The organism is Salinimicrobium terrae DSM 17865 (assembly GCF_000424665.1).
Lineage (GTDB): Bacteria > Bacteroidota > Bacteroidia > Flavobacteriales > Flavobacteriaceae > Salinimicrobium > Salinimicrobium terrae.
Map to the genome: position 1 here is coordinate 288358 of NZ_AUKI01000020.1, position 52525 is coordinate 340882.

55 protein-coding genes are annotated in these 52525 nt (G+C 41.5%); 39 read left to right on the forward strand and 16 right to left on the reverse strand.

The window, feature by feature from the left end:
- Positions 1–155: 155 nt before the first annotated feature.
- The 5 genes from H148_RS0110485 to H148_RS0110505 all read right to left on the reverse strand — a co-directional run bounded on the left by H148_RS0110485 (position 156) and on the right by H148_RS0110505 (position 3254).
- Complete coding sequence (locus H148_RS0110485) at positions 156–725, reverse strand: YceI family protein (RefSeq protein ID WP_029034759.1); 570 nt, start codon at positions 723–725, stop codon at positions 156–158.
- Positions 726–805: 80 nt separating this feature from the next.
- Entirely contained in the window at positions 806–1438 is a 633-nt protein-coding gene (locus H148_RS17700; RefSeq protein WP_037325024.1) for a DsbA family oxidoreductase, read from the reverse strand.
- 3 nt (positions 1439–1441) lie between these two features.
- Positions 1442–1915: a hypothetical protein gene (locus H148_RS0110495; protein WP_029034760.1), complete on the reverse strand. Its 474-nt coding sequence runs from the start codon at positions 1913–1915 to the stop codon at positions 1442–1444.
- Positions 1916–1961: 46 nt separating this feature from the next.
- Positions 1962–2489 carry a YceI family protein gene (locus tag H148_RS0110500; RefSeq protein WP_029034761.1) on the reverse strand — a complete coding sequence of 176 codons (528 nt, stop codon included), beginning with the start codon at positions 2487–2489 and terminating at the stop codon, positions 1962–1964.
- Positions 2490–2672: 183 nt separating this feature from the next.
- Positions 2673–3254, reverse strand: a complete 582-nt coding sequence (locus H148_RS0110505) for a Crp/Fnr family transcriptional regulator (RefSeq protein WP_029034762.1) — start codon at positions 3252–3254, stop codon at positions 2673–2675.
- A gap of 344 nt (positions 3255–3598) precedes the next feature.
- Here H148_RS0110505 and H148_RS0110515 point away from each other — a divergent pair, with 344 nt between their 5' ends.
- The 14 genes from H148_RS0110515 to H148_RS0110580 all read left to right on the forward strand — a co-directional run bounded on the left by H148_RS0110515 (position 3599) and on the right by H148_RS0110580 (position 16904).
- Positions 3599–4786: a PQQ-dependent sugar dehydrogenase gene (locus tag H148_RS0110515; RefSeq protein ID WP_029034764.1), complete on the forward strand. Its 1188-nt coding sequence runs from the start codon at positions 3599–3601 to the stop codon at positions 4784–4786.
- Positions 4786–5220: a c-type cytochrome gene (locus H148_RS0110520; protein WP_029034765.1), complete on the forward strand. Its 435-nt coding sequence runs from the start codon at positions 4786–4788 to the stop codon at positions 5218–5220. The genes H148_RS0110515 and H148_RS0110520 overlap by 1 nt, the downstream gene beginning before the upstream one ends.
- Before the next feature lie 50 nt (positions 5221–5270).
- Positions 5271–5879: a uridine kinase gene (udk, locus tag H148_RS0110525; protein ID WP_029034766.1), complete on the forward strand. Its 609-nt coding sequence runs from the start codon at positions 5271–5273 to the stop codon at positions 5877–5879.
- Positions 5880–5897: 18 nt separating this feature from the next.
- Positions 5898–6215, forward strand: coding sequence for an FtsB family cell division protein (locus H148_RS0110530; protein ID WP_029034767.1), 318 nt, complete (start codon positions 5898–5900; stop codon positions 6213–6215).
- A 42-nt stretch (positions 6216–6257) separates the two neighbouring features.
- Positions 6258–7652, forward strand: a complete 1395-nt coding sequence (locus H148_RS0110535) for a methylmalonyl-CoA mutase subunit beta (RefSeq protein WP_029034768.1) — start codon at positions 6258–6260, stop codon at positions 7650–7652.
- A gap of 3 nt (positions 7653–7655) precedes the next feature.
- Positions 7656–9737: a methylmalonyl-CoA mutase gene (scpA, locus tag H148_RS0110540; RefSeq protein ID WP_029034769.1), complete on the forward strand. Its 2082-nt coding sequence runs from the start codon at positions 7656–7658 to the stop codon at positions 9735–9737.
- Between the two features lie 14 nt (positions 9738–9751).
- Positions 9752–10528: a M23 family metallopeptidase gene (locus tag H148_RS18360; protein WP_051286376.1), complete on the forward strand. Its 777-nt coding sequence runs from the start codon at positions 9752–9754 to the stop codon at positions 10526–10528.
- A gap of 121 nt (positions 10529–10649) precedes the next feature.
- A complete protein-coding gene (locus H148_RS0110550; protein WP_029034770.1) occupies positions 10650–11531 on the forward strand; it encodes an SDR family oxidoreductase in 882 nt (293 codons plus the stop codon).
- A 174-nt stretch (positions 11532–11705) separates the two neighbouring features.
- Positions 11706–12470, forward strand: a complete 765-nt coding sequence (locus H148_RS0110555; protein ID WP_029034771.1) for a ParA family protein — start codon at positions 11706–11708, stop codon at positions 12468–12470.
- Between the two features lie 6 nt (positions 12471–12476).
- Positions 12477–13382 (forward strand): ParB/RepB/Spo0J family partition protein, encoded by a 906-nt coding sequence (locus H148_RS0110560; protein WP_029034772.1) that lies wholly within the window; start codon positions 12477–12479, stop codon positions 13380–13382.
- The gene (locus H148_RS0110565; RefSeq protein WP_029034773.1) at positions 13372–13956 is read left to right on the forward strand and encodes a DUF5683 domain-containing protein; all 585 of its coding nucleotides are present in this window, start codon (positions 13372–13374) and stop codon (positions 13954–13956) included. Before H148_RS0110560 ends, H148_RS0110565 begins: the two co-directional genes overlap by 11 nt.
- Positions 13956–14663 carry a 4-hydroxy-tetrahydrodipicolinate reductase gene (gene dapB / locus H148_RS0110570; RefSeq protein ID WP_029034774.1) on the forward strand — a complete coding sequence of 236 codons (708 nt, stop codon included), beginning with the start codon at positions 13956–13958 and terminating at the stop codon, positions 14661–14663. The genes H148_RS0110565 and dapB overlap by 1 nt, the downstream gene beginning before the upstream one ends.
- A gap of 32 nt (positions 14664–14695) precedes the next feature.
- A complete protein-coding gene (lepB, locus tag H148_RS0110575) occupies positions 14696–16261 on the forward strand; it encodes a signal peptidase I (RefSeq protein WP_029034775.1) in 1566 nt (521 codons plus the stop codon).
- A 10-nt stretch (positions 16262–16271) separates the two neighbouring features.
- A complete protein-coding gene (locus tag H148_RS0110580) occupies positions 16272–16904 on the forward strand; it encodes a WbqC family protein (RefSeq protein WP_029034776.1) in 633 nt (210 codons plus the stop codon).
- Here the strand turns inward: H148_RS0110580 and H148_RS0110585 are convergent.
- The 7 genes from H148_RS0110585 to H148_RS0110615 all read right to left on the reverse strand — a co-directional run bounded on the left by H148_RS0110585 (position 16893) and on the right by H148_RS0110615 (position 23153).
- A complete protein-coding gene (locus H148_RS0110585; RefSeq protein WP_029034777.1) occupies positions 16893–17930 on the reverse strand; it encodes an endonuclease/exonuclease/phosphatase family protein in 1038 nt (345 codons plus the stop codon). The two genes, H148_RS0110580 and H148_RS0110585, sit on opposite strands and share 12 nt — an antisense overlap.
- Entirely contained in the window at positions 17930–18841 is a 912-nt protein-coding gene (locus tag H148_RS0110590; RefSeq protein WP_029034778.1) for a rhomboid family intramembrane serine protease, read from the reverse strand. The genes H148_RS0110585 and H148_RS0110590 overlap by 1 nt, the downstream gene beginning before the upstream one ends.
- Positions 18841–19608 (reverse strand): rhomboid family intramembrane serine protease, encoded by a 768-nt coding sequence (locus tag H148_RS0110595; RefSeq protein WP_029034779.1) that lies wholly within the window; start codon positions 19606–19608, stop codon positions 18841–18843. The genes H148_RS0110590 and H148_RS0110595 overlap by 1 nt, the downstream gene beginning before the upstream one ends.
- Positions 19609–21465 carry a DNA mismatch repair endonuclease MutL gene (gene mutL / locus H148_RS0110600; protein ID WP_029034780.1) on the reverse strand — a complete coding sequence of 619 codons (1857 nt, stop codon included), beginning with the start codon at positions 21463–21465 and terminating at the stop codon, positions 19609–19611. It abuts the gene before it with no gap.
- Positions 21466–21765 (reverse strand): hypothetical protein, encoded by a 300-nt coding sequence (locus tag H148_RS0110605; RefSeq protein ID WP_029034781.1) that lies wholly within the window; start codon positions 21763–21765, stop codon positions 21466–21468.
- Between the two features lie 111 nt (positions 21766–21876).
- Positions 21877–22374: a 6,7-dimethyl-8-ribityllumazine synthase gene (gene ribH / locus H148_RS0110610; protein WP_029034782.1), complete on the reverse strand. Its 498-nt coding sequence runs from the start codon at positions 22372–22374 to the stop codon at positions 21877–21879.
- Between the two features lie 5 nt (positions 22375–22379).
- Complete coding sequence (locus tag H148_RS0110615; RefSeq protein ID WP_029034783.1) at positions 22380–23153, reverse strand: tetratricopeptide repeat protein; 774 nt, start codon at positions 23151–23153, stop codon at positions 22380–22382.
- Between the two features lie 138 nt (positions 23154–23291).
- Between H148_RS0110615 and recF the strand changes: the two genes are divergently transcribed.
- The 4 genes from recF (at position 23292) to H148_RS0110635 (ending at position 25930) form a co-directional block, all read left to right on the forward strand.
- The gene (gene recF / locus H148_RS0110620) at positions 23292–24371 is read left to right on the forward strand and encodes a DNA replication/repair protein RecF (protein ID WP_029034784.1); all 1080 of its coding nucleotides are present in this window, start codon (positions 23292–23294) and stop codon (positions 24369–24371) included.
- Positions 24368–24805, forward strand: a complete 438-nt coding sequence (locus tag H148_RS0110625; RefSeq protein ID WP_029034785.1) for a lipocalin family protein — start codon at positions 24368–24370, stop codon at positions 24803–24805. Before recF ends, H148_RS0110625 begins: the two co-directional genes overlap by 4 nt.
- Positions 24786–25082: a DciA family protein gene (locus tag H148_RS0110630; RefSeq protein WP_029034786.1), complete on the forward strand. Its 297-nt coding sequence runs from the start codon at positions 24786–24788 to the stop codon at positions 25080–25082. The genes H148_RS0110625 and H148_RS0110630 overlap by 20 nt, the downstream gene beginning before the upstream one ends.
- Before the next feature lie 203 nt (positions 25083–25285).
- A complete protein-coding gene (locus tag H148_RS0110635) occupies positions 25286–25930 on the forward strand; it encodes a protein-L-isoaspartate(D-aspartate) O-methyltransferase (RefSeq protein ID WP_029034787.1) in 645 nt (214 codons plus the stop codon).
- 45 nt (positions 25931–25975) lie between these two features.
- On the opposite strand, the gene H148_RS0110640 is transcribed toward H148_RS0110635, so the two are convergent.
- Positions 25976–26395 (reverse strand): nucleoside-diphosphate kinase, encoded by a 420-nt coding sequence (locus H148_RS0110640; protein WP_029034788.1) that lies wholly within the window; start codon positions 26393–26395, stop codon positions 25976–25978.
- A gap of 166 nt (positions 26396–26561) precedes the next feature.
- Between H148_RS0110640 and H148_RS0110645 the strand changes: the two genes are divergently transcribed.
- Genes H148_RS0110645 through H148_RS0110655 form a run of 3 tightly spaced genes read left to right on the forward strand, consistent with a single transcriptional unit; the run spans position 26562 to position 29275 of the window.
- Positions 26562–27578: a DHH family phosphoesterase gene (locus H148_RS0110645; protein WP_029034789.1), complete on the forward strand. Its 1017-nt coding sequence runs from the start codon at positions 26562–26564 to the stop codon at positions 27576–27578.
- A complete protein-coding gene (gene gldI, locus H148_RS0110650; RefSeq protein WP_029034790.1) occupies positions 27575–28138 on the forward strand; it encodes a gliding motility-associated peptidyl-prolyl isomerase GldI in 564 nt (187 codons plus the stop codon). The genes H148_RS0110645 and gldI overlap by 4 nt, the downstream gene beginning before the upstream one ends.
- 15 nt (positions 28139–28153) lie before the next feature.
- Positions 28154–29275: a peptidylprolyl isomerase gene (locus H148_RS0110655; RefSeq protein WP_029034791.1), complete on the forward strand. Its 1122-nt coding sequence runs from the start codon at positions 28154–28156 to the stop codon at positions 29273–29275.
- Between the two features lie 72 nt (positions 29276–29347).
- Here the strand turns inward: H148_RS0110655 and H148_RS0110660 are convergent, their stop codons facing one another.
- Positions 29348–30811, reverse strand: coding sequence for an aminoacyl-histidine dipeptidase (locus H148_RS0110660; RefSeq protein WP_029034792.1), 1464 nt, complete (start codon positions 30809–30811; stop codon positions 29348–29350).
- A gap of 247 nt (positions 30812–31058) precedes the next feature.
- Between H148_RS0110660 and H148_RS0110670 the strand changes: the two genes are divergently transcribed.
- The 3 genes from H148_RS0110670 (at position 31059) to H148_RS0110680 (ending at position 36475) form a co-directional block, all read left to right on the forward strand.
- Positions 31059–32129 (forward strand): DUF3810 domain-containing protein, encoded by a 1071-nt coding sequence (locus H148_RS0110670; RefSeq protein WP_029034793.1) that lies wholly within the window; start codon positions 31059–31061, stop codon positions 32127–32129.
- Positions 32130–32193: 64 nt separating this feature from the next.
- Positions 32194–35151: an amidohydrolase family protein gene (locus H148_RS0110675; protein WP_029034794.1), complete on the forward strand. Its 2958-nt coding sequence runs from the start codon at positions 32194–32196 to the stop codon at positions 35149–35151.
- 10 nt (positions 35152–35161) lie between these two features.
- Positions 35162–36475, forward strand: a complete 1314-nt coding sequence (locus H148_RS0110680) for an amidohydrolase family protein (RefSeq protein ID WP_037325029.1) — start codon at positions 35162–35164, stop codon at positions 36473–36475.
- A 160-nt stretch (positions 36476–36635) separates the two neighbouring features.
- Here the strand turns inward: H148_RS0110680 and H148_RS0110685 are convergent, their stop codons facing one another.
- Positions 36636–37079 carry a hypothetical protein gene (locus H148_RS0110685; RefSeq protein ID WP_051286378.1) on the reverse strand — a complete coding sequence of 148 codons (444 nt, stop codon included), beginning with the start codon at positions 37077–37079 and terminating at the stop codon, positions 36636–36638.
- Positions 37080–37187: 108 nt separating this feature from the next.
- Between H148_RS0110685 and H148_RS0110690 the strand changes: the two genes are divergently transcribed.
- The 15 genes from H148_RS0110690 (at position 37188) to H148_RS0110770 (ending at position 50759) form a co-directional block, all read left to right on the forward strand.
- Complete coding sequence (locus tag H148_RS0110690) at positions 37188–38027, forward strand: TrmH family RNA methyltransferase (RefSeq protein ID WP_029034797.1); 840 nt, start codon at positions 37188–37190, stop codon at positions 38025–38027.
- Between the two features lie 214 nt (positions 38028–38241).
- Complete coding sequence (locus tag H148_RS18745) at positions 38242–38733, forward strand: endonuclease domain-containing protein (RefSeq protein ID WP_211222988.1); 492 nt, start codon at positions 38242–38244, stop codon at positions 38731–38733.
- Between the two features lie 505 nt (positions 38734–39238).
- On the forward strand, positions 39239–40471 hold the full coding sequence (locus tag H148_RS0110710) for a M48 family metallopeptidase (RefSeq protein ID WP_029034800.1): 1233 nt from the start codon (positions 39239–39241) through the stop codon (positions 40469–40471).
- Between the two features lie 42 nt (positions 40472–40513).
- Positions 40514–42715 (forward strand): RelA/SpoT family protein, encoded by a 2202-nt coding sequence (locus H148_RS0110715; protein WP_029034801.1) that lies wholly within the window; start codon positions 40514–40516, stop codon positions 42713–42715.
- Positions 42716–42739: 24 nt separating this feature from the next.
- A complete protein-coding gene (locus H148_RS0110720; RefSeq protein WP_029034802.1) occupies positions 42740–43195 on the forward strand; it encodes a Fur family transcriptional regulator in 456 nt (151 codons plus the stop codon).
- Positions 43196–43206: 11 nt separating this feature from the next.
- Positions 43207–44478, forward strand: a complete 1272-nt coding sequence (locus H148_RS0110725) for an adenylosuccinate synthase (protein WP_029034803.1) — start codon at positions 43207–43209, stop codon at positions 44476–44478.
- 243 nt (positions 44479–44721) lie between these two features.
- Positions 44722–45336, forward strand: a complete 615-nt coding sequence (locus H148_RS0110730) for a hypothetical protein (protein WP_029034804.1) — start codon at positions 44722–44724, stop codon at positions 45334–45336.
- The gene (locus H148_RS0110735; protein ID WP_029034805.1) at positions 45333–45632 is read left to right on the forward strand and encodes a winged helix-turn-helix domain-containing protein; all 300 of its coding nucleotides are present in this window, start codon (positions 45333–45335) and stop codon (positions 45630–45632) included. Before H148_RS0110730 ends, H148_RS0110735 begins: the two co-directional genes overlap by 4 nt.
- Positions 45633–45704: 72 nt before the next feature.
- Positions 45705–46037 (forward strand): hypothetical protein, encoded by a 333-nt coding sequence (locus H148_RS0110740; protein WP_037325032.1) that lies wholly within the window; start codon positions 45705–45707, stop codon positions 46035–46037.
- 124 nt (positions 46038–46161) lie between these two features.
- Positions 46162–46560, forward strand: a complete 399-nt coding sequence (locus H148_RS0110745; RefSeq protein WP_029034807.1) for a hypothetical protein — start codon at positions 46162–46164, stop codon at positions 46558–46560.
- 38 nt (positions 46561–46598) lie between these two features.
- Complete coding sequence (locus H148_RS0110750) at positions 46599–46883, forward strand: hypothetical protein (RefSeq protein ID WP_037325068.1); 285 nt, start codon at positions 46599–46601, stop codon at positions 46881–46883.
- Positions 46884–46909: 26 nt separating this feature from the next.
- Complete coding sequence (locus tag H148_RS0110755) at positions 46910–47179, forward strand: hypothetical protein (protein ID WP_029034809.1); 270 nt, start codon at positions 46910–46912, stop codon at positions 47177–47179.
- Positions 47180–47221: 42 nt separating this feature from the next.
- The gene (locus H148_RS17710) at positions 47222–48055 is read left to right on the forward strand and encodes an oxygenase MpaB family protein (protein ID WP_245583419.1); all 834 of its coding nucleotides are present in this window, start codon (positions 47222–47224) and stop codon (positions 48053–48055) included.
- Positions 48056–48217: 162 nt separating this feature from the next.
- Positions 48218–49360, forward strand: coding sequence for an App1 family protein phosphatidate phosphatase (locus tag H148_RS17715; RefSeq protein WP_051286380.1), 1143 nt, complete (start codon positions 48218–48220; stop codon positions 49358–49360).
- Between the two features lie 220 nt (positions 49361–49580).
- A complete protein-coding gene (locus tag H148_RS0110770) occupies positions 49581–50759 on the forward strand; it encodes a tyrosine-type recombinase/integrase (RefSeq protein ID WP_037325034.1) in 1179 nt (392 codons plus the stop codon).
- Positions 50760–51348: 589 nt separating this feature from the next.
- On the opposite strand, the gene H148_RS0110780 is transcribed toward H148_RS0110770, so the two are convergent.
- On the reverse strand, positions 51349–52314 hold the full coding sequence (locus H148_RS0110780; protein ID WP_029034523.1) for an IS110 family RNA-guided transposase: 966 nt from the start codon (positions 52312–52314) through the stop codon (positions 51349–51351).
- Between the last annotated feature and the right edge of the window lie 211 nt (positions 52315–52525).

Below are 52525 nucleotides of genomic sequence, written 5' to 3' on the forward strand. Positions count from 1 at the left end.
TTTACTTTTCAACTCATAAATGAAGTTTCTTTTGAAGTTTACTTTGGCCAGGAAAGTTCTAAACCTGTTTAGGTCTTTAAAGAAAAAGGAACCGGAACATAGATTCCAGTGTAGGGAAGACAAAATCCACGTCACCGGCTCCAAAAATAGGATTTTTAGCTCTTCTTAAATTCCGCGTCAACGTCGATAACAACCTTGTCGCTCAATACAGCTTCAGGAAAATCCGGTCCCAGGTTGAATTCAGACCTGCTCACATCTCCACTTATAGCAAAACCGGAAACTAATTCGCCATTCCGGTTGGTAATAGTTCCACGATGCCATACATCAAGACTTACAGGCTTTGTAACTCCATGAAAAGTAAGATCTCCGGTTACTTTGTATTTGCCTTCCCCCACTTTTTCTGAAGAAGTGCTCACAAAAGTCATTTTTGGATACTTTTCAGCATCAAAGAAGTCGGCATTTCTTAAGTGATCGTCACGCATTTCAACTCCGGTGTTGATGGACGGCACATTAATATCAACAATGTATTTTGCATCGCTGAAATCTTCTTCTGAAGATTCAATAGTTGCATCAAATTCATTGAAAAGGCCTTCCACTTCAGAAATTCCAAGGTGAGTGATCCCAAAAGAAACCTGTGAGTGTGCTTTATCGGCTTTCCAGGTGGTCTGAGCTACCACATTGGCACTCAAAAATGCGATAAATAATAAAGAGAATAATTTTTTCATTTCAAATTGTTTTTATTGTTACTGATAATTGTTAATTGATTATTCTTAATTGCTTATTGTTAATTGCTTATTGTCCATTGTTAATTGTCAAATGCCTTCTCCAGGGTCTGTAAAAAAGCTTCTGTGGGTTGTGCTCCCGAAACTGCATACCGGTCGTCAAAAACAAAAAAAGGTACTCCTCTCACCCCAATGTTACGCGCCTCAAGTTCGTCTTGCTTTACCTCGTATTCAAAAGCATCAGATTCCAGCATTTGTCGAACTTCTGACTCATCCAGTCCTATAGAAGTCGCTGTATTGACTAAAACTTCAGGGTCATCAATATTTTTGGCCTCTTCAAAATAAGCCTTAAACAAAGCCTCCTCAATCTCATTGCCAAGACCTTTGGATTTAGCTAACTGGATCAACTTATGGGCCTTAAAAGAATTTGCCAGCACAGATTTTTCAAGATTAAAATCCAACCCTACATCTTTTGCCATTTGTGTAGCGCCGCTTAACATTTGCCTTGCCTGCTCCTCAGTAACACCTTTATTTTCTACAAAGTAGTCGATCGTATTAATATCAGTCCGCGTTTCTAAGGTAGGATCCAGCTGAAAACTTTTCCAGGTGATCTTCACCTCATCCTTGTGCTGAAATTGCTCCAGGGCAGCTTCAAATTTTCGCTTTCCGATATAACAAAAAGGACATCTAACATCCGACCAAATCTTAACTTCCATATCTTATGATTTTTGATGATAACCGGCAGCTACAAAAAAGTTTCGTACGGTTTTGTTAGCTTCCTCATTCCTTCCCAAAGTGACAAATTCCTTATCCTTTAATCTCAGATCTACCACTTTAGAGTGCGGCAGCAATTCCCTAAAATTAAGATTCAAAGGTTCAACAGGTTCATGAGAGATCACAAGGACGATCTTTTGTGTGGCCACCTGCTTTATTCTTTTCAAAAGACCGGGATCAACTACCATAGTATCTGTAAAAGCAATGACGTCGGCTTCCCAGCATCCCTCTTTTTCACAGGTAATGAATTCAATTTCGGCGGTTTGCTCCGGTATTCCCAACTGCTCTTTTAAAGCAGAATATCTTTGTTCATCGCGGGAGATGAACAGCAGGCGAAAGTCCTGTTGCACAGCCGCTTTTGTCAAAGCAGGGCAAAATTCACCGGTATCTCCAATAATTGCTACTGTTTTCTTCCCCATCTTCTTCCTTTTCCGGAAATATTGTCTCCTTCCGCGTTGTAAAGTCTTAGGCTTGTTTTACAAACTGAACTTCTACGTTTATCTTAACCTGGTCTCCTAATACAACGTTTCCGGCCTCGGTAACTGCATCATATGTCAACCCGAATTCCTTTCGGCTAATTTTTCCCGACACAGTTAGTCCGGCTTTTGTTTGTCCGTAAGGGTCAACAACCTCACCTCCAAAATCAACATCCAAAGTTACTTTTTTGGTAGTATCTTTAATAGTTAGCTCTCCGTTAACGGTATCGTTGTTTACGTCAAAGCTTTCAGCTTTAAATACCAAATATGGATGACTTTCAACTTCAAAGAAGTCACCAGATCTTAGATGCTCGTCTCTTTGGTCGTTGCTGGTGTCAATTGACTTTACGTCAGCCTTAAATTCAACATTTTTTACCTTTTTGAACTCATCTCCTTCACTCTCGGCCGAACCTTCAAATACTTTAAATTTTCCGGTAACAGTAGAGATCATTAAGTGCTTTACTTTAAAAGTTACTTCACTGTGTGTTGGGTCGATGTTCCATTTTGTACTTGCCATATTTTTTGTTTTATATGTTAATGATTATTTACAGTGCAAATTTAGGGGCCGGTTTTCCCGTGGCCAATGACCTATGATAATAAATGAATGTGATCTATGTCACAGTTTCTAGAAAACACTGATGCTCAATAGAAAAAGACTTCTGAAGAAGAGATCTTAAAATGGGATTTTTGAAAGGTAATTTTAAGAGCCTGAAGCAATCTGGCTGCGAATACGGCTAAGCGTCTCCCGGGTCACCCCGAGATAAGAAGCGATCATATGAAGCGGCACCCGTTGAATGACATCGGGAAATTCCTTCAACATTTTTTGATAGCGTTCCTCGGCTGTGGTACTAAAAGTGCCCATAAGTCGGCGCTGGGTGGCGATAAGGTTATTCTGAATGAGAATACGGAAGTAACGTTCAAAAGCCGGGACTTCTCTTAACAGTTGATCCCATGATTCTTTGGTAATGAGCAGCAACTCACTGTCTTCTAAAGCTTCAATATTATATTCGGAAGGTTCTCCGGTAAGAAAACTGTAGAGATCTCCGCTCCACCAGCCTTCCAGGGCGAACTGCAGAATGTGTTCATTTCCCTTTTCGTCTATGGTGTAGCTTCTAAGCAATCCTTTTTCTACAAAAGTGGTGTATATACATGGCTCACCCTCCTCCAGTATAAAACGTCTTTTCCGTAGCTTTTTTGGCAGAAAAAGCGTTTTTGCATAATCGAATTCCTCCTCACTTACAGAGATGGTATCATTTACTTTTTGCTGCAGAAATTTGAACATTATAAGACGAGAAAGTTAAGTTGTAAAGATAGACATTATTCCTGAAGCCGGTCTAGCCGCTCATTTCTTCATCCTATTGCAGAATAAACTTCTCAAATACTTTTTAGTAAACCAACAAGGTTTATTTCTAACTCCTGAAGGAATAAAAAAGCTGAAAAAAATGTATAAAAATCCCAAATCCAAAATCTGAACAGCCCAAAGAAATATTCTTACCTCCCAAAAATTAAAAAAATAATTATTTCTTTTTCTTTCACTTTGAAGGGCTATACGGCCAATTTCCAATCTTCATGTTTTTCTTATTATCTTTGAATTCCCCTTTTACGGGGCTCTCAAAAATTTAAAACATGAAAATGAAAAGATTTTTTATTCTTAGCCTTGGCCTTAGCCTTGTAGCATGCGGCGAAAACGGAGGAAACAAAGCCGAAAATACAGATCAGGTTATCGATAATGATACCGTAGTACAGAACTCTCCAATTACAATCCCGGAAGAAGAAATGACTACGGCAGAATACGATTATGAAGTAGTAGTACCCGACCTTGAAATTGCCTGGGGAATGGACTTCCTGCCTGATGGCAGCATCCTCATCGCAGAAAAGAATGGAGATCTTATTCATTTCGTTAACGGACAAAAACAACAGGTACAGAATGCGCCCGACGTTTATAATCGTGGCCAGGGAGGCTTTATGGATGTAGCCGTAGGTCCAAATTACGAGAGTGATGGTTGGATCTATTTCACTTATGCTTCAGAAGAAGGTGAAGGCGAAGGTGGAAACACTGCTCTAATGCGGGCCAAACTTGAAAATAATCAATTAACAAATAAAGAGGTCTTATATAAAGCCACTCCCAACAGTACCCGGGGACAACATTTTGGTTCCCGAATTTCTTTTGACGGGCAAGGTCATTTATATTTTAGCATTGGTGACAGGGGAGACAGAGATGTCAATCCACAGGACCTCACCCGGGACGGCGGAAAGGTTTACAGGCTTAATCTTGACGGCAGTGTGCCTCAGGACAACCCTTTCGTAGATCGTGAAGAAGCTGTAGATGCAGTTTACTCTTACGGACACAGGAATCCACAGGGAATGATCTACAATGAAGAGACAGGAGAGATTTGGGTTCACGAGCATGGGCCACAGGGAGGTGACGAAATTAATGTTATAGAAAAAGGAGCTAATTACGGCTGGCCTTTAGTGAGCTACGGAATTAATTATGACGGAACTTCATTTACAGATGAAACTTCGGGACCAAATTTTAAGGATCCGCTTTATTACTGGGTGCCTTCAATCGCTCCAAGTGGTTTTGTCCATGTGACGTCAAATAAATATCCCGATCTACAGGGAGATCTTTTAGTTGGCTCGCTTAAGTTCCAATATGTAGAACATTTGACTCTTGAAGGAAAAACTGTAATTGCACGGGAAAAGATCCTGGAACAGATCGGGCGCGTGCGTGACGTGGTTCAGTCGCCAGACGGGGACATCTATGTTTCGGTAGAAGGAAAAGGTATTGTTAGAATAATTCCGAAGCAGTCATAATGAAGAAAATATTGATGGTGTGCCTGCTGGCAATGATCTTTGGGTGCAAAAGTAATTCCGAAGAAAAAACGGTAGCGGTCTCACAAAAAGAATTTTCTCCTGAAGTTAAAGAGAGCATTGCCCGGGGGGGTGAGATCTATAATAACTTTTGTGCTTCCTGTCACCTGTCTAATGGAGAAGGCATTAAAGGCGTTTTTCCGCCCTTAAAAAATTCTGACTGGCTAAAGGATAAGCAGGAAGCATCTATTCATGCAATTAAATTTGGCCTGCGGGGTCCTATTACCGTAAACGACGTAGAATACGACAATTTAATGCCCTCACTTGGGTTAAGTGATGACGAGGTTGCAGATGTTATGAACTACATCAATAATTCCTGGGGTAACAATTATGGTGATCCGGTTACAGAAGAGGAAGTGGCTGCCATAGCAAAATAAACCATATTTATTAAATCGGTAAATAATTACCTTTGCCGAAAATTTACAATATGTTGATCATTGGAATTGCCGGTGGTACCGGAAGCGGAAAAACCACTGTAGTTAACCAGATAATCGAGGAGCTCAAGAATGAAGAAGTAGATGTCATTTCGCAGGATTCTTACTATCAGGACACAAGTCACCTTACCTATGAAGAGCGCACCAGGATCAACTTTGACCATCCCAAATCCATAGATTTCGACCTGCTGGTCTCACATCTTAAGGATTTAAAGGCTGGAAAAAACATTCAGCAGCCGGTTTATTCCTTCAGGGAACACAACCGGACCGCAGAAACCGTAACTATTGAGCCCCGAAAAGTTATAATTGTTGAAGGAATCTTAATCCTCACCCATCCCGATATTCGGGAGATGTTTGACATCAAGATCTATGTGCATGCCGACAGTGATGAGCGTCTTATTCGCCGACTTAAACGGGACATTGCCGAAAGAGGTCGGGACCTGGAAGAGGTTTTAAACCGTTACCAGACTACTTTAAAGCCCATGCACCAGCAATTTATTGAACCTACTAAAGAGTTTGCAGATATCATTATCCCTACAAATCGCTACAATACAGTGGCTGTTGATATTGTTCAAACGATCATACGTCAACGTTTACTCTAATTTTGTATATTTCGGGTTATGAAGTGGAAAAACATACGCAGTAATAGATGGGTACGCATCATCGCCAACAAATATACCCTTGTGTTGTTGGCTTTTTGTTTTTGGATGCTCTTCCTCGACAGCAACTCCTGGCTTATTCACCGCGAACTCGATCTCGAGATCGATGACCTGGAAAAGAATAAAGAATACTACCTCAACGAGATCACACACGACCAGGCAATTATGGAAAATCTCAACGACTCCCTTGAGCTTGAGAAATTTGCCCGGAGCGAGTATTTCATGAAAAGGGACAATGAAGAGATCTTTATCATTGAGTATAAGGATGTAGAAGATTAGGTTCCAAAAATGTGATTTTAGAGGTCCTTTTAATTTAATGAAATGAAAGAGAATTTATTCAATGAATTTGAAGAAGTATCAGCTAAACAGTGGAAACAGAAGATACAATACGACCTAAAAGGAGCCGATTATAATGATAGCCTCGTGTGGAAATCCCTTGATGGGATTAATGTAAAGCCTTTTTACCACCCCGATGAAACTCCCGAACCCACGCAGCTCAAAACTCCTCTTAAATGGAATATCACCGAGCAGATCTATGTTTCTTCTGCTGAAAAAGCTAATAAAAAAGCACTTACTTCCCTACAAAAAGGAGCTGAAAGCATCTGGTTCATTTTACCTTCAGAAGAAATTGAACTAAAAAATCTTTTTGCAGATATTGACCTTTCTGAAATCCCGGTGTATCTGAAGCCTGAATTCGCTTCAGCAGAATTTTTCCTGAAGCTTGACGAGCAGGTAAAACCGGATTCAAAAGTTTATCTTCAGTTTGATTTAGTTGGAAATCTTGCCCGAAGCGGTAACTGGTATAAAGATCAAAAAGAAGATCACAAGGTGCTCGATACGCTCCTCCAAAAGTGTCAAAAGCTGAAGTCTTTTATTTCAGTGGATTTGGGACTTTACCAGAATGCGGGGGCTACAGTTCCGCAGCAACTGGCGTATGCCCTGGCACATGTAAATGAATATTTCAACCACCTCTCCCAAAATACAGAGGGGTCAAAAAGTGCAAAATTTCAATTCCTTGTTTCGGTAGGGCCAAATTACTTTTTTGAAATTGCGAAACTTCGTGCTTTAAGGCTTTTGTTCTCAACATTGAGCAGCGAATATAATTTAGAAACCGACTGTGATATCCTGGCGCAGCCTTCCCGACGCAATAAAACTTTATATGATTATAATGTAAACCTGTTGCGCACCACGACCGAATGTATGAGTGCGGTACTCGGCGGCGCCAACAGCGTGTGCAATATGGCCTATGATGCCATTTACCACAAGAATAACGATTTTGGCAGCCGCATTGCCCGTAACCAATTGCTGGTGCTTAAGCACGAAAGTTATTTTGAAAAAGTTGCCAATCCTGCAGAGGGCAGTTACTATATCGAAACTCTCACCCACGAAATGGCTGACAAAGCTTTGGACATTTTCAAGAACATTGAAAACGGTGGCGGTTTTGTAACTCAGCTTATGGAAGGAACTATTCAGAAGAAAATTTCGGAAAGCGCAGAAAAAGAACAAAACGAATTTGACGAAGGAAAACTGGTACTTGTTGGGACAAATAAATATCCCAATCCACAGGATAAGATGAAGGAGGAACTGGAACTGTATCCTTTCGTGAAACAAAAGCCGCGAAAAACCTTACTGCAACCGGTTATAGAAAAGCGGCTGGCAGAAAAAACAGAACAGGAAAGGCTGAAAAAAGAAGAAAATAATAACAGCGAAAAATAAGATATGAGCAGAAAGGATCTTCAGCATTTAAAGCTAAAAAAAACAGCAGAAAATTCAGAAAAATCTGGAAATTCGTATGCTTTCCAAGATCTGCCTCATTTAAAATTCGCTGCCGGGATTCCACCTTTTTTGAGAGGTCCTTACAGCACCATGTACGTAATTAGACCGTGGACTATTAGACAATATGCAGGATTCTCCACCGCCGAAGAAAGTAATGCCTTTTACCGCCGGAATCTTGCAGCGGGTCAAAAAGGGCTTTCTGTAGCCTTTGACCTTCCCACCCACCGCGGGTACGACAGTGACCACCCACGAGTAGTGGGAGATGTTGGAAAAGCCGGGGTTGCCATAGATTCGGTTGAAGATATGAAGATCCTGTTCGACCAGATCCCGCTGGACCAGATGTCGGTTTCCATGACCATGAACGGAGCTGTGCTACCAATTCTTGCATTTTATATAGTCGCGGCTGAAGAACAGGGCGTTAAACCCGAACAACTTCAAGGAACCATTCAAAATGACATTTTAAAGGAGTTTATGGTTAGAAATACTTACATCTATCCTCCTACTCCTTCCATGAAGATCATTTCAGATATTTTTGAGTACACCTCGAAGAATATGCCTCGCTTTAACAGTATAAGTATTTCTGGATATCACATGCAGGAAGCAGGTGCTACAAGTGAGATAGAACTCGCTTACACACTTGCAGACGGACTCGAATACATTCGCAAAGGTCTTGAAGCCGGAATGGACATCGACAGCTTCGCTCCCCGGCTTTCCTTTTTTTGGGGTATAGGTCTGGATCATTTCGCTGAAATCGCAAAAATGCGTGCTGCAAGGGCTCTTTGGGCAAAACTTGTAAAGCAGTTTAATCCGAAGAATGAAAAATCCCTTGCCCTTAGAACTCATAGCCAGACTAGTGGATGGAGTTTAACAGAACAGGATCCTTTTAACAATGTAGCCCGTACCTCGATCGAGGCAGCGGCAGCGGCTTTTGGTGGGACTCAGAGTTTACATACCAATGCACTGGATGAAGCTATCGCCCTGCCAACAGATTTTTCCGCAAGGATAGCCAGGAATACGCAACTTCACCTGCAACAGGAAACCCAAATCACAAAAACTGTAGATCCATGGGCAGGAAGTTATTATGTGGAAGCCCTTACAGATGAAATTGCCCACAAAGCATGGGACCTCATCATGGAAGTTGAAGAACTGGGTGGCATGACAAAAGCCATTGAAGCGGGAATTCCAAAACTCCGCATAGAAGAGGCTGCAGCCATTAAACAAGCCAGGATCGACAGCGGACAGGATATCATTGTGGGAGTAAATAAGTACCGCAGAGAAAAAGAAGATCCTATTGTCACCCTGGAGGTAGATAACCAGAATGTGCGCAGGCAACAGGTAGAACGCTTAAAACAGCTCAGGGAAGAGAGAAATAGCGATGAAGTGAAGCTGGCTCTTGAAAAACTCACCGAAGCAGCTAGATCCGGTAAAGAAAACCTGTTGGCCTTGGCTGTAGATGCTTCCCGCAAACGTGCCACACTTGGGGAGATAAGTGATGCCCTGGAAGAAGTTTACGGCAGGTATAAAGCACAAATTAAATCCTTTAGCGGCGTGTATTCAAAAGAGATAAAAGACGATTCTGCCTTTAAAAAGGCAAGGGAAATGGCAAACCAATTTGCCGAGCAGGAAGGTAGAAGACCAAGAATCATGATCGCCAAAATGGGCCAGGACGGACACGACCGTGGTGCTAAGGTAGTATCCACAGGCTATGCCGATGTTGGTTTTGATGTGGATATAGGTCCCTTGTTCCAAACTCCGGCGGAAGCTGCAAAACAGGCAGTGGAAAATGATGTACATATTCTGGGAGTTTCTTCCCTGGCTGCAGGACACAAGACCCTGGTACCGCAGGTAATTGAGGAACTAAAGAAATATGGCCGGGAAGACATCATGGTCATTGTGGGCGGAGTAATTCCTTCCCAGGATTATCAATTTCTTTTCGACGCGGGTGCCGTGGCAGTATTTGGTCCGGGAACAAAAATCAGCGAGGCAGCAATTAAATTGCTGGAGATCCTTATTGACGAGAACTAAAGGTTGAAAAGCCTATGAAAATATGTTCGTATATTTTATTATTTCTCCTGATTACGGACTGCTCAGAAAAGAGGCTGCCAAAGGAAAAATTTTCACAAACCAGTTTTGGACTTGATCACCATTTTGAGCACGACACTGCTTATTTTACAATTCAAAATACTCTTTACACCCCGGTCCGGATTTCAATTTCTTCAAGAGCGAAAGCTCATCAGGATCTGGTAAAGAAATTTGATATTTTAATAGTTGATGCCCGCACAGATACAATTGTTAAGATATCTGCACCCGGAAAAGACACGGTGCAATTAAAATTTCACTCAGCTTTTGGCGATCCAAGGAAAGAGGTAAATCCCTCCCCAATCGCTTATCCTTTTCCGAAGAATAAAAGATATAAAGTTATTCAGGGCTATAACGGCTCGTTTTCGCACAAATCTGATTACTCACGTTATGCAATAGATTTCAACATGAAAGTGGGAGATACTGTGTGCAGCGCAGATGACGGTTATGTTGTGGGAGTGATCAAAGATTATAAAGAGCGGGGAAATACGCCGGCCTGGAGAGATTATGCAAATTTTATCACCCTTTTTCATCCCGAAAGCGGACTTTATATCCAATATGTCCATTTAATGCATAATGGATCTTTTGTCCAGGTAGGAGACAGGGTGGAAAAAGGGCAGCCTATAGGCTTAAGTGGAATGACAGGTTATACTTCGGGGCCTCATTTACATTTCAACGTTTTGAAGCCTGCAAATAAAGGAGTAATATCCACTCCTGTAGAATTTGAGAAAAGATAAAACTTAAAGAAGGTAGTCTGGGAACTTAATGAAGTTGATCTTTTTGAACTAAAATTCTACATCTTAAGATCAGGTACAATTCAGATGAGAATCTTAACTTTATCAAAAACAACACAACCAAATGGATTACACTAAAAAAATGCTGCGTGATGACGCCTTAGAAGGAAAAACAATTGTAGTGACCGGCGGCGGGAGCGGTCTTGGAAAAGCTATGACTAAATATTTTATGGAAATTGGAGCAAAGGTCGCCATTACTTCCAGAAATCTTGAAAAACTTAAGAAAACCGCTAAAGAACTGGAAGAACAAACCGGGGGAGAATGTTTACCACTACAATGTGATGTAAGACATTATGACCAGGTAGAAAATATGCTGCAGCAAACGGTTGAAAAATTTGGATCTGTAGATGTTCTGCTCAATAACGCTGCCGGAAACTTTATTTCCCCTACAGAACGCCTAAGTGCGAATGCTTTTGATACCATTATTGACATTGTTTTAAAAGGAAGCAAAAACTGTACGCTGGCATTCGGAAAGCATTGGATCGACAAAGGGGAAAAAAATAAAACAGTCTTAAATATTGTCACCACCTATGCCTGGACAGGTTCTGCTTATGTGGTACCGAGTGCTACCGCTAAAGCCGGAGTACTGGCTATGACCCGATCCCTGGCAGTAGAATGGGCCAAGTACGGCATAAGAATGAACGCCATCGCCCCCGGACCCTTTCCTACTAAAGGTGCATGGGACAGATTACTCCCCGGTGATCTAAAGGAGAAATTTGACCTTGCAAAGAAAGTTCCTCTGAAAAGAGTTGGGGAACATCAGGAATTGGCGAATCTCGCGGCTTACTTGGTATCAGACTTTTCAGCTTATGTTAATGGAGAAGTGATCACTATTGATGGTGGCGAATGGCTCAAAGGGGCCGGACAATTCAACCTTTTGGAAGCAATTCCGGAGGAAATGTGGGACCAACTGGAAGCGATGATCAAATCTAAAAAGAATAATTAATCCGGAAACTTTAAGGATAAATTTAAAGCTGAATTAAAAATTATCAGAACCCTTCAAAAATGCCATTTCTGAAGGGTTTTCTTATGCTTAGATGTGCTAAGAACCTGTTAACAAATTACCTTTCGTAAACCTATAATAAATTGTATTTTTACCCTTTAAATCCAAAATAATTGAATGGGTAAGATCATTGCCGTTGCAAATCAAAAGGGAGGCGTAGGTAAAACTACAACTTCAGTTAACCTGGCGGCATCTTTAGGGGTGCTGGAAAAAAAAGTTTTGCTCATCGATGCCGATCCACAGGCCAATGCTACTTCGGGACTGGGAATTGATGTCGAAGCTGTTGAGCTGGGAACTTACCAGTTACTGGAGCACTCTATCAGAGCCGAAGAAGCCATTTTAAAGACAGAATCGCCGAATCTCGATATTATTCCTGCACACATAGACCTTGTTGCAATTGAAATTGAGCTGGTTGACAAGGAGGAACGGGAATACATGCTTAGGAAAGCCATTGGGCACCTGCGGGATCAATATGATTACTTGATCATTGATTGCGCCCCTTCCCTGGGTCTTTTAACCCTGAATGCGCTAACGGCAGCCGATTCTGTTATAATTCCTATCCAGTGTGAGTATTTTGCCCTGGAAGGTCTTGGAAAACTTTTAAACACCATTAAAAGTGTTCAAAAGATCCACAACGCCAAACTGGACATCGAAGGCTTACTACTGACCATGTACGATTCCCGTCTACGGTTATCAAACCAGGTAGTGGAGGAAGTGCAAAAACACTTTGATGAAATGGTTTTTAAAACAATCATTCAGCGAAATGTACGTTTAAGTGAAGCCCCCAGTTACGGGGAAAGTATTATAAATTATGATGCCGGCAGTAAGGGTGCGAGTAATTACCTAAGCCTGGCACACGAGATCATAAAGAAAAACTCATAGGAGAAAATGGCGAAGGCGACAAAGAAACAGGCGTTGGGAAGAGGACTTTCGGCATTACTGAAGGATCCACAGAATGATATTAAATCGGCCGAAGATAAAAATGCCGATAAGCTGGTAGGACACATTGTAGAATTGGAGCTGGACGCTATTGAAGTCAATCCCTTCCAGCCAAGAACCAGCTTTAATGAAGAATCTCTTCGCGAATTGGCTTCCTCCATCAGGGAACTTGGGGTAATACAACCTATTACTGTAAGGAAGCTGGATTATAATAAGTATCAGCTGGTTTCAGGAGAAAGACGTTTTAGAGCTTCGAAACTGGTAGGCCTTCAAACTATTCCGGCCTATATAAGAATTGCCAATGACCAGGAATCCCTGGAAATGGCTTTAGTGGAGAACATCCAGCGGCAGGATCTTGACCCCATTGAGATTTCTTTATCTTATCAAAGGCTTATAGATGAAATTAACCTTACCCAGGAACAACTGAGCGACCGAATTGGTAAGAATAGATCTACAATTGCAAACTACCTGAGATTATTGAAACTCGATCCCATTGTGCAGACAGGTATGCGCGACGGTTTTTTAAGCATGGGTCACGGGCGGGCATTGATCAATATCGAAGACAGCCAGACACAATTGGAGGTCTACGAAAAAATACTTGCTAATTCCCTCTCTGTAAGGGAAACTGAAAAACTGGTTAGAGATCTTCAGGAAGGAAAACCTCAAGCCAAATCCACAACGTCCTCACCTACTGTTTCCAGGGATGTAAAGAAAAGTATCAAAGAGTTTTCAGACCGTTTAGGTGCGAAAGTAGATGTAAAGGTTTCAAAAAAGGGAAATGGAAAACTTATTATTCCTTTTACTTCCCAGGAAGACCTCAGTCGTATTAAAAAGATCATACAGGGTGAAGATTAAGAATCTCATAGTACCCCTTCTCTTTTGTCTTTTTTCCCTGCAACTTTCTGCACAGGATGATTCCCTGCTTATAGATCCCCAGTTGGTGATCGAAGAACCTGCATATAAACCTTATGATCCACTTTCACCTGCCCGTGCCGCATTTTATTCGGCTGTACTTCCCGGTTTGGGTCAGGCCTACAATGGTAAATACTGGAAAATTCCTATTGTTTATACAGCTTTGGGAGTGGGAGTTTATTTCTACCTGGAAAATGACAGGCAATATGACCGCTACCGTAGTGCCTACAAAAGCAGGCTCGCAGGTAATACAGACGATGAATTTTATGATGAAAACGGGCAGCCACGGGTATCCACCAGCGCACTCATTGAAGCACAACGCTTCTACCAGCGCAATAAAGAGGTCTCAGTACTGGTAACCCTTGGCCTTTACGCATTAAATATTATTGATGCAAACGTTGATGCTCACCTGCAACAGTTCAATGTGAGTGAAGATCTTTCACTTAAACCGAACCTGGATTACAACCAGTTTACCGGCACCACAGGTTATGGTCTTACTTTAAATTATAATTTTTAATGAAAATTGCATTATTAGGTTACGGAAAAATGGGTAAGACCATTGAAAGATTAGCTGTAGAACGCGGTCACGAGATCGTTCTGAAAGTCGATGAAAACATAGAAAAAGCAGATTTGCAAAAGGCCGATGTCGCCATTGATTTTAGCGTGCCAGATGCTGCATTTAAAAATATCACGACCTGCTTTAAAAAACAAATTCCTGTAGTTTCGGGAACCACGGGTTGGTTAAAACGCTATGAAGAAGCCGTGGAGTTGTGTAAAAAAGAAAACGCTGCATTTATTTATGCTTCAAATTTTAGTTTGGGAGTCAATTTGTTTTTTGAATTAAACAGGAATCTAGCGAAGCTAATGAGCAAATTTCCTGAATACAATGTCGCTATTGAAGAGATCCATCACACCCAGAAACTGGATGCACCAAGTGGCACAGCCATAACCCTGGCAGAACAAATTGTTGAAAATTCCGCCAAAACAGGATGGCAGCTGGATAACGCCCAGGAGAATGAGATCCCTGTGACGGCAAAAAGAATTGAAAATGTTCCCGGGACCCACACTATCTCTTATAATTCTGAGGTTGATACAATTAAAATTGAACATATAGCTCATTCCCGGGATGGTTTTGCACTGGGTGCTATTATTGCTGCCGAGTGGCTTCAGGACAAAAAAGGAGTTTACAGCATGAAAGACGTGCTGTTTAATGTAACAGAATAGCCATACGGCACACCAATAAATAAACTACACTCATGAATTTTACAAACTGGCTCTTGTTTGTTCTTCTTATTCAGCTTATACATTTCGCAGGAACCTGGAGACTTTATCAAAAAGCAGGGCGCAAAGCCTGGGAAGCAGCAATTCCCGTGTACAACGCAGTGGTCCTTATGAAGATCATAAACCGGCCCTGGTGGTGGGTTCTCCTGCTATTCGTTCCCATTGTGAACCTTATATTGTTTCCTGTGATATGGGTGGAGACTGTGCGTAGTTTTGGTCGCACTTCCACTACAGATACGATATTGGCAGTAATCACCTGCGGGTTTTACATCTACTACATTAACTATGTGAGTGACGTAAAATATCGTGAAAACAGAAGTACCCAACCCGGCAGTGCTGCGGGAGAATGGATTAGTTCGATACTTTTCGCCATTATTGCGGCTACTATAGTGCACACCTATGTGATGCAGCCTTTTACTATTCCAACCTCCTCCCTTGAAAAAACTTTATTGGTAGGAGATTACCTGTTCGTAAGTAAATTTCATTACGGTGCACGTACACCAATTACTTCAGTGGCCTTTCCAATGGTTCATGACACCATTCCCGGGCTGGGGCTAAAGTCATACTGGAACAGTCCACACATTCCTTACTTCAGGATTCCCGGATTTCAGGATATTGATCGCAATGATATTGTAGTTTTCAACTGGCCGGTGGATACGGTGAGAAAATTCAGGGATACCTCTGGGGAACGTTATGATAAACCAATTGACAAAAAATCAAATTATGTCAAAAGAGCAGTTGGTTTGCCCGGGGATTCCCTTGAGATCATCGACGGAAGGATTCATATCGATAACGAGCCCTTACAGTTACCGGAAAGAGCTAAGCCGCAATACTCGTATACCGGCACTACAAAAGGCCAGGGATTTGATCCCTATACCCTGTATAGGATGTATGACATTACAGATGCTTTTTACCACGATCCAAACACCAATCAATTTTACATACAAGCACTATCGGAAGAAACCTTTCAAAGATTGAGAAATCATCCTAATGTAGCATCTCTGGAAAGGATCATATCCCCTGCCGGACAAAGAGATGCAGGTATATTTCCAAACAACAACAGGTTTGACTGGAATGCCGATAATATGGGACCTATCTACATTCCTGCGGAAGGAGCAACTGTAGAGATAACGCCGGAAACTGTTGGTTTTTACCGGCAAATCATCGAGACCTATGAAGGACTGGAAATGGACAGAGAGAGAGACCTTACTGTGAGTGGGGATCAAGTCCTTCTTAACGGGCAACCAATTAACTCTTACACTTTTGAACAGGATTACTATTTCATGATGGGAGATAATCGCCACAACAGTGAAGACAGCCGCTTTTGGGGATACGTACCCGAAAACCACACAGTTGGTAAACCGGTTTTTATTTGGATGAGCCTTGATCCCAACGCTGCCGGTTTGAGCAAAATAAGATGGGACCGAATGTTCACTACAGTAGGAGGACAGGGAGAGCCCGTTTCTTATTTGCCTTACTTCCTTGTGGTAGTGGTTGGATTGTTTGGATATAGCTTCTTCAGGAAAAAGAAAACTAAGTAACTTCTCTTTCATGCAGAAACTTCTGTTACATCCTGTCTATTTCGGTCCTGTTTCCCAGTTTGCAGCTCTAGCTAATGCCGAAGAAATAGTTTTTGAGAACGAGGATAATTATCAAAAGCAAACGTACCGTAACCGAATGTATATCTATGGAGCAAACGGGAAATTACTTCTGAATATTCCCATCAAGCATACGGGTAATAAATCGGGTCATCAAAAGTATAAGGATATAAAAATAGAAAATGATTTTCCGTGGCAAAAGCAGCACTGGAAATCTATCGAAACCGTTTACCGCACTTCACCTTTCTTTGAATTCTATGAAGATGATTTCTACCCGTTATATCATCAAAAATTTAAGTTTTTGATGGATTTTAACTACCACAGCCTCGAACTTGCCCTCGAGTGTATGCAGACGGAAATTAACTTCAAAAAGACCACAGAATACCTTAAAGAGCCAAAAGAAATTCTTGACGGCCGATTCCTTGCCGAAGCTAAGAATAAAAAATCACAAACAATGGAGACCTACCCACAGGTGTTTCAGGAAAAATTTGGTTTTTTAAATGATCTGAGTATAGTAGATCTTATCTTTAATGAAGGTCCAAACGCATTGAATTATCTACAGCGGCAAAAAATTTCATTCCCCTAGCTTCACGGTGGCTGTAATAGGAAAATGATCTGAAAAAGGCACCTCATGGTTTGCAAACGTAAGAATCTCTAAAGACTCCTCCGGCAGGATAAAATCAATGCGTAACGGAAGAAATTCAAAGAGCTCAAAGGTTTTTCCAAATCCATTACCGGCCTCCTTATAGGCATCATTAAAACCTAATTCCCTTAACTCCTGGTAGATATATGAGTAAGCAGTATTATTAAAATCTCCGACAACAATTGAAGGATGCGGACTATTAAAAACAAGATCCTTTACCAGCATCATTTGTCTCTGTTGCCTCACAAATGTCTGCCCCATACCTAAGAAAACTCTTTTTGACTGCTCCTTCTCAATAGTTTCCAAACTGGGTTTTACACCAAAAGACTGAAAATGAACATTCACTACCCTTACGGTGTCTCCGTTCTTTACGATGTCGGCAAATATTGAGTTGTTGTTACTGGTAGTCGGGAAATCAAGGGAACCTGAATTTATAATGGGATACTTTGAAAAAATTGCCAGGCCAAACTCGGCATTTTCCTGCTTCAGTTTAATATATTTATGTTTGAAACTATTTGCAATATCCCCTTCTCCCTTAAAATATTCCTGTATTGCCACCACATCTGCATCCTCCTCCTCAATGAAAGCTGCAATCTTACGCGGAATGTCGACATCATCGGCCCAACCGTACTGGTTGAATTGTCGCACATTATAAGTTAAGATCTTAAGCACATTATCTTCCACCAGACCATCTTCTTCCGAAGAGATTTCATACACAGAAGTGAGGTGGTTAAACCCAATTAACAAGACCACCAGCGAAAGAAGTGCCTGAGGCCTTAATCTAAAAAGCCAGAACAGCATACAAATGAGATTGATCACGATCAACAGGGGCACACCAAGGCTAAAGACTGAAAGTAATGCAAAGCTGCTGGGCGGAATGTATGGCAGCAAATAAGAAAACAATAAGGCTATTGCGAAGAGGATGTTCAGCAAGAACAAGAACCTGTCAAACCAGTTGAGACCTTTCATCAATTGTCTTTTCCGGCATTGAACAAATAGTCCTTTTCCTGCTTGGTAAGGCTGTCATAGCCGCTTTTACTGATCTTATCTAAAATGGCATCTATTTTTTCCTGCTCCTCTCTTTTATTGCGGACGCGTGAATTATAGCCAGTAGAGTTATTTCCTGTAGCTTTTCTTCTATGCACCGTCTTTAGATTGCTCTTATTCTTAGGAGCACTGTTAGTAGAAAAAAGAGAGCCTATCCAGTCAAGAAACTTTTCAAATCCCGCGGCAATATTGTTTCCCTTTCCAAGTTGCTTCGCGTACAGATAGCCAAAGCCTGCTCCTCCAAGGTGCGCCAGATGACCACCAGGATTAGAAATGGGAATTTGTATGATATCTATTACTACAAGAAAAGCGGCTATCCACCACAGTTTGATACTTCCTATTAAAATGAGTCTAACTCTCAAGTGAGGAATATGGGTCGCGATTCCCACAAGGATCGCCATAACTGCCGCCGAAGCACCTATTAAATAAGATCTTCCGGTTCCCTGGAAAGCAGGAAACAAATTGTAACTGGCCATGTATACCAATGCACCGAATATACCTCCCAAAAAGTAGAAATTCAGCATCTTTTTTGGGGAAAAATAGGTGAGAAAATAAATTCCGGAAAAGTATAAAATCAACATGTTTGACAGCAAATGCCAAAGGCCGGCATGCAAAAAAGCATAAGTAATGATGGACCATGGTTTAAAGATAAATTCCTCCAATTCCTTTGGGAAAACCAACCACTCTAATATGAAATCTGCATCAAAATTAAACAGAAAAGCCAGAGTTTTAAAAAAGAAGAAGAGCACAAAAGCAATGACATTAACAGCTATGAGTTTTTCACTCACCGTTGCCATCTCAATCTTTGCTCTAATATTATTACTTCTCCTCATCAATCCCAGCGGTTTTGGTTAAACTGGTTTTTCTTCCAGTACCACATCATAATAAATCCAAAAAGGGCTCCTCCAAGGTGTGCAAAGTGAGCTATCCCTCCACCAAATATAGAATATCCCGTCAAACCGGAAAAGAGGTCGAGCGCAATTAATGCCGGAATAAAAAATTTAGCCTTAATAGGAACGGGTACAAAAAGCAGGAACAGTTCAACATTGGGAAACATCATTCCAAACGCTACCAGAATACCATATATTGCCCCCGATGCTCCCACGGCAGGCGTGATATAAGTTTGAAACATGGTCCTTATAATATCCTGATCCACACCATTTGGAATACGAAACTGGCCGCTACTGGAAATTGAAGCATAGGATTCCCGTAAATATTGCTCCACCTCTGCAGTACCAAATCCTGCATCGAGCAATGCACTGTAGCCAGCCTGGAAGTGATAATAGTTAACCAGAGTATGAATAATAGCCGCTCCGATTCCTGCAGAAAAATAGAAGAAAAGAAACTTATTCTTTCCCAGCACCTGTTCAATAGGACTACCAAAGGCCCAAAGAGCGTACATATTAAAAAGAATATGAAAGAAGCTGTTGGGATCATGCATGAACATATGCGTGATCACCTGCCAAAACTGGAAATTGTCGTTTTCAATAAACCAAAGGGAAAATAGCTCATAAGCTTTATCTCCCAAAACCTGGCTCCCTATATAAACAATGACATTAATAATTAAAAGAACCTTTACGGTTTCGGTCATTCTTCCCATTTACATGAATTTTTTATCTAATTCGTCTACGGTTAAAGTAATAAATACAGGCTTATTAAATGGTGATAAAGTCGATTCCTTACAGGCGAACAAACTGTTCACTATATTCTGTTGATCCGCACTATTTAGTACCGTGCCCGATTTTACTGCCATTCCCCTTGCAAGGGATTTTGAAAGCGTATCAACCTGTGAAAAACCTGTACCCGGAACTTCATTTTCCAGATCCAAAAGTAGCTGTTCCAACAAGATCTCCACTTCACTTTCAGAAATTAAAGTAGGAATTCCGCTTATCTCAACAGAATCTTGTTTTACTTCTGAAAAAATAAATCCGGTTTGCTCCAGGGAATCTTTGACTTCCTTAAACAATTCAATTTCATTAGTAGAAAACTGAATTTTTAACGGAAACAACAGTTGCTGGCTTACTGCCGAAGTTACTGTGATATTTTTTAGCAATTCCTCATAAAGGATTCTTGTATGTGCCCTTTGTTGATCAATTACGAGTATGCCACTTTTTAATGTGCTTACTATATACTTTTTGTTAAGCTGAAATGTAGTACCTCCGGCTCCCCCTTCATCAGCGGGACCGAAGAGCTTACCTGTAACTTCATCGCTTTCAAATTCTACCTGATTAAATCTAGAATCCTTTTCAGCTCCTTCTCCCTGTAATCCGTTGTAAAGACTTTGCCAGCTTCCTGTAGTTTTCTCCTTTCTAAAATTCGGAGAGTTATATCCCCCTCCCGTTCTTTCGGTGCGAAAAGGATTAAAATTTGGGTCTACCTCGACTTTTGGAGGAGTTATACCTTTGTGAGAAAATTCATAGGGAGTGTCCAGGCTGGCATCCCGATCAAAATCCAGTACAGGGGAAACATTAAATTGTCCGAGACTATGTTTGATGGAACTGCGCAAAATTGTATAAAGCGCATGCTCGTCGTCAAATTTGATTTCGGTCTTTGTAGGATGAATATTGATGTCAATACTCTTGGGATCAACTTCCAGAAAGAGGAAATAGCTGGGATATGCCTTGTCCTTTAAAAGTCCTTCAAAAGCGGCCGTTACAGCATGATTAAGATATGGGCTTTTTATAAATCTTTCATTAACAAAAAAGAATTGCTCTCCCCTACCCTTTTTAGCAAATTCGGGTTTACCTACAAATCCGTGAATCTTCACAATTGCGGTATCTTCCTCTACAGGCACCAGTTTTTCATTGGTCTTACCACCAAAAATATTGACTATACGCTGCCGGTAATTGGTACCGGGAAGCTGGAATAATTCACTTCCGTTATGGAAGAGAGAAAACTGGATAGAAGGATGTGCAAGTGCCACCCTTTGAAATTCATCGATAACATGCCGAAGTTCTACAGTGTCACTTTTAAGAAAATTCCTTCGGGCAGGAATATTGTAAAAGAGATTCTTTACACAAATAGTAGTTCCCACAGGCGTGACGCAAACCTCCTGTGATATCACTTCACTACCCTCAATTTTAATACAGGTTCCTACTTCATCGTCTTCCTGCCTTGACTTCAACTCCACATGGGCAATTGCAGCAATAGATGCCAAAGCTTCACCCCTAAATCCTTTTGTCTTAAGGCTGAAAAGGTCCTCGGCAGTATTAATTTTTGAAGTTGCATGCCGTTCAAAACACATCCTGGCATCGGTAACGGTCATCCCCTTCCCATTGTCGGTAACCTGGATTAGGGTTTTCCCTGCTTCTTTTACTAAAATTTTTATATTGGTTCCACCGGCATCAATGGAATTTTCAAGTAACTCCTTAATTACTGAAGCCGGTCTTTGCACCACTTCACCTGCTGCTATTTGATTGGCGACATGGTCTGGCAGAAGATGAATAACATCTGTCATTTAATATGGATTGCTAAAAATGGACAAATCAAAATCGATGAACCACAGGAAAATAAATACTAGAATGGCAACAATGTAGAGAACCGTTTTGTTAATATCACGATTACCGCGGTGGCGGCTACCCTCACGGGCCTCCTTCCATTGGCTGCCAAAATCATTGGCATTGGTCGCCTCCCTGTATTTCTTAAATTTTGAACCGAAATCGTAGGCATTTCCGGTATCCTTGCCTTTATAATAACGCGGAGTATAGTTATACCGGTTATTTTTCTTTTTTGCCGATAAGATGTTGAGCTTTAGCATTGTTTTTCTTTATTTCCCGGAAATACCAAATTTACTCAAAATGCTCAGAATTTCCGAAGTTTAGGTGAGCAAAGTCAACAATACAAAAACAATGCCTTAGAAAAGAAAAGATTATAAACGGGAATCCTTTCGAAGTTGTGCCATTTTTATGGCTGCCACAGCTGCTTCTGCACCTTTATTCCCATGTTTTCCACCCGAGCGATCAATGGCTTGTTGCATATTTTGATCGGTTAAAACACAGAAGATCACAGGAATATCGCTTTGAATATTCAGATCTTTGATCCCCTGTGAAACGGCTTGACACACAAAATCAAAATGTTTGGTTTCCCCCTCGATCACACTACCTATGGCAATAATGGCATCAAGCATATCATATGATTCCTGCATCTTTTTACACCCGTAGACTAATTCGAAGCTACCGGGAACATTCCAGCGAACAATTTTCCTCTCCAGTACTTCATTTTCCAGAAGTACTTTAATAGCTCCCCGGCAAAGGTTTTCGGTAATTTCATCATTCCATTCAGAAACAACAATCCCAAACCTGAATTCCTTCGCGTTTGGGATTTTGTTCTTATCGTAGTCTGAAAGATTTTTTCCTTCTGTTGCCATATTATTTATTCTTGCATTGCCTCGGCCTGTCCAAGATAAACCGCTACTCTATTTGCTTCAACCGAATCGGGATACTCCTTCTGTATCCTTGTAAGGTATTTTTCGGCAGTTGCACCATCTCCTAACTTGATCGCGGTAACCGCAGCTTTCATAAGAAATCTGGGAGTAGTGAAATTATTATCTCTCATTTTAGCAGCCTCCTCATAATATCCCAGAGCTTCTTCAGGCTGGTCAAGTTGTAAAAAAGCATCCCCTATTCCACCCTTTGCAAGAGGAGCAAGGATCTGGTCGCCACTCTCGAAATCATCAAGAGCTTCAATAGCCTGCTGATACTGGTTGGTATTTAAATAAGCCATTCCCGCATAATAGAGGGCAAGATTACCGGCATTTGTAGAACCGTAATTTTCAATAATATCTTCAAAACCGTATTTTCCCTGTCCTCCTGTCAAAGCCAGGTTGTAGAGAGAATCGCTTTGAGCGCCCGACGCCAGTAAAGCATTGTCAAAATATTGCTGTGCCAAAAATAATTCATTGGCAGCTTCGGCCTCCTTAGGTTCCTGTATGAATTCTTCATAAGCAAGATATCCCAGGATCGCTACTGCGGCAATTCCAATAATAATAAAAATATACTTTTGGTTCTTGGCCACCCAGGCTTCCGTCCTACCCGCACCTTCATCAAGCGTATTAAATACCTCTGCAGTTGTTGACTCTTCTTCAACAGCAGCTTGCCGGTCTTCTTTGTTATCGGGCTTATATCCTCTCTTCTTGTACGTTGCCATAAATAAACGTTAAATGAAGCGCAAAAATAGAATATTTCTTTAAAACTAAAAGGGAATTAAATTGTTTATTTATGCTAATTTGCACTGCCCTGAGCCACACCCGGCTCAAGTATTTATACTGCTGAATAACAGTTTTTTATGTTTCTAAAAACTCTTTCTTTACTAAACTACAAGAATTTTGGCTCGGCCGATTTTGATTTTGACTCCAAGATAAATTGTATAGTGGGGAATAACGGGATTGGAAAAACAAACGTATTGGATAGTATCTACCACTTGTCCTTTGGAAAAAGTTATTTCAACCCCATCACCAGCCAAAACATTAAACATGACGCCGAATTTTTTGTCGTAGATGGCATTTTTGAGAAGCATGAAAGAGAGGAACAAATCATTGTTAGCACCAAACGTGGGCAAAAAAAAGTTATTAAACGGAATAATAAACCTTACGAAAAATTCAGCGAGCATATTGGCTTTATCCCCACCGTCATTATTTCCCCGGCAGATCGTGACCTGATAATTGAAGGCAGCGAAACCCGCAGAAAATTTATTGATGGGGTTATTTCTCAAAGCGACAACAAATACCTCAACAGCCTGATTGATTACGGAAAGATCCTCGCGCAGCGGAATTCCCTGCTGAAGTATTTTGCAGCCAACAATAGTTTTGACCGGGACACACTTTCAGTTTATGACATGCAGCTGGTGGAATTGGGCAATAATCTGCACAACAAACGAAAAGCTTTCCTTGAAACTTTTATTCCCATTTTTCAGAAGAGATATGCTGTAATTAGCAATGGCCGGGAGGAAGTTACCATCAGCTATAAAAGTCAGCTGGAGGAGGGGAATTTTAAAAGTCAGTTAGAAGACAATCTTCAAAAAGATATGGTTCTGCAGTACACAGGGGTGGGAACTCACAAGGATGATCTGGTTTTTGAGATCGAGGGGCATCCTATAAAGAAATTTGGTTCCCAGGGACAACAAAAGTCTTTTCTTATCGCTCTTAAATTAGCACAATTTGACTTCATAAAAGAATTGAGTAAAGTTTCCCCTATTCTTCTAATGGATGACATATTCGACAAGCTTGATGAGAACCGGGTAGCCCATATAGTTGACCTGGTAGCTACAAATGAATTAGGACAGATCTTTATTAGTGATACCCATGGTGAACGCACAGAAAAAGTGGTAAAAGGCACCGGACAAACCTATAAAATGTTTAACCTGTGAAAAAGGTCATTGTTATACTCTTTTTAGGAACCGCATTATGGTCCTGCAGTAATAATTCTTCAAAAGAAAAGATCGACAACCTTAACGGTTACTGGGAGATCAGTCAGGCTGAATTACCTGAGGGAATAATTAAGGAGTTCAAATATTCAGAATTAGTAGACTACATCAAAATAGACAGTTCTACGGGATTTCGCAAGAAAGTTCGGCCACAACTGGACGGCAGCTTTATTACTTCAGATGATGAAGAAATCTTTGAAGTAAAGCTTGAAAATGACAGTATTAATTTGTACTATTCTACTCCCTACGCAAACTGGAAGGAAACAATTATTTCTTCTGAAGAAAATGAATTGATGGTTCTAAATCCCGACGGGATCATCTACACTTACAAACGTTTTACCCCCTATTCCGGAAACTATGGCCAAGAGGATCAATGAACACATTAGCATAAGCGAAGCTTTAAAAGAATTTGTTAGCGACAACAAATTACAAAAGGGCCTTGACAAGGTGCACGTGCGGGAAGTGTGGAACAGTCAGATGGGTCCTGCCATAGAGAAATACACCACTTCTATCAAACTGGACCGCGATACCCTTTATGTTCAGTTAAGTTCTTCGGTTCTAAGGGAAGAATTGAGCTATGGTAAAGAAAAGATCATTAAGATGCTCAATGAGGAGCTGGGCCGGGATTTGATTAAAAAACTCATTCTGCGTTAAAATAATTATATTCAAAGTTCAAAATTTAAAATTCAGGTTTTGACCTCGAGCCGAGTCGGGAGGTCTTGAAGAACTTTCTCCTCCTGAGATAAAACCTCTCTAACGTTCGGTCTCTGTCGTCTGTTTTCCTAAAAAACTCTTTAATTCCTTTCTTCAAACGGTGCTTTTTCTTTAACTTATTAAGAATCAAAACTTAAAAAAGTATGGCTACCAAGGAAGAGATGATAGAGCAGCAGTTAAAAGAACGCGGAATATCAGATCCCAAAGTACTGCAGGCGATGGAAGAAGTAGATCGTTCCCTTTTTGTGCCTGAAGATCAACAGGAAAAAGTGTACGAGGACAGGCCGCTGCCCATAGGAAAAAATCAAACTATAAGTCAGCCTTATATTGTGGCCTACATGGCCGAACAGCTACAACTGGACAAGAACGAAAAGGTACTTGAAGTTGGAACCGGCTGCGGATATAATGCGGCTGTTATTTCCCGCCTTGCCAAAGAAATTCATAGCGTGGAGATCATTGAATGGCTGGCGGAGCTGGCGAAGCAAAATCTCGCAAAAACAGATTATGATAACATTACTGCAAAACACGGTGATGGTTATTCGGGCTGGAAAGAAGTCGCTCCTTTTGATGCCATTATTCTTACTGCAGCACCACCTTCAATTCCACAGCCGCTTAAAGATCAATTAAAAATTGGCGGGCGACTTTTGGCACCCGTAGGGAGACTGAATCAAAAACTAGTGATGGTATACAAAACAGGTGAAGATTCTTATGAGGAGCAAACCCTGCTGCCCGTGAGATTCGTGCCTATGACAGGGAGAGCCGACAAAGGAGGAACTTATAATAAATAAAAAACCACCCAAAAAGGTGGTTTTTTAATAGGATTTAAGAAGAGCTTAAAACATTTCCCTACCGGCGAAATGGAAAGCGCCTTCAAGTTGTGCATTTTCATCACTATCACTTCCATGTACGGCATTTTCACCCACAGAAGCAGCATATTTCTTTCTGATGGTGCCTTCGGCAGCATCTTCAGGGTTTGTAGCCCCTATAAGCGTTCTAAAATCTTCAACAGCGTTCTCTTTTTCGAGAATAGCGGCAACAATAGGCCCGCGGCTCATAAATTCAACCAGCTCTCCGTAAAATGGACGCTCACTATGTACTTCGTAGAATTTCTCGGCATCACGACGAGTCATTTGTGTAAGTTTCATCGCCACAATTCTAAATCCTGAAGCAGTGATCTGCTCTAAAATAGCTCCAATGTGTCCATTTTCAACTGCATCGGGCTTTAACATCGTGAAAGTTCTGTTTCCTGCCATTATTCTCAAATTTTTTATTTGCGTGCAAAAATAGTCAAAACAATCCCATATACAAGGTGCTTAGGCTTTTATTCAATGTTTTTGAAAAATGCTAGGCTAAAATGCCTTTTTTGGAACCCCGGTCTAAAGTTTTTGAATCCTCAAATATTCGGTATCTTCGCAATCTATGACAAATCAGGATATTTCCCGGGTAAAGGAATTGCTCGACCACAAAAAAAAGATTGTTATTGTTCCGCATAAAGGCCCCGACGGTGATGCAATGGGCTCCACACTTGCACTTAAGATCCTCCTTGAAGGACAGGGTCATTATGTACATCTTATTGCTCCTAATGCTTATCCGGATTTTTTAAAATGGATGCCCTATCAGGAAGAAGTGCTTATCTACGAGAAAGAGGCGAAAAAGTGCAACGATTTTATTGCTGAGGCAGATGTGATCTTCACGCTCGACTTTAACCACCTTTCCCGGGCAGGGGAAATGTACAAGCCTCTCCAGGAAGCAAAAGCTGCTTTTATTATGATAGATCATCATCAACAACCCGATGATTATGCTGAAGTGACTTACAGTGATGTAACCATGTGCTCCACATGCCAGATGGTGTACCACTTTATAGAGAATATTGGATTGGCTCACAAAATCACTCCACAAATCGCCACCTGCCTCTATACAGGGATCATGACCGATACAGGGTCCTTCAGGTATCGCTCCACCACAAGTCAAACCCATCGTGTGATCGCAGATCTTATCGAAAAAGGAGCAGATAACACCTCCATCCATGAAAATGTTTTCGACACCAGTTCCTACGGGCAGCTGCAGTTACTGGGATGTGCTCTTCAGAATTTGAAAATAGTGGAAGGTTTACGAACTGCATACATAACACTTACGCAGGAGGAGCTGGACAGGCATAACTTCAAAAAAGGAGACACAGAAGGTTTTGTAAACTATGGGCTTTCATTAGAAGGAATCGTTTTTGCTGCTATTTTTATAGAAAATGAGGCCGATAAGATTATTAAGATCTCCCTTCGTTCAAAAGGCACTTTTTCAGTCAATGATTTTGCCCGGCGCTATTTCGAAGGAGGCGGCCATATCAATGCCGCGGGAGGTAAAAGTGATCTCTCTATGCAGGAAACAATTGATAAATTTATTAGTATCTTGCCCACCTATAAAACGAACCTGGCACTATGAAAGTGAAATTTTTAATGTTGCTGACGGGCTTGCTGATGTTTTCCTGCAAGTCACCCGAAGCCAGAAGACCCGTGACACAAAAATCGGGTTCATATATTAATGAAGCCGTAGAGCGAAATCGTAAGATCGTAGCCGAAGAAGAAGCCCGTATCCAGACGATCATAGAGACAGATTCCACCCGTGAATACCTGTCCTCGCCTAATGGTTTCTGGTACTATTACAACACGAAAGATACGACCTCAACCAAGACTCCCGAGTTTGGTGACGTGGTAGAATTTGACTACAACCTCACAACTCTTGATGGCAGGAGTATTTACAGTGATGAAGAGATCAAACCCCGCACCTATGCCATTGACAGGGAACAACTTTTTAGTGGTCTTCGGCAGGGACTTAAACTTATGAAAGAAGGAGAAACAGTGACTTTCCTGTTCCCTTCTCATAAAGCTTTTGGGTACTACGGGGACAAAAACAGAATAGGATCAGATGTTCCGGTGATCTCTACCGTGACTCTTATAGATATTTCAGAAGAATCTGAAACTAACCAGGAAAACAATAATTAAAAAATTAATTTACAAATGAAGAAAATCAGTTTTTTGCTTTTAAGCAGTATCTTACTTGCCTTTACTGCCTGTAATGAAGATTATCCTGAACTTGAAGATGGAATGTATGCCGAATTCAAGACCAACAGAGGAACTTTTATTGCAGAACTTTTTTACCAGGCAACACCGATGACCGTGGCCAGTTTTGTTTCCCTTGCCGAAGGTGAAAGCACAATGGCAGAAGAACAATACCGCGAGAAACCTTTTTATGATGGTCTTGTTTTTCACCGCGTAATAGGGGATTTCATGATCCAGGGAGGAGATCCTGAGGGTACCGGTAGCGGTGGCCCCGGTTACAAATTTCCAAATGAGATCGTGGATACTTTGACTCATGACTCTGCAGGAATTCTATCTATGGCCAACTCGGGACCTGATACCAATGGAAGTCAATTTTTTATCACTCTTAAAGAAACTCCCTGGTTAAATGGATTACACACCGTTTTTGGGGAAGTTGTGGAAGGCATGGATGTAATTGAAACCATTGGAAACGTTGAAACAGGTCCTAATGATCGTCCTCTTGAGGAAGTGGTAATGCAGGAAGTAAAAATTATCCGTAAAGGAAAAGATGCCAAAAATTTTAATGCTTCCGAAGTCCTTTCAAAAGAACTGGAGGATTTTAAAAATGAAGCCGAAGTTAAGGACAGGGAGATGGAAGAGCGACGTGCCGCCAGTATCCAGCGTTTTGAAGAGTTAAAAGCTGAAGCAAAAGAACTTGAAAGCGGTTTAAATTATACCATTCTTGAAGAAGGAGAAGGACCTAAGCCACAACAGGGAGATACTGTAAGGGTCAACTACAAAGGTTATTTAAGTTCAGGAGAACTTTTTGATACCAATATCGCCGAAGTAGCCGAAGAAGCAGGTATGCTTAATGAAAGAAGACAACAAATGGGAGGTTATGAGCCTATGGCGATGCTTTACAGCAAAGATGCCCCAATGATCCCCGGTTTTAAAGAAGGTGTTCAACAAATGCAGGTAGGAGATAAAGCAGTGTTATTTATTCCGTCACATTTAGGGTATGGCGACCGCGGTGCTCCCCCTGTTATTCCACCAGCTGCCGACTTAATTTTTGAAATTGAGCTGGTAGATATCCAGGAATAGAAGATAAATCCAAAACAAAAAACCTCCCAGAAAAAAATTTTGGGAGGTTTTGTTGTTTATGCTTCCGAAGGTCTATTTCTTCTGCGGGATATTTTTTAGGACTTCCAGTACAAATTTCCAGTACTTCTGCGCAGAGGAAATGCTCGCACGCTCATCTGGAGAATGTGCTCCTCTTATCGTTGGTCCGAAGGAAATCATGTCAATTTCGGGATAATTTTTTCCGAGGATTCCGCACTCAAGTCCTGCATGGCAGGCAGCAATGTCCGGTTTATCAGGATTCATCTTTTGATACAGCTCATCCAACACTTTTAGAATGGGAGAATCCATATTTGGTGCCCAACCCGGATAAGTGCCCGAGAGTTCAACCTCGCAGCCTGCAAGTTCAAAGCCTGCACGTATGCTGTTAGTAAGATCTGTTTTGGAAGACTCCACAGAAGAGCGGGTCAAACAAAGCACTTCAATTTTGCCATTTTTGACAGTTACACGAGCTACGTTATTCGAGGTTTCTACCAGCCCGTCAATATCCGGGCTCATTCGATATACTCCATTAGGAATGGCGTAAAGGGCTTTTAGTAAAAGTTCCTGCACTCCCAATTCCATTACCTTTTCGGGAGCTTCGGTTTCTGAAATTTCAATGTGCAGCTTTGGCTCCAACGACTTGAATTCCTGCTGAATTTCCTGAATGATCTTTCCCACCTGGGCAGTGAAATCTTCTTTCTGGATCTTTTCCACGACTACTACCGCTTCACTCTCACGGGGTATAGCATTACGGAGTCCGCCACCGTTAATGGATGCTATCCTCATTCCGAAGTTTTCATAACCATTGAAAAGGATACGATTCATTAACTTATTAGCATTACCTAATCCCTTGATTATATCCATCCCTGAATGTCCCCCCTGTAAACCTTTCACCACAACTTGATAAGCAAGGGAATCGGCGGGTACGGATTCTTCTTTATAAGTTCGGGAAGCAGTAATATCTACTCCGCCGGCACAACCTATTCCTATTTCATTATCTTCTTCTGTATCAAGATTCAGTAAAATATCACCTTTTAAAACTCCCGGTTTTAATCCCATGGCTCCCGTCATTCCTGTTTCCTCGTCAATGGTAAAAAGCGCTTCAAGAGCAGGATGTTCTATCTCATTGCTCTCAAGGATCGCCATCATAGTTGCCACACCCAAGCCGTTATCGGCCCCAAGCGTAGTCCCTTTAGCTTTCACCCAATCGCCGTCCACAAACATCTCGATCCCCTGATTCTCAAAATCAAAATTAGAATCATTGTTCTTTTGATGCACCATATCCAGGTGTGATTGCAGCACTACCATCTTTTTATCCTCCATTCCGGGAGTGGCAGGTTTTCTTATGATGACGTTTCCTACTTCATCCACCTCGGTTTCAAGCCCGAGTTTATTCCCAAAGGCTTTCATGAATTCAATAACCCGCTCTTCTTTTTTGGACGGTCTCGGCACTGCATTGAGATCGGCAAATTTATTCCAGAGTGACTTAGGTTCCAAAGCTCTTATTTCTTCATTCATTATGTCAGTTTTTTCTGTTTTAAGCAAAGATAAGAAAGAAAACATCGACCTCTTCCCCACCCCACCTTTCAGGCACCCCCTCCGGCGGAGTGGAGGGAAATGAAAAATACTGATTTTCATCCAACAGATCCAACTCCCAACCCGTCACAGTCTGTGTATTAAATTCGAGTTTTTTATTTCATCAGAAAATGAAGTCTTGTCTCTTGATTCTTAACTCTTGCCTCTGAAAAAATCCTATTTTTGAAAGGTGAAGAAAAAAGTAGCTATAATTCTTGCCATTTTGTTACCCCTGCAAATCCTACTAAACAGGATCCTGGGCAAATATCCGTTTTTTGTTGAGGAATGGTACAGTAACGGGATCTATCCTTTTACCTCTGCGCTGCTAAGGAGAGGCCTTGGTTTTTTGCCTTTTTCCCTGGGAGATTTTCTGTATGCGCTTTTAGTCATCATGATTATTCGCTGGCTGGTCTTAAGAATAAAACAGAGATTTAAAGATCCGTTGCGCTGGATCCTGAATTCCCTTGCAACACTTTCCATTATCTACTTTTGCTTTAACCTGTTCTGGGGCTTTAACTATTACCGCCTGCCCTTGCATGCAGCCCTGGAAATCGAAAATGATTACACCACAGAAGAGCTCGTGGAACTAACCCGGGAACTTATTGCTACCTCCAATGAATTACAGCTTTCCATCACCGGCAACGACTCTTTAAAAGTGGATATTCCTTATTCGAAATCTGAGATCCTGGAGCTTTCCATGGAAGGATACCAGAATATAGAAGATGATTTTCCGGAGCTGGATTACAACATTCCCAGCCTTAAAAGATCTCTTTACAGCATTCCGCTAACTTATATGGGTTTCAACGGATATTTAAATCCGCTTACCAATGAAGGGCAGGTGAATACTCAAATAGTACCTTACAAAATTCCCACTACGGCAAGTCATGAAATAGGTCACCAGCTGGGTTTTGCCAAAGAAAATGAAGCTAATTTCCTTGCGTGTCTCACTACCATGAACCATCCCGATAAATATTTTAATTATTCGGGTTATACCTTTGCTCTTAGCTACTGCCTTAGTGAACTATATCGTCGTGATCCTGTACTTGCTGAAGAGCTTGCTGAAGAACTAAACTTCGGAATTAAGGAGAATTACCGCGAAGTACGGGAATTCTGGGAGCGTCATAGAAATCCTTTTGAACCCATTTTCATGTTTGCCTACAATTCTTTTCTTGTAGCTAATAATCAGCCGGAAGGCATGAGAAGTTACAGCTATGTGGTGGCGCTCCTTGTTAATTACCATAAAGACCGAGGTAAATTGTAAGGGTCCTGGCATTATCTTTTTTTTGCTAACTTACCCGCTCAAAATTTCAATCCTAGACTATTTTATGAGAATCAAATTTTTAATTTGCCTGCTATTTAGTGCCGTAACTGGTCTGCAGGCGCAGGAGTATTTTCCAAAGAATGATGCCGTAAAGGCACAGGAAAATACAAACTTCACTGTTCTTAAGAACGCCAATATCTATGTAGATCCTTCCAATGTTATTCAAAACGGGATGTTGTCCATGCGCAACGGGAAGATCACTGCCGTAGGTAAAAACATTAAAATTCCTGCAAACGCTGTGGTAATTGATCTAAAAGGAAAAACTGTTTATCCATCCTTTATTGATCTTTATACGAGCTTCGGGATTAAAAAACCCGAAAGCACCGGCGGCAGCCCTTACAGCGGAAATCCGCAGTATGATGCTGGTCGTGAGGGTTATTACTGGAATGACCACGTAAGGCCGGAAACTTCAGCTTTGGAAAGTTTCACTTACAATAAGGAAGAAGCTGAAAAGCTGCGGAAGCTTGGCTTCGGAGTAGTCAATACGCACATGCCCGACGGAATTATCCGTGGTACCGGAATGCTGGTCGCTCTAAATTCCGAAGGGACCGAAGGAGACAGGATTCTCGATGAGGAGTCTGCTCAATATTTCTCTTTTGAAAAAAGTGCAAAATCCAAACAGGTTTACCCTTCCTCTAAAATGGGAGCTATGGCATTATTAAGACAGGCTTATTTGGATGCAGACTGGTATGCGCAGGGCAATGCAGATAATAAAGATCTTGCTCTTGAAGCTTTTAATGAGAACAAAAACCTGCTCCAGATCTTCAAAACAGATAATTTACTCGATGAACTTCGTGCCGATAAAGTTGGAGATGAAGTTGGCGTGCAGTACGTGATCGTGGGAAGCGGAAAAGAATTTGAGCGGCTTGATGCTGTTAAAGCGACCAATGCAGCTTTTATAGTGCCATTAAATTTCCCGGAACCATTTGACATGGAAGATCCTTACATGGCTAACTATGCCACCCTGGGGGATATGAAAGAATGGAACCAGGCACCGGCAAACCTTAAAATGCTAACGGAAAAGAAAGTGCCTTATACCATTACTTCTCATGACGCAGAAAAGAATTTCAGAGAGAACCTGCTAAAGGCGGTGGAATACGGGCTGGACAGGAAAGATGCGCTGGCTGCACTTACTACTGTTCCCGCCAAATTAATTGGACAGGAAAATAAGCTTGGGACTTTAAAGGAAGGTGCCTGGGCAAACCTCATCATCACCTCAGGAGATTTCTTTGATAAAGAAACTACTCTTTATGAAAACTGGGTTCAGGGCAAAAGAGAAATATTTGAAGATATTGACTTGGTAAGCCTCAATGGAACGTATGATGTTAATGTAGCCGGTAACACCTATAAAATCAAAATTTCGGGAGAACCTTCCAAACCAAAAGCTGAGGTTAAAGCCAACAACAGCAAGATAGGTTCTAAGGTAAATTACAAGAACAATTGGGTTAACATCCTGCTTTCGGCTCCCGATACTACCATAGCCGAATATACCCGTTTGAGTGCCAGAATTTCTGACGACGCAAAAAACTTCAGCGGAAAAGCCATTTTAGGAGATGGTACCCAAACTACTTTTACTGCTACCAGAACTGCTGAAGCTTCAGAAAAAGAAGAAAATAAACCAGCCGACCTTCATGAGGTACTGCCGGTAACTTTCCCAAACATGGCTTTTGGATTTCAGAACATTCCGAAGCAACAGGATATCCTGTTTAAAAATGCAACGGTGTGGACGAATGAGGACCAGGGAATTGTGGAAAACACAGATGTCCTGGTGCGTAATGGAAAGATTGCAGAAGTAGGTAAGAATCTTAGTGACCGTGGAGCTACAGTAATTGATGCAACCGGGAAACATCTTACCACAGGGATCATTGATGAACATTCTCACCTTGCAGCATCGGCTGTTAACGAGGCCGGACATAATTCTTCTGCCGAGGTGCAGATGGAAGATGTGGTAGACCCCGATGATATTGGTGTTTACAGGAACCTCGCCGGGGGAGTAACCACTATGCAACTGTTACATGGATCGGCTAATCCAATTGGTGGACAATCGGCCATTCTGAAAATGAAATGGGGTGCAACTCCCGAAGAAATGATTTTCGATAATTCTCCGAAGTTCATCAAATTCGCTTTGGGTGAGAACGTAAAGCAGGCAAACTGGGACAGCAATTCCCGATTCCCACAAACCCGAATGGGAGTGGAACAGGTATTTGTGGATTATTTCACGCGCGCCCGTGAATATGAAGAACTAAAGAACAGCGGGAAACCTTACCGGAAAGATATTGAAATGGAAACTATCCTGGAGGTCCTTGACGGGGAACGTTATGTAACTGCACACTCTTATGTGCAAAGTGAGATCAACATGTTGATGAAAGTTGCAGAACAATACGGCTTTAATATTAACACCTTTACGCACATCCTTGAAGGTTACAAGGTGGCCGATAAAATGGCAGAACACGGCGTGGGAGGATCTACCTTCTCTGACTGGTGGGCATACAAATATGAAGTTAAAGACGCCATCCCGCAGAATGCTGTAATTATGCACAACGCAGGCGTAACGGTAGCCATTAATAGTGATGATGCCGAAATGAGCCGAAGATTGAACCAGGAGGCTGCAAAAAGTGTAAAATACGGAGACATTTCTGAAGAAGAAGCATGGAAATTTGTTACGCTCAATCCTGCAAAACTTCTACACATTGATGACCGTGTGGGCAGTATCCGGGAAGGCAAAGATGCCGACCTGGTGCTTTGGGATGCGCATCCACTTTCGGTTTACGCAAAACCAGAGAAAACACTTATTGAAGGAGTGGTGTATTTTGATTTGGAAAGAGATCAACAGCTTCGTAAAGAGGTAGAGAAGCAGAGAAATCTATTAACTACCCAGATGCTTAAAGCTAAGAACGACGGCTTGAAAACCCAGCCGGTAAAGGAATCGAAGAAAGAAGAAATGCACTGTGACACTCTGTAAAAATAGAATTATGAAAAATTTAAAAAAATATATTCTTCCGGTCCTGCTCCTTTTGGCAGGTTCGGCAATAGCACAACAGACTCCGGCGCCACAACAGGATGGGGCGATAACTATTGTGGGCGCCACCGCCCACATTGGTAACGGGGAAGTGATCGAAAACAGCCTGATTGTTTTCCAGAATGGGAAATTAACCACAGTGACTGATGCTAATTCAACAAATCAACAATATCCCGGTACTATTATCGATGCAAAGGGAAAGCATGTGTATCCGGGTTTTATCTCTCCAAACTCAACGCTTGGTCTTGTAGAGATCGATGCCGTAGTACAATCTGATGATGAAGACGAACTGGGAGAACTCTTACCACACGTGCGCAGTTTAATCGCCTATAATGCAGAGAGCCAGGTAGTAGAGAGTATGCGTCCCAACGGCGTTCTGGTAGGACAGATCACTCCGCGGGGCGGCAGGATCTCCGGAACTTCTTCGATCGTGCATTTTGACGCGTGGAACTGGGAAGATGCCGTACTAAAAGAAGATGACGGCCTGCACATCAACTGGCCGAACAGTGTTCGCAGAGGCCGCTGGTGGGCCGGGGAAGATCCCGGAATAAAACCCAATGATGATTATTCTAAAAACCTTCAGGAATTGTCTTCTTTCTTTGTGAACGCCAAAGCCTATTTAGCCGGGCCTCAGGAAAAGGCGAATCTGCCTTTCCAGGCCATGGAAGAAGTGTTTAACGGAAACAAGCGGATATATATTCACGCTAATTCCGAAAAGGAACTTATAGACATGCTGGCTTTTAAAAAAGAGCATGAGTTGAAAAATGTAGTGCTTGTGGGCGGATACGACTCTTATAAAATAGCCGATCAAATTAAAGCGGCGAACATTCCGGTACTCGTAGGTCGCGTTCATGAGACGCCTCAAATGGAAGATCAGGATTATGATCTGCCCTATAAACTGGCTTCTCTTCTCAACGAACAGGGAATTCTCGTGGGACTGGAAACCAGCGGAGGCATGGAAAGAATGAACAGTCGTAATTTGCCCTTTTACGCAGGTACTGTTACGGGCTATGGGGTGAGCAAAGAAGAAGCTTTAAAAATGATCACTTCAAATACTGCAAAGATCCTTGGCATCGATGATAGCCTTGGATCACTGGAGACCGGTAAGGATGCTACACTGTTCATTAGCGATGGAGACGCACTTGATATGCGAACCAACAAGATCTCTCATGCCTTTATTCAGGGACGCGAGATAAGCCTGGAAAGTCACCAGACAGAACTGGCCAAAAGGTACACTAAAAAATATGGACAACAGGAAAAGAAATAGTTCCTTAAAATGTCATTTTTGAAAGGAGAGGCTGTCTTGAAAGTTTTATTTTTCGTCAACCTGAACTTGTTTCAGGTTCTTATGAGTTTTATATTCAGATCAAAAAGAATCTGAAATAAATTCAGAATGACGGGTCAGTAGCTTTTAAACAGCCTCTTTTTTATACTTCAAAATCTCCCGAATTGAGTACTACCTGTGTAGAAGGCAGGACCGGCTTGCTGTCATCTTCGGCAGTAATAAAGATGCGAATGGGTTCGTATGCGGTACTGGTATTTAATTCCCCATTGTTCTTCCGGTTAATGTCAAGATTCCCGATATTTATGGTACCATGTTTCCTGGTCACCATCCATACCACATAATGCCGCCGCGCAGGAGTAAGCCTGTCAGGACTTGCAAGATTGCTAACCTCGAGGTCGATCTCAAAATTCTTGTTATCATCTTTTTCAACCTTTACCACCGCCTCGGCTGCAGGTACTACATCGGAAACGGGAAATGTTACCTTCTTACTACAAGCGCTTATCATAATAGCGGCAAAAATAAAGCTGAGGACCCTAAAAGCATCCTTCATTGGCAAAGCCTTCTTGATTGGGTTGTTTTTTTCCATCTGATTGTTTTTCAGTTAATTTAGCTCTTTTTAGGCACTTTAAAAAATCTGATGTCCGGGGGCGGTACGCTTCCCTTTCAAACCTGCGGTTTTTCTATCTTTGTTTTTATGCAAAAATTCATCAGCAGTCTGCAAAATTCCACGGTAAAAAAGCTTCTTCAACTACAGGAGAAAGCCAGGGCCCGCAAAAAAGAAAATGCTTTTACAGTAGAAGGGGTTCGGGAAATAGGTCTTGCGATCACAGGCGGCTATGAAGTGAAGGAGGTATATTTTACTTCGGAATTATTTCCTGCTGAAAAAGCGCAAAATCTTCTTTCTTCTGTTTCAGGACCTGTTGAACTCACTGAACTTTCTTCGGAAGTCTATGAGAAAATCGCTTACCGCGGAAGTACCGAAGGAGTAATTGCGATTGTAGCTGCTAAAGCGCTATCGCTAAAGAGTTTGATCATCGAAAACGAAAATCCGCTGATCCTGGTTGCCGAAGCCCCCGAAAAACCCGGAAATATCGGTGCCCTTTTACGCACTGCCGATGCCGCGGCGGTAGATGCGGTGCTGATTGCCAATCCAAGAACCGATATTTTTAATCCAAACATTATTCGCAGCAGTGTAGGCTGCGTCTTCACCAACAGGATCGCCACCGGCAGTACTTCAGAAGTTATTGCTTTTTTAAAGGAACATAAAATTGCCCTTTTTGGAGCCGCACTACAGGCCTCTGTTCCCTATCATACTGTTGATTTTACCGGTGCCAGCGCAATAATCGTAGGCACAGAAGCTACCGGTTTGAGTGAGGAATGGCTGCAGAACACCACCCAAAATATTATTATTCCTATGGAGGGAGAAATTGATTCCATGAATGTTTCGGTAGCTGCCGGTATCCTGATTTTTGAGGCGAAAAGGCAACGCCTGCGGCGCGATTCCGGGTTCAAAATTCAAAATTCAAAATTATAAAAGTTGCGGATTTTGGAGTTGCGGGTTGTGTTTTGCCATATCCCGCGGTCACCTCGAGCGGAGTCGAGAGGTTTTTGAATATTGGTTTAAAAATAATTTCTCCCATTCCCCACCCCGCTTTCAGGCACCCTTCCGGAGGAGGGGAGGGAAAAGAGAAGTCGCAGATTACTACTAGAGGATTAGTCATTTCCGAACAGAAATATTATCTTAAGATGTGGCTGGTAAGAAAACGAAAACATCATCTGAACAGTCCCCTCCCTCGGAGGGGTGGCCGCAGGCCGGGGTGGGAGAAAACATAAATATTCTCACTACCATCGAAACTTTTCCTATTAAGAGCATTAACAAACCTTATCTTCCTGCAGACAAGAACCTAAGGCTACGAGCAAGAGCTTTGCGTAAAATGGGTAATCTTCCAGAAATAGTCTTCTGGCAACAGGTCCATAAAAGGAAATTTTATAATATTGATTTTGACAGGCAGCGGGTAATTGGTAGATATATTGTCGACTTTTATGTTAAGGGACTAGGCTTAGTTATAGAAATAGACGGAGCAAGTCATAATGAGAAAATCCAATACGATGAACGTCGGGAGACATATTTTAAAAAATTAGGATTACAGGTGTGGAAAATAAGTTCCACTGAAATTATGATGGATGTTGAACGGGTAATGGAGAATTTAAAGAATTTCATCGTAGGGCATTATTCGTAACAAATGGCCCACCCCGCCTTTCAGGCACCCCTCCGGAGGAGGGGACATTTTCTGATAAAAATTGGGGTACGAATAGAATAGAGAAATTTTATCAATTCAGGAGCACATTCTTTGCCCTAAATAGACTTAGCACCAATCCTTATTCAAATTGGAATTTCAAAGAAGGAATTTCCTCTTCCCCACCCCGCCTTTCAGGCACCCCTCCGGAGGAGGGGACAATTTCCAATAAAAATTAAGGTACGAATAGAACATAGAAATTTTATTACTTCAGGAAGACATCTTAATCCTATATAGACTTAGCACTAATCCTTATTCAAATTGGCATTTCAAAGAAGGAATTTTCTCTTCCCCACCCCTCCCTTCAGGCACCCCTCCGAAGGAGGGGACACCTTTCGATATAACATAGAGCACGAACAGAAGAGAGAATTTTTTGGGAATTTGGTGCCTGGAATTTAAGTGCCTGGAATTTGGAATTTGATTTATATTAGCTCTTAAAACCAAAACCTTGACTGCAAGTACCCTGTTTTATATTATAGTTGGAATAATCCTGATCGATTTTCTTATAGAAAAGATTCTGGATGCATTGAATGCAAATCATTACAACGATCCTGTACCCGATTCCCTGCAGGATGTTTTTAATGAAGAAGAATATCAAAAATCTCAGCAGTATAAGAAAGCGAATTACAAATTCGGGATCGTTTCTTCCACCTTTTCCCTAATTGTACTGCTCCTGTTCCTGTTTCTCGACGGTTTTGACTATGTAGATAGCATCGCGAGGTCGGTTTCGGACAATGCCATCGTCATTGCTCTCATCTTCTTCGGGATCATCATGATTGGCAGTGACCTGTTGTCGTTGCCGTTCTCCTGGTACGATACCTTTGTGATCGAAGAAAAATTCGGCTTTAATAAAACAACATCAAAAACCTTCATTTTAGACAAACTAAAAGGCTGGGGGATGATGATCGTTCTTGGCGGGGGGATCCTGGCTCTTATCGTTTGGTTCTATCAATTTGCAGGGGATAGTTTCTGGTGGTACGCCTGGGTTCTGGTAGCAATTTTCAGTATATTTTTAAATATGTTCTATGCAAAGCTTATTGTTCCTTTATTTAACAAGCAAACTCCCTTACAGGAAGGATCTCTGCGTAACAAAATAGAGGCCTATGCTCATAAAGAAGGTTTTACTCTGGAGAAGATCTTTGTGATAGACGGCTCTAAAAGAAGCACCAAGGCCAATGCTTACTTTTCCGGCTTCGGAAATGAAAAAAGGGTGACACTCTATGATACTTTGATAAATGATCTTGAAGAAGAGGAGATTGTGGCAGTACTCGCGCATGAAGTGGGACACTATAAAAAGAATCACATTATCATTAACCTTATTATAAGTATCCTCACCACGGGACTGACTCTATGGATTCTTTCCCTCTTCGTGGGAAACCCACTACTTTCCGCAGCACTGGGCGTGGAACAGCCGGGCTTTCACATTGGACTTGTGGCTTTTGGAATTCTTTACAGCCCAATTTCAGAAATTACCGGGATCATCATGAATTATCTCTCCCGGAAGTTTGAATACCAGGCAGACAATTTCGCTAAAAACACCTATAGGGCACAACCTTTGATTACGGGATTGAAGAAGCTGTCAAAGAACAGTCTAAGCAATCTTACTCCGCATCCTGCATACGTATTTGTGCATTATTCTCACCCGCCGCTGTACAAACGTTTCAGGAACCTGCAGAAGTAATTAATTGCCTGTTTTCAATCTTAATTGTAATTTTAGATCATGATGACGGAAGCCGCTATAGAAAAAGAAAACAAGGAGATTGCCCAGCAGTATAAGAAATTGCTGCGCATTAGCTACCAAAACCTTTCCGAAGAAGATAAAAAGCTTATTCGGCAGGCTTTTGACGTAGCGGTTGATGCCCATAAGGACCAACGGAGAAAATCGGGGGAGGCTTATATCTTCCACCCTATTGCTGTTGCTAAAATAGTGGCTTCAGAAATTGGTCTCGATGCGACTTCTATTGCTGCTGCCCTGCTCCACGATGTGGTTGAGGATACCAGTTACACTCTTGAAGACATTCACAGGACTTTTGGAGAAACAGTGGCCAGAATTGTCGATGGCCTCACAAAGATCTCTCACCTGGAGCATGACAAAGATGTTTCCCTGCAGGCAGAGAACTTCAGGAAAATGCTGCTTACGCTTAACGACGATGTACGTGTGATCATCATCAAGATCGCCGACCGCCTGCACAACATGCAGACCATGGACTCCATGCGGACAGACAAGCAGGAGAAAATAGCTTCAGAAACACTTTATATCTACGCTCCCCTGGCCCACCGCATTGGACTCTACAATATAAAAACCGAACTTGAGGACATGGGGTTGAAATACACCGAACCTGAAGTTTACAATGAGATCCTGCAAAAGATCCGGGAAAGCAAAGAGGAACAGGATGCTTATATCGGGGAATTTAACCAGGTGATCAAAGACTCCCTTGACAGGGAGCAAATGCAGTACACCATTAAAGGAAGACCAAAATCCATCTATTCGATACGACGAAAGATGAAGAACCAGAACGTAAGTTTTGACGAGGTGTACGATAAATTTGCAGTAAGGATCATTTACAAATCTGATTCTGCCAATGAGAAATTCCTGGCCTGGAAGATCTATTCTATAGTGACAGATCATTTTAGACCTAATCCTACCCGCCTTCGCGACTGGATCTCCTCCCCTAAGTCTACAGGTTATGAAGCCTTGCATATTACGGTAATGGGGCCAAAAGGACGTTGGGTAGAAGTGCAGATACGCAGTGAACGCATGAATGAGATCGCAGAAAAAGGTTATGCCGCTCATTATAAATACAAAGAAGGTAACGGGGAAGACAGTTTGGAGGAATGGGTAAACAAACTTCAGGAGGCACTGGAGAATTCCGAGGTAAACGCTGTGGATTTTGTAGAGCAATTCAAGCTCAATTTATACTCAAAAGAGATCTTTGTATTTACGCCGCAAGGGGAATTAAAATCCCTCCCTAAGGGAGCTACCCCTTTAGATTTTGCTTTCAGCATACATACAGAAGTAGGATTACGAACCCGCGGGGCCAGAATTAACGGCAAACTTGTTCCTCTTAGTACCACCCTTCACAGTGGGGACCAGGTGGAGATCATTACTTCAGAAAAAGCAAAACCAAATTCAAACTGGCTGGATTATGCCACCACAGCCAGAGCCCGGGCAAAGATCAAGTCTTCTTTAAAGGAAGAAAAGAAAAATATTGCAGAAGAAGGAAAAGCAATCCTCACCAGAAAGCTACGGGCTCAAAAGATTCCGTTCAATGAAAAAACGGTGAATGAGCTTGTGATTTTCTTTAAACTGAAGACCAGTCTGGATCTATTTTACCGGGTTGGAGTTGGGATTATTGATAACCAGAAGTTAAAGGATTATGCCGCTTCCCGAAGCAATGCGTTGGTAAGCTTCTTTAAAAGCAAAATAAGGAAGACTCCCACTGTAGAAGATATCGACAGGGATGAAATCACTGCCAAATACGATCAACTGGTGTTTGGACGAGAGGAAGAAGTGCTGGATTATAAACTGGCCAACTGCTGTAATCCCATTCCGGGGGATAGTGTCTTTGGATTTATTACGGTAAGTGAAGGCATTAAGGTTCATAAAAAGGATTGCCCGAATGCTATCCAGTTACAGAGCAATTTCGCCTACAGGATCATACAGGCAAAATGGAAAGATTCTACCCAGGAAGAGTTCAAGGCTGTGATAAAATTAACGGGAATAGACAATATTGGACTTGTAAATGATGTAACCCGGGAGATCTCCAATAACATGAATGTCAACATCAAGAACATCAACTTTGACAGTAGTGACGGAATTTTCACCGGGAGGATCACCGTAGTGGTAAAAAACAACAGTATCCTAAAGAAATTAATGGAACACCTTAAAAAAATAAACGGTATAGATAAGGTCTCACGTGAATAATCTTATACCTTTGCACCCATAATTATGAGCAAGAAATCAGTCAGTAAGAACGACCAGGCAGTCGTAAAAAATGTTTTTACAAAGTACCTGGAAGAGAAGGGACATCGCAAAACTCCCGAGCGTTTTGCAATCCTGCAGGAGATCTACAATAGTGATGAACATTTTGACATTGAATCTCTGTACATAAAAATGAAAAACAAAAAATACAGGGTGAGTCGGGCTACCTTGTATAATACTATTGAACTTCTCCTGGAATGCGGACTTGTGCGCAAGCATCAATTCGGGAATAACCAGGCGCAGTATGAAAAATCATACTTTGACCGCAATCACGACCACATAATCTTGACCGATACCGGGGAAGTGATAGAGTTTTGTGATCCACGCATACAGTCGATCAAACAGACTATCGAAGAGGTCTTTAATATCGAAATCAGTACACATTCCTTATATTTTTACGGAAACAAAAAAACAACCGAATAACCTGAACTTTTATGGCAGTAGACTTACTTCTTGGATTACAATGGGGAGATGAAGGAAAAGGAAAAATTGTAGATGTATTTACCAAACAATATGATATCATCGCCCGCTTCCAGGGAGGTCCCAATGCCGGACATACCTTAGAATTTGATGGGCAGAAGCATGTGCTTCACACCATTCCCTCGGGCATCTTCCATGAAAAGGCAATAAATCTTGTGGGTAACGGCGTGGTAATAGACCCTGTGATCTTTAAGAGGGAGCTCGATAACCTAACAAAATCGGGGGTTGATTACACAAAGAAACTCATTATTTCCAGAAAGGCGCATTTAATCCTGCCTACGCACCGATTGCTGGACGCAGCAAGTGAAGCTTCAAAAGGAAAAGCAAAAATTGGTTCCACGCTTAAAGGAATTGGCCCTACGTATATGGACAAGACCGGCAGGAATGGAATTCGTGTGGGAGATCTTGAACTAAGCGACTGGAAAGAAAAATACCGCAATCTTGCCGATAAGCATGAAGCGATGATTAGCTTCTACAACGTAGATGTACAGTATAACCTGGGAGAATTGGAATCTGAATTCTTCAAAGCCATAGAAACGCTTAAATCACTTCAATTCATAGACAGTGAGGAGTATTTGTACCAGGCTCAGAAAAATGGAAAAACAATACTTGCAGAGGGAGCCCAGGGTTCTTTGCTGGACATAGACTTTGGAACCTATCCTTTCGTTACCTCCTCCAACACCACAGCAGCAGGAGCCTGTACGGGACTGGGTGTAGCGCCTAACCAGATTGGAGAAGTCTTCGGGATCTTTAAAGCTTACACCACCCGCGTTGGCAGTGGTCCCTTCCCTACCGAACTTTTTGACGAGGACGGAGAAACTATGGGACGCATTGGAAAAGAATTTGGAGCAACTACCGGAAGACCCCGCCGTTGTGGATGGCTTGACATGGTGGCCCTAAAATATGCCGTTCAGGTAAGTGGTGTCACGCAGCTTATCATGATGAAGGCTGATGTTTTGAGCGGGTTTGAAACTTTGAAGATCTGTACCGCCTATAATTATCGTGGCGAAGAGATCACTCACCTCCCATACAATATTGAACATGAGAATGTAACACCAATCTATACTCGTTTTAAAGGTTGGGATAAAGATCTTACTCAACTATCCTCTGCAGATGAACTGCCACAGGAACTGAAAGAATATATTTCTTTTATAGAAAAAGAACTGGAGATCCCTATTAAGATCGTTTCTGTAGGCCCGGACAGGCTACAGACCATCGAACTCTAAAGGGTTTTTAAACAACTTTTCCCGTAGGCTGTCTAAAAGCCAGATTTAGGTCAACCTGAACTTGTTTCAGGTTCTAATTGGTTCTGAAACCAGATCCATAAGATTCTGAAATAAATTCAGAATGACGTTTTAATAGCTTTTTAGACAGCCTTCTGCTTTTCTTTCCTATTTCCACACCTGGACAAAAAAAATTTCTGCAAATAGAATTTTATTTATTAACTTTGAATTACAAAGTACTTTTAAATGAAGAAAAAAGAAGAAGACTATATGCAGGACTTAAAGGAGATACGGGCCATTATGGAACGCTCCACAAAATTCCTTTCCCTTAGTGGTATTTCGGGAGTAATGGCTGGGCTTTATGCTTTGGTCGGGGCTTATTTCATCTTTGAAATTTTTGATAATCAGGAGGCGCTGATTTTAGGAATACCTTCAAGGGAGCAGATTTGGAATCTTCTTTTGACAGGCATCATAGTGCTTGTCCTGGCCATAGCGACAGCTGTGATCCTGTCCATCCATAAGGCGAGGAAGCGTGGGGAAAAGGTCTGGAATCCGGCGGCAAAAAGAATGCTGGTGAATATGGCTGTTCCCCTGTTGACCGGAGGAATTTTAGCACTTATACTTTTAGCTAAAGGGCTGGTAATGCTGCTGGCACCCGTAACACTTATTTTTTACGGTCTTGCTTTGTATAATGCGGGTAAATTTACCTACAGCGATGTGAAATATTTTGGTTTTATTCAATTGGTTCTGGGTTTAATGGCGGTTTATTTTACGCAGTACAGCCTCTTCTTTTGGGCTGCCGGTTTTGGTGTGATGCATATTATTTACGGGATCTATGTGAATTACAAATACGAAGGGTGAAAATATCTATAGATGGTTTGCATAAGGCGTTTGAGAGCAGGATAAGGCTCGGCATTATGTCAGCCCTGGCCGTTAATGATTCGCTGGATTTCTCTACCCTTAAGGATTTTCTTGAGGTGACCGACGGAAACCTGGCGAGTCACCTGAAGGCCCTGGAAAAGGAAGATTTTGTGACTGTAAAAAAGTCGTTTGTGGATCGAAAACCCAATACCAGGTATTCCATTACAAAGGAAGGACAAAAAGCTTTTGAAGAGCATCTTGCGGCGCTTGAAAAATTGATAAGATCACAGAAATAAAATTTTTTTGCTCTTATACTTTGAATTTCAAAGTACTTTTATAAAATATAATAACCATTAAATCTGAATATTATGGCACCAACTAAATTACATCAAAAACTGTTTACAGAAGCTTTAGTATGGAGGATGCTCACCGGCGCTCTTATTGGTTTTGTCTTCATCACGTTCTTCGTGATTGGAGTAGACAATCCCGATCATGAATGGCCGGAATACTGGAAGGCGAGACCAATGATAGTTGTTCCTATAACAGGAGCCATTGCCGGAGCCTTTTTTGATTTTATGCACCTGTTGCGCCGGCAGGGAGGAGCCCTAAAACTGCTGGGAATTATTCTTAGCCTTTTCGGATGTCTCATCATCCTGTGGCTGGGCAGCGTCTACGGTCTGGCCGGTACACTTTGGGACTAGTATTCCACACCTAAAATAAACGACATGAAAGACCAGATCCTCTCAAATCTCAATGATCCGCGACAGCTAGAAGAGTTGTACCGAAACAACAGAACTCCGTTTAAGCGGACCTTTAATTGATATAATGAGAAAAACCATTTTATATACCCTAATTCTTTTACTCTGCCTGGCCTGCAAAAACGACGCAGAGTTTGAAGCTGAAGATCCTTCAGAAGTAACTGAAACTACTTCCGCAGCCGAAAATGGCAGCATCTTCAGTCCTGAAAAATGGAAGACCAAAGATGGTTTCGATTATCCTCATAGAAACAGAATGCTGAAGGACCTGATGACCGACGAGGATTTTCGCAGCCTTAAAAGAAATGAGGTGCTGGATCTTTTGGGAGAACCAGACAGGATCGACACGAATTACCTGTTCTACAGGGTTGAACAAAAACGTCTTAGCCTGTGGCCTATTCATACGAAGACTATGGTTGTCAAGTTTACGCAAGACAGCCTGATTGAATGGATCAAGATCCACGAATAATTTACAAACTCTAATAAATAACCTAAACAATCATGATCATGAAAAACAAAAGAGTAACGGGTATTATGCTCACCGCAACATTTATTTTACTCCTGCCGTTAATTGCAATGCAATTCACCGCCGAAGTTGACTGGGACCTGTTTGATTTTATCATTATGGGTATCCTGCTTTACGGCACCGGCATTTGCATTGAACTTATGATGAGAAAAGTAAAAAGCAATGAAAAACGAGTGTTTTATGCGGCAGCAATTCTTGGCGTCCTCTTCCTTGTATGGGCAGAATTGGCCGTTGGGATATTTGGTACTCCCTTTGCCGGCAGTTAGTTTGATTCACTTTAAAAGAAGATCTTATGAAAAATTCACTTCAGTTATCTACTGTTGTTTCCTGGTTATTGGGATTGATCATCCTAACCCTCGGGGTTTTGAACCTGATTTTGATTCATCCTGTACCGGGCCTGATCTATATCCTGCTTTCCCTAATTTTCTTTCCACCGGTCGAAAAACTCTTTAGACACAGATTAGGGTTTTCAATTCCCTTTCCTATCCTGGTTGTGCTTGCTGTGATAATCTTCTGGTTTACTCTTGGGGTAAGCGACCTTGCTGAAATGTACGGACTGTAAAGACCTTGAGGTAACAAAAAATTGACAAGTAAAATCTGGTCAATGGCCGGTTTATTGCATAAAGGGAATTTGAAATACAATACAGCTATGGAATATTTTGTGAAGGAAAAGTCGGTCGTAAGGAAGATCTGGGGAAAGAGTGATACGATCCTTTTCATCTTTGCAGGCGCCTCTGCAGAATTTGCCCTGAACAAGGCTGTAGACTGGCTTTATTTCACGGGCCGACTTCCCGCCGATCCATTGGGGCGACTTTTTTCCACTGTGTCTTATGCACGTCAAATCGTATTCCTGCCACGGGAGGAAGCCCTGGCGGCCATACACAGAATCAATGCGGTTCATACAGACGTTGAAAACAAGCGCAGGAGCAAAATTCCGCAGTGGGCTTACCGGGACGTGCTGTACATGCTTATTGGATACTCCATTCGTGCCTATGAGTTACTGGAGCAAAAACTTACAGTAGCCGAAAAACAGGAAGTTTTCGACGTTTTTTATCGCGTAGGTCTCGGAATGGGAATAGAAGATTTGCCTGCTAATTATAAGGAATGGCTGCCAGATCGTGAAGCACACCTGGAGCGGGATCTTGAAAAAGGCAAATACAGTATTGACCTGTACAAGCAATACCGAAAACATCTCGGCCCCGTGCGATACTGGTTCCTATTGCAGGTTCAGGAGTTGGTTTGTCCACGCCGGGTTAAAGATTTGCTCGAAATTAAACCAAATCCTTTGATTCCTCCCGCTCTAGTTGCCTATAAAGCGAGTCGGAATTTAAAACTTGATCATCTTATAAAATCCCTTCTTCTTCCGTCAGATTATAAGGAGGAAATTAGGGAATTGGACAGGTTTGGAGAATTAAGCCGAAAAACTTCTAAAGCTTAAACTTTCTTCTCAACAAACAGGGATCCAAAAATGCCATTTTTGACGCCTATTTTTTTCTATTGTTCAAGGTGTGCAGCAGCTTGGAAATTATTCTGAAAAATCTTATTTTAAAAAGGATAAGCTTCAGAAATATTTCTGAAAATCAATTAAAATCAACTCCTTATGGCCAGGTCCCGTGTACAACTGAAGGAAAAATTGAAAAATGCCCTCTCCCGGGCAGAAGAGCTGTTTACTGAAAAAAGGATTAGCTTTAAAAAGCGGTTCGATCTCCTTGAGCCTTTAAAAATAATGCCTTTCCGTGGCTTTGGAAATGAAAATTACGTTTTTATCAAAGGTCGCGTGATGGAGGAGCAGAAAATTTCAGATCAACCCAAAGATCAGTCCGTCGCTGGCCATCTCAAAGATACTTTCAGGAGATATGAGACAGATGAAATCCCTCATATTAAAATTAAAGCTTCATTTAACGGAAAGAATATCAAAACAAAAACCGATTCAGAAGGGTATTTTGAAGTCGAGTTTAGGTTTGATGAACCCATTGATTACCGAAAAGCCGGGAAAAAAGTACAGCTTGAACTTCTGGAAACAAAATCTGAAGACGACTACAAGACGGCTGAAGGCCAGATCTTCGTGCCGGGAGAAAACCCAGAATTTGGTGTGATATCTGACATTGATGATACGATAATGATCTCCCGGATCAACCACTTTTTCGAAAAGCTGAAGTTAATGCTGTTGCAGGACGCATCGGACAGGACACCTTTTCCCGGGATTGGTGCTTTTCTCCACGCTTTAAAACTGGGACGTGACGGAAAGGGAAATAATCCTGTTTTTTATGTTTCGGGAAGCGAGTGGAATCTTTATGATCTCCTGGTGAATTTCATGGAGTATCACGACATTCCCGCAGGACCTTTACTGCTAAAGGACAAAGGCTCGGGTTTAGATAAGGGGAAACTGGAAACAGGAGACGAGCAATACAAACAGCAAAAGATAAAACACATCCTGGACACCTATCCCGAGCAAAAATTTATTTGCATTGGTGACAGCGGCCAGGAGGACGCCGAGATCTACCAAAGGATCGAGCAACAATATCCAAACCGGCTTTTGGCAATTTATATTAGAGACGTCACAAAAGATAAACGCGACCGGGAGATAAAACAAATAAAAGGAAAGGTGGAAGAAGGAGATACAGAAATGAAACTCCTTGAGGAAACATTCTCTGCCGCGCGACACGCACTGGGAATGGGTTGGATCAATAAAGACCAGCTCGATTCCATTAGGAAAAGTTGTGAAGAGGATGCCAAAGACTAAAATATTGAATGTTGGACATCAATTTTGATTTGGGGATACAATGTAGGATAAGCTTTACCTTATACTTTTTCCTGTGAGCCAATTATAGTTTTGTTATAATTAACTTCAGCAGGGTTTGGAATATTTCAGGATTTGATCAAGCTTCTGTGCTTTCAGAAGCAGGAAAAAACGCACTTTTTCCGAAGCTGTTTTAGATTATATTTATCTAAAAATCAGCAATATGAAAAAAGTCAGCCTCACTCCATTCCTTGACGGGAATGAGTGGCAAATAGCTATACGCTTCGAATTCCATTCCGAAATTAAGGCTGTGCTTAAAGAGCAAAAAAATGTAAAGTGGTCCTCTACCCAATCCTGTTACTACACAGGTAATTCGGAAGAAAACAAGCACCTACTCTACACGAGTTTAAGGGCCAACAACATCAATATTGATGATAATGCTTTGCAAAATCTTAATTTCCCACAGAAGGAAAGGTCACGACCAACCCCACAGTTCAGCCGGGGTCAAAAGAAAATCCTGCATGAATACGTGGCTTACTTACGTGGACAGCGACTTAGTGCCAGCAGTGTAAGGACTTATTATAATTTTATCCTGAAGCTGGTAGACTTCATTGGTGAAAAACCTGTTTCTGAACTTATCCACAGGGATATTGAGCTTTTTATTGAGCAGCGTATTGCTTCAGAAAACTATGCGCTTAGCACTCACAGGCAATGTATTAGTGCTATCAAACATTTCCTGGAGCTTTATGATTGCGGGAGTATTGAACCTAATGATATGAAGCGACCTAAAAAGAGCAGATACTTACCTACTGTGTTATCGAAAGAAGAAGTGATTTCCCTGTTGCGGGCCACCCGAAACCTGAAGCACCGGGCTATCCTGGCGATGATCTACTCGGGCGGCTTACGAATTGGGGAACTCCTGGAGTTAAAACTTGCCAGAATCGACATTCTACGGCGGCAAATCATGATCAAGAATTCCAAAGGACGCAAGGACCGCGTGGTAGTTTTGGCTGAAAGTATGCTGCCGTTGCTGAATAATTATCTTACCACCTACACCCCGCAAATATATTTTGCCGAAGGCCAGGGCGGTGGAGTGTACAGTGCCCAAAGCATTCGCGCCTTTCTACAGGAATCCTGCCGGCGCGCAGGGATCAATAAGAAAATCACCCCACACACATTGAGGCATTCTTATGCCACGCACATGCTTGAGAATGGAATAGACCTGCGTTATATCCAGGAGTTGCTTGGGCATTCTAAACCTGAAACTACGATGATCTACACCCATGTCTCCCGCAAAGACATTTTAAAGATAGAGAGCCCATTGGATGTCACCGTTAAGGAGATGATGCATTCTGATAAAAGTCATGAAAACATGTTGTTATCCCGCAAATTTAACAGATAAAAAACTATATTCGTTTTGATATAACCAGTTACCAAAAATGCCGCTGACAAACGAAACGTGATAATAAAAAATCTAATTTACATTCTTGGATTAATTCTGTTGTTCATTACAATGCTATTTCAAGTATTTAGCACGAATGATAATTCACTAAAATTGATTTATTCAGCTTTTGGTTTAGTTTTTATGGTTTTAATATTTCTCTCTTATAAACATAAAAAGCCATTTTAAAATTGGATACTGATAGAAATTTAGCCGATCTCTAAAATGTCTTTTTTTGGTAGTAAGAAAAATTGAATTTTAAATGGTAAAATAGGAACGGACTTCTCACTCAGGCGGAAAAAAAAGAAGAGCTGAAAATATCATTTTTGAGAGGTAAGAAAATCTAAGTTTTAGAAAGAAAGAAATACAGCGGACTTTCTCACTCAAGCGGAGAAAAACCGGACGTGAAAAAGCCTTTTTTGAGAGGTAATAAAATTTAAACTTTAAAAGCATAACCCGCGGATTTAAAAGCGAAGCGGCTCACTCGGGCGGGCGGCACATTTGGTAACAACGTATAAAAACAAAGAACTGAGTTAAAAAACAAGGTTCTCTAAGCTAATTTCGAAACAAAATTTTCCTGGTAAGGCAAACCTGATTTTGCAATTGCAAATGCCTGCTTGAGTAATTTATTACATACAGCGATTAGAGCCAGTTTTTTACTTTTCCCTTTTGCTATAATTCTTTCATAGATCTCCCTGCAGGCTTTGTTGTGTTTACTAGCTGAAAAACTGCACATAAACAAAAGGTTTCTGAGCTTTGTATTGCCTATTTTGGTTATTCGGCTTCGACCCCTCACGCTGCTTCCTGATTGGCGTAGTGTAGGAGTAATTCCGGTGTAGCTACAGAGTTGGCTGGCGTTTTCAAAGTTGGAAAAACCATCAGTCAAAACGATTAACATAATAGCAGTTTTTTTGCCTAAACCCGGAATGCTTTTAAGTAGAGTTAACTGTTTCTGTTGTTCTTCTTTAACGATCTCCAATAGGCGGTCCTCTAGGATCTGGATTTCTTTCTGCACGGCTTTTAGAGAGCGGTTTAAAGAATGATATACTGTTTTAGATGGTTTTCCCAGGGTTTTCTCTCCATGCAGCTTATTCTTGATAGCTGTGCTTTGTTTTAAGTAAGTATCGATCAGGCGCAGGAGCTGTAGGCATTCTGCCTGGTTCTTGTCTCTTGCAGTATATAATGGAACCTCATTTACCGTGGCATATTCACAGATAGCTTTAGCATCAGATTTATCTGTTTTTACCTTAGATAATTTCATTTGAATAAATCTCTTAACTGACAGCGGATTTACAACGGAGACCATTACACCTTGTTCATAAAGGAATTGAGCCAGCCGGTAGTGATAATACCCTGTAGCCTCCATTACAACTAAGGCATCACCAGGAAGTGCTTTCTGAAAAGCTTTGAATCCCTTAGCATCATTCTTGAACTGAGAATGATTTCCTTTAGAGTCCACAACATCAAATACATTCTTACTGATGTCTACTCCATAAATTTGGTTACATTTATTCATAGATACTTGATTTGGAAAGGACGCCTACTTTGCTTTCAACATCTTAAAAACGAGATCAAAGTCTCATAGAACTGAACGAAATTGAAGTAGAAAAGAGAGGGGGTTTTCAATGTTTACGGATTTAATATTCCTATGCTTAACATAACCTTACTCCTCTCTTTTGTTCTTTCTGATTAGTTAGTAAAAGTTAAGAAATCAAACTTAAGATGCT

Bases quoted from the DNA above. Each gene is read 5' to 3' on its own strand.
- H148_RS0110485 (WP_029034759.1), bottom strand. From the start codon at position 725: ATGAAAAAATTATTCTCTTTATTATTTATCGCATTTTTGAGTGCCAAT.
- H148_RS17700 (WP_037325024.1), bottom strand. From the start codon at position 1,438: ATGGAAGTTAAGATTTGGTCGGATGTTAGATGTCCTTTTTGTTATATC.
- H148_RS0110495 (WP_029034760.1), bottom strand. From the start codon at position 1,915: ATGGGGAAGAAAACAGTAGCAATTATTGGAGATACCGGTGAATTTTGC.
- H148_RS0110500 (WP_029034761.1), bottom strand. From the start codon at position 2,489: ATGGCAAGTACAAAATGGAACATCGACCCAACACACAGTGAAGTAACT.
- H148_RS0110505 (WP_029034762.1), bottom strand. From the start codon at position 3,254: ATGTTCAAATTTCTGCAGCAAAAAGTAAATGATACCATCTCTGTAAGT.
- H148_RS0110515 (WP_029034764.1), top strand. From the start codon at position 3,599: ATGAAAATGAAAAGATTTTTTATTCTTAGCCTTGGCCTTAGCCTTGTA.
- H148_RS0110520 (WP_029034765.1), top strand. From the start codon at position 4,786: ATGAAGAAAATATTGATGGTGTGCCTGCTGGCAATGATCTTTGGGTGC.
- udk (WP_029034766.1), top strand. From the start codon at position 5,271: ATGTTGATCATTGGAATTGCCGGTGGTACCGGAAGCGGAAAAACCACT.
- H148_RS0110530 (WP_029034767.1), top strand. From the start codon at position 5,898: ATGAAGTGGAAAAACATACGCAGTAATAGATGGGTACGCATCATCGCC.
- H148_RS0110535 (WP_029034768.1), top strand. From the start codon at position 6,258: ATGAAAGAGAATTTATTCAATGAATTTGAAGAAGTATCAGCTAAACAG.
- scpA (WP_029034769.1), top strand. From the start codon at position 7,656: ATGAGCAGAAAGGATCTTCAGCATTTAAAGCTAAAAAAAACAGCAGAA.
- H148_RS18360 (WP_051286376.1), top strand. From the start codon at position 9,752: ATGAAAATATGTTCGTATATTTTATTATTTCTCCTGATTACGGACTGC.
- H148_RS0110550 (WP_029034770.1), top strand. From the start codon at position 10,650: ATGGATTACACTAAAAAAATGCTGCGTGATGACGCCTTAGAAGGAAAA.
- H148_RS0110555 (WP_029034771.1), top strand. From the start codon at position 11,706: ATGGGTAAGATCATTGCCGTTGCAAATCAAAAGGGAGGCGTAGGTAAA.
- H148_RS0110560 (WP_029034772.1), top strand. From the start codon at position 12,477: ATGGCGAAGGCGACAAAGAAACAGGCGTTGGGAAGAGGACTTTCGGCA.
- dapB (WP_029034774.1), top strand. From the start codon at position 13,956: ATGAAAATTGCATTATTAGGTTACGGAAAAATGGGTAAGACCATTGAA.
- lepB (WP_029034775.1), top strand. From the start codon at position 14,696: ATGAATTTTACAAACTGGCTCTTGTTTGTTCTTCTTATTCAGCTTATA.
- H148_RS0110580 (WP_029034776.1), top strand. From the start codon at position 16,272: ATGCAGAAACTTCTGTTACATCCTGTCTATTTCGGTCCTGTTTCCCAG.
- H148_RS0110585 (WP_029034777.1), bottom strand. From the start codon at position 17,930: ATGAAAGGTCTCAACTGGTTTGACAGGTTCTTGTTCTTGCTGAACATC.
- H148_RS0110590 (WP_029034778.1), bottom strand. From the start codon at position 18,841: ATGAGGAGAAGTAATAATATTAGAGCAAAGATTGAGATGGCAACGGTG.
- H148_RS0110595 (WP_029034779.1), bottom strand. From the start codon at position 19,608: ATGGGAAGAATGACCGAAACCGTAAAGGTTCTTTTAATTATTAATGTC.
- mutL (WP_029034780.1), bottom strand. From the start codon at position 21,465: ATGACAGATGTTATTCATCTTCTGCCAGACCATGTCGCCAATCAAATA.
- H148_RS0110605 (WP_029034781.1), bottom strand. From the start codon at position 21,765: ATGCTAAAGCTCAACATCTTATCGGCAAAAAAGAAAAATAACCGGTAT.
- ribH (WP_029034782.1), bottom strand. From the start codon at position 22,374: ATGGCAACAGAAGGAAAAAATCTTTCAGACTACGATAAGAACAAAATC.
- H148_RS0110615 (WP_029034783.1), bottom strand. From the start codon at position 23,153: ATGGCAACGTACAAGAAGAGAGGATATAAGCCCGATAACAAAGAAGAC.
- recF (WP_029034784.1), top strand. From the start codon at position 23,292: ATGTTTCTAAAAACTCTTTCTTTACTAAACTACAAGAATTTTGGCTCG.
- H148_RS0110630 (WP_029034786.1), top strand. From the start codon at position 24,786: ATGGCCAAGAGGATCAATGAACACATTAGCATAAGCGAAGCTTTAAAA.
- H148_RS0110635 (WP_029034787.1), top strand. From the start codon at position 25,286: ATGGCTACCAAGGAAGAGATGATAGAGCAGCAGTTAAAAGAACGCGGA.
- H148_RS0110640 (WP_029034788.1), bottom strand. From the start codon at position 26,395: ATGGCAGGAAACAGAACTTTCACGATGTTAAAGCCCGATGCAGTTGAA.
- H148_RS0110645 (WP_029034789.1), top strand. From the start codon at position 26,562: ATGACAAATCAGGATATTTCCCGGGTAAAGGAATTGCTCGACCACAAA.
- gldI (WP_029034790.1), top strand. From the start codon at position 27,575: ATGAAAGTGAAATTTTTAATGTTGCTGACGGGCTTGCTGATGTTTTCC.
- H148_RS0110655 (WP_029034791.1), top strand. From the start codon at position 28,154: ATGAAGAAAATCAGTTTTTTGCTTTTAAGCAGTATCTTACTTGCCTTT.
- H148_RS0110660 (WP_029034792.1), bottom strand. From the start codon at position 30,811: ATGAATGAAGAAATAAGAGCTTTGGAACCTAAGTCACTCTGGAATAAA.
- H148_RS0110675 (WP_029034794.1), top strand. From the start codon at position 32,194: ATGAGAATCAAATTTTTAATTTGCCTGCTATTTAGTGCCGTAACTGGT.
- H148_RS0110680 (WP_037325029.1), top strand. From the start codon at position 35,162: ATGAAAAATTTAAAAAAATATATTCTTCCGGTCCTGCTCCTTTTGGCA.
- H148_RS0110685 (WP_051286378.1), bottom strand. From the start codon at position 37,079: ATGGAAAAAAACAACCCAATCAAGAAGGCTTTGCCAATGAAGGATGCT.
- H148_RS0110690 (WP_029034797.1), top strand. From the start codon at position 37,188: ATGCAAAAATTCATCAGCAGTCTGCAAAATTCCACGGTAAAAAAGCTT.
- H148_RS0110715 (WP_029034801.1), top strand. From the start codon at position 40,514: ATGACGGAAGCCGCTATAGAAAAAGAAAACAAGGAGATTGCCCAGCAG.
- H148_RS0110720 (WP_029034802.1), top strand. From the start codon at position 42,740: ATGAGCAAGAAATCAGTCAGTAAGAACGACCAGGCAGTCGTAAAAAAT.
- H148_RS0110725 (WP_029034803.1), top strand. From the start codon at position 43,207: ATGGCAGTAGACTTACTTCTTGGATTACAATGGGGAGATGAAGGAAAA.
- H148_RS0110730 (WP_029034804.1), top strand. From the start codon at position 44,722: ATGAAGAAAAAAGAAGAAGACTATATGCAGGACTTAAAGGAGATACGG.
- H148_RS0110740 (WP_037325032.1), top strand. From the start codon at position 45,705: ATGGCACCAACTAAATTACATCAAAAACTGTTTACAGAAGCTTTAGTA.
- H148_RS0110745 (WP_029034807.1), top strand. From the start codon at position 46,162: ATGAGAAAAACCATTTTATATACCCTAATTCTTTTACTCTGCCTGGCC.
- H148_RS0110750 (WP_037325068.1), top strand. From the start codon at position 46,599: ATGAAAAACAAAAGAGTAACGGGTATTATGCTCACCGCAACATTTATT.
- H148_RS0110755 (WP_029034809.1), top strand. From the start codon at position 46,910: ATGAAAAATTCACTTCAGTTATCTACTGTTGTTTCCTGGTTATTGGGA.
- H148_RS17710 (WP_245583419.1), top strand. From the start codon at position 47,222: ATGGCCGGTTTATTGCATAAAGGGAATTTGAAATACAATACAGCTATG.
- H148_RS17715 (WP_051286380.1), top strand. From the start codon at position 48,218: ATGGCCAGGTCCCGTGTACAACTGAAGGAAAAATTGAAAAATGCCCTC.
- H148_RS0110770 (WP_037325034.1), top strand. From the start codon at position 49,581: ATGAAAAAAGTCAGCCTCACTCCATTCCTTGACGGGAATGAGTGGCAA.
- H148_RS0110780 (WP_029034523.1), bottom strand. From the start codon at position 52,314: ATGAATAAATGTAACCAAATTTATGGAGTAGACATCAGTAAGAATGTA.